Raw genomic sequence first — 57,671 nt, 5'->3', positions numbered from 1 at the left:
TAATTGTATTGGTGGCGTTGTTTGTTTGGGCTATTCCAAATGGTGCAGCGATTTTCAATCCGATCTTGATGCTGTGGGGCTTAGTGATTTGCTTGATCTACGCTATTTTTGTAGGCTGGATCATGAAAATTAGTCATTTACGCAAAGCCATGAACTTTAGCAGCGAAGCTTTTTATAATATTTGGCGTATTGCGGTGCGTATTGTGACACCTCTGGCGATTGTACTTGCCATGATTGCATTTGTTGGACAGATATTCTAATGGCTGTGCTCAATCAAATCCCCCCAGCAAAAGTTTGGGTTGCTTATGCAACCCCAACACAACAGTTTCATATTGAAGTGGCTTTCGAAGATGGAATGACCGCCTTAGATGCGATTGCAAAAAGTGGAATCCAAGCACAGGTTGAATTACCTGAAAAATATCAACTGGGTATTTTTGGCATTAAAATTAGCGATGCAAGCCAACAATTAAAAGCAGGGGATCGAGTAGAAATTTATCGTGCGTTGACCATTAACCCAAAAGACATTCGTCGGAATCGAGCCAAAGCCAATCCAGTTGGACGTTACTGCCGTGGTAATCGCTATCGTCAGTTGTTATCCAAATAAACTCATCTTAGGCTCATCGCTTTAAACTATGTGCTTGATCATAAAAACCCCTGATAAAGGGGTTTCTTTTTATTTGAAAGTGTCTATAGTGGTGGCGCATTCAAAATTGCTTCTTTGGAAGCAGGCAAGCCTGGTTGAGTTTCAGGTATGGTTTCTAAGCCTTCTATTTTGTTTACGATGCCTGCGTTATCAAAATAGATTTTTAAATGCTGACCATGTGCCGCTGGAATCTTGGCTTTCTTAGCATAAGTTCCTGGGATATAGTTATACAGGTAATCCCAACGTAATGGGTTCAATGGATCTGTCACAGTTGGACTACCGAGTAAAAAGCGAACTTGTTGATAATTCATACCAACCTGAACTTTTGAAGCTTGTGCTTGGGTCAGTGGTGTTCCTTGAGGGATGTCTACTTTATATACACCGAATACCGAACACCCACCCAGTAAAGAAGCGACGAATAACGTCAGCATGATTTTTTGCATTTTGCTACACTATCCCAAATTAATTATGATGCAATTGATCGATGGATAGATCATACTGCATCTCAACTCTGTTGCATATTCCAACTTAAAATTTGTTAAGAGACCTTTGTATATGGCTATTTCAAATCAAGATTTACGCAAAGCTGGACTTAAAGTTACCCTACCACGAATCAAGATTTTGGAATTATTAGAAAATTCAAGACAACATCACTTGAGCGCGGAAGACATTTATAAAACATTACTAGAACAAGGTGAAGATGTTGGTCTGGCAACCGTATATCGTGTGTTAACACAGTTTGAGGCGGCTGGAATTATTCAGCGTCATCATTTTGAAAATAACCATTCAGTTTTTGAAATTATGCAAGAAGATCATCACGATCACCTTGTATGTCAAAATTGTAATAAAGTAATTGAATTTACAAATGATATTATTGAAGATGAACAGCATAAAGTTGCTGAACAATTTGGATTCAATTTAACAGGTCATTCACTGAATCTGTATGGTTATTGTGATGAACAAGAATGTCAGGATGCATTTCGCAAGAAATAAACTCACATAAATGCAACAAATTAAAAAAAGAGCAAATTTAAATTTGCTCTTTTTTTGTACTTGAAATAAATAAGAATAATTTATTGACCATCGAACGTAAGTTTGTTGTTGGCATTTAACAACTGTGCGCCACCTTCTTCATCTAATTTAATTTGTAGACGTAAGTCGTTTGGTGAGTCTGCGTGTTTCAGTGCATCTTTATAGGTAATTTGACCTGCTTTATAGAGATCAAAGAGTGCTTGGTCAAATGTCTGCATACCCAGTTCACGTGAGCGCTTCATCAAATCTTTGATTTCATGTACATCACCTTTACGAATTAAATCAGCAATTAAAGGTGAGTTAATGAGAATCTCAATAGCAGCACGGCGTGAATTACCATCGGGTGTTGGAATCAATTGCTGTGCAATCATTGCTTTTAAGTTTAAGGATAAGTCCATAAACAATTGGCTATGCCGATCGGACTCAAAGAAGTGAATAATACGGTCAATCGCTTGGTTAGCGTTGTTGGCATGTAGGGTTGCAAAAACCAAGTGCCCCGTTTCAGCAAAGGCAATGGCATAATCCATGGTTTCACGAGAGCGAATCTCACCGATTAAAATCACATCAGGCGCTTGACGTAAGGTATTTTTTAGTGCGATTTCAAAAGAATCCGTATCAATACCGACTTCACGCTGCGTGATAATACAGCCTGCATGTTCATGCACAAACTCAATCGGATCTTCGATGGTAATGATATGCCCTTTGGAATTTTGATTTCGATAACCAATCAGTGATGCCAAAGAGGTCGATTTACCTGTACCTGTCGCCCCAACAAAAATGATGATGCCACGTTTGGTCATCGCAAGATCTTTTAAAATCGGTGGCAGTTTTAGATCTTCCATCGTCGGAATCGTAGTTTCGATACGACGTAAAATCATTCCAGGTTGGTCACGTTGTTGAAATGCGCTGACACGGAAACGTGCGGTTTTGTCTTTATTCACAATCGCAAAGTTACATTCCCGTGTGTCGGCAAATTCTTTGCGCTGTTTATCCGTCATAATCGAATGAATGATCTGCCCAACTAACTCTCCAGTTAATTTGGTTTTGACCACAGGTACAATTTGACTATTAATTTTCATTGATGGTTCAACATCGGCAGTAATAAACAAATCCGATGCTTTTTGCTCAATCATCATGTTGAGCAAATCATTAAAATCCATTCTAATTCCCCAAATTTATGTTGTTCTTATAAGAATGATTCTGGCTGTTTTGCCGCAGTACGTGCTACTTGTGGACTGATCGTGCCTTTGGATACCAAAGTCTTTAAGCTCTGATCCAATGTCGTCATACCATAGTTTGCACCGGTTTGAATGGCTGAATACATCTGTGCTACTTTGTTTTCACGAATCAAGTTACGAATCGCAGGTACACCGATCATGATCTCATGAGCTGCTACACGACCACCGCCATTTTTCTTTAAAAGCGTCTGTGAGATTACCGCTTGTAAAGACTCAGAGAGCATGGCACGTACCATGTCTTTTTCTTCAGCAGGGAATACGTCAATCACACGGTCAATCGTTTTTGCCGCAGAGGTAGTATGCAGTGTACCAAACACCAAGTGACCTGTTTCCGCCGCAGTAAGCGCCAAGCGAATCGTTTCTAAGTCACGCATCTCACCAACCAAGATAATATCAGGGTCTTCACGCAGCGCTGAACGGAGTGCTTCATTAAAACCGTGTGTATCACGATGTACTTCACGCTGGTTGATCAGACATTTTTTAGACTGATGTACAAACTCGATTGGGTCTTCAACTGTTAAGATATGGTCATAGCGGTTGTCGTTGATATAATCCAGCATGGCTGCCAATGTGGTGGATTTACCAGAACCTGTAGGACCTGTCACTAACACAATTCCACGTGGATAATCACAAATATCTTTAAAGATTTGTCCCAGACCTAAATCTTCCATCGTTAATACTTTGGATGGAATGGTACGAAATACCGCACCAGCACCCCGGTTTTGGTTAAATGCGTTGACACGGAAACGTGCGACGCCAGGTACTTCAAATGAAAAGTCAGTTTCCAGTTGTTCTTCATAATCACGACGCTGTTTATCATTCATGATGTCATAAACAAGACGATGTACATCTTTATGTTCGAAAGCAGGAAGGTTGATGCGACGAACCTCACCATCGACACGAATCATCGGTGGCATACCTGCTGATAAGTGTAAATCTGATGCACCGTTTTTAACGGAAAAAGCTAGTAATTCTGTAATATCCATAATGTCCCCAAAGTAAAACCTATTTACTTAATTATTTTGTAGAATAATAAGGCTTTCACTCAGCATAACCAACAATTTCCTTGCTTGGAAGCTGAAATTTTTTTAAATGAGATAACTGTCAATGAATGATTTAAAATACGCACGTGAATTGGTACTCGATCAAATTAAGCAAGCTTGCCAAATTGCTCAGCGTGAGCGTTCAGAAGTGCAATTATTGGCTGTGTCTAAAACCCACCCAAGCTCACGATTAAAAGAAATGTATGCAACAGGACAGCGAGCATTTGGTGAAAATTATTTACAAGAAGCCTTAGAGAAAATCGAACAGCTTCAAGACCTCAATATCGAATGGCATTTTATTGGGCATGTACAACGCAATAAAACTAAGCATTTGGCTGAAAAATTTGCTTGGGTACATGGTGTAGATCGTTTGATTATTGCTGAGCGATTATCGAATCAAAGAACAGCCCAACAAACACCATTAAATATTTGTTTGCAAGTGAATATTGATGATCAGGACAGTAAAGATGGCTGTCAGCCCCATGAAGTGGCGGAATTGGTTGCACAAATTAGTCAACTTCCTCATTTAAGATTGCGTGGTTTAATGGTGATTCCTGCACCGAATCATACGGCAGCTTTTGCAGAGGCAAGACAGTTGTTTAATACTGTGAAAACCAAACATGCGTATCCAGAAGATTGGGATACTTTGAGTATGGGCATGTCTGCTGATTTGCATGAAGCAATTGCCGCTGGCTCAACGATGGTGCGTATAGGTACAGCTTTGTTTGGGGCAAGAGATTATTCTCACTAATCATGTGAATGTTGTAGGTGAGTAGTTTTTAAATTGCATTATCAAAATATTATACACAAAGCAATTTAAAACTCTTTTTAGAAGTGTTGCATGGTTCAACGGATAAAAAGTTGGTCATGGTTATAAAATTGTGATTATGCGTAAAGAGCAAAAGCTTGAAACTTTTATGGATGGGTTTTTAGTGGGTAAAAAGGTGAATGGGCGACATGCTGATATTTATCGGATTGATGAAAATTCCTATTATTTTTCGGATGATCGAGCAGGTGGGGTTTATTATGTGAGGCAGAAATAGATATTTCAGCTATTCCTGCAAACTTTTTATATTAAAATTATGGATGAACTGTGTTTTGGTCACCAGTAATGCATGGAAACTGATCTACTTCAACACCTTCAAGCATACACAAATGAGTTTCCAAGTAATTAATACCATTGATTGTGACTAACTTAGGATGTGAACTAGGAAGGGCTGCTTCAATTAAATCAATTTTATCATCCATACCGACAAGGTAACCTAGCTGATCACCATGAGGAATCTCATTTTTGTACAGCTCAATCATTGATAAATAATTATTTTTATATGTAGTTTTGCGTGTATGGTTCTTATCTATTATTTCAATAAAAGCACTTTTCAAATTTTGAATTTGTCCCCCTGTTAAATAAAAGTCAGTTTCTTCTGAAAATGATGCAGTATTTCCGATATCATCTTTGTAATTCATTTGTAAGGTGATTATTGGATTACTAAACTCTTTTTTCTCTTCGTTTGGAGAAGTTTTGATTTTTAATTGAGTAATAAGCTTTGTGAAAGATTTTGTAGTTCCTATTAACGCTCCATCCTTTATGTTGCCACTACTCAGTGTGATGTTGTGGATCTTAGAGATAACTCTAGTTTGATTAGGGCTATTTTTTAAATATTGGTCAAGTAGTCTGTCATATTCTGTTCGAAGTTTTACTTCGCCCATAATTTTTCCATTTACACATTCAACTTTCATAGGAATGATTTGAACATTACTGTTTGTTATTGTTGTTTCATCTTGAGAGGTATTATCTGATTTTTCTTGAGTATTTAGTTCATTTTCTATTACTAATGGTTTGTTCAACAAGAGATTGGCAAGCTTGTATTGTTCATTTCTAGATATTTGGCATGACCATTCGTGCTCTGTTTTTAATGGTGTAAAAAAATCTTTTTTGTATAAATCATTACGATCACTAAGATATAAATTTAGAAATTTTTGTTGAATCGGATCAGATAATTCAGGGTAGTCAAAGGCAAAAATTACTGATGAAATGATAGATACCATAATAGTTATACCAATTCTTTTCATGAATTATCCTTGTTGTTTTATTTAAAATTATTAAATGAGTAGATGCCACAAATAATTTTATTTGTGGCTTTTTAGAAGTTTACTGCGGTCTCGCCACATCACCACTTAAACTTTCAGGTAAGTCTAAAACAGTCACTTCAAGCTCAGTCAAAGCTTCAGGACGAGCAACGACTAGGGCGATAAAACCATTTTCAAAAGCAGTGCTGTTCACGACTTGCACACCTTTATTGAGTTGTTCACCTTGCGCAGGAACGTCACCTGAGCCCTGAACCACATGTAACCACGCTTTCGGTTTTGCCTTAAACCAAAGACGCGCAATCACTTCCTGCCCCAAGTAACAACCCTTGTCATAATTCACAGCACCACGTTGATGTAAACGCAATTCCTGAGGTTGAAACAAACCTTCAATCGCTTGATTAATGTAGGCTTGACCTTGCTGAATTGCAGCAACTTTCCAAGCAGAAATATCAGTTTCACTGTCAGAAAAGTCAGTTGTAGCACCATTTAAAGTTGGAAAAACTGCGCCAATTTGCTCAAGTTTCATCTTAGAAAATGCACCATATTTTTGAATATGTTTGGCAAACTCTTCAGCTTGATCTTGCGTGGTCACGAGTTCAAATTCTTCAGGATTACGTTTTTTTAACCACAAACCAAAATGAATACGACCTTTCAAATCACAAATCGCAGTGTACTGTGTGACATTTTCAGACAAATATTCTGTATTTACAGTCACTTGTCCTTGCAGAAACTTTTGTGCATCGACACCGATCAACGTGAAAGAAGAGAAAGCTAAATTGCTCATGAAATATTCATCCAATTTAAATCTAATACTAAAGAATTAGCCTTATTTTCCGCTATTTTTATAAAAAATGCACATTTAATAAAAATAATTCAAGCAAGTTGTTACTAAATATTTCAAAAACCCCTGTTTTCATATCTAAGTTAATGAAATATAAAAGATTTGGGAAATGGCTTTTCAGCAGTGTACTATGCCAATTATGAGAACACAGTACAAAATGATGCAAGAGGCACAATTTAATGAATAACAACTACCGTAAACCCCTGCAAGGTACCCAGCTCGAATACTTTGATGTGCGTCAAGCCGTTGAAGACATCCAGCCAGGCGCATATGCAAAACTTCCATACACCTCAAAAGTATTGGCAGAACAATTGGTACGCCGTTGTGACCCAGCCATTCTTGAACAATCTTTAAAAGAGCTAATCAATCGTAAGCAAGACCATGATTTTCCTTGGTATCCTGCACGTGTAGTCTGTCATGATATTCTTGGACAAACTGCATTGGTTGACCTTGCAGGTCTACGTGATGCGATTGCGGATCAAGGGGGCGATCCTTCAAAAGTCAACCCAGTGGTTCCGACTCAGTTAATTGTTGACCATTCACTTGCTGTGGAATTTGGTGGTTTTGATCCTGATGCATTTGAGAAAAACCGTGCGATTGAAGATCGTCGTAATGAAGACCGTTTTCATTTCATTGAATGGACAAAAACCGCTTTTGAAAATGTCGATGTAATCCCAGCGGGTAACGGCATCATGCACCAAATTAACTTGGAGAAAATGTCTCCAGTGATTCAAAACCGTGAAGGTGTGGCGTTCCCTGATACTTGTGTCGGTACAGACTCACACACACCTCATACCGATGCGCTTGGCGTAATTTCAATCGGTGTCGGAGGACTCGAAGCTGAAAATGTCATGCTGGGTCGTGCATCGTGGATGCGTCTGCCAGACATCATCGGTGTAGAGCTGGTAGGTCAGCGTCAAGCAGGCATTACCGCAACCGATATCGTTTTGGCATTGACAGAGTTCTTACGTAAAGAACGTGTGGTGGGTGCATATTTAGAATTCTTTGGTGAAGGTGCAGACAGCATGTCAGTGGGTGATCGTGCAACGATCTCGAACATGACACCTGAATATGGCGCAACTGCGGCAATGTTCTACATCGACCAAAACACCATTGACTATTTAACCTTGACAGGTCGTGAATCTGAACAAGTAAAATTAGTTGAAACTTATGCCAAAGAAATCGGTCTTTGGGCATCGGATATGACGCAAGCAGAATATCCACGTGTACTTCGCTTTGACCTTTCAACGGTCACACGTAATATCGCAGGTCCATCAAACCCACATGCCCGTGTATCCACGGCAGATTTAAAAGAAAAAGGCATCGCAGGTAACTTAGATGCTGCACGTGCACAAGAAGCGGAAGGCTTAATGCCAGATGGTGCAATTATTATCGCTGCGATTACCTCTTGTACCAATACCTCTAACCCACGTAATACCGTTGCTGCAGGTTTGTTGGCTCGTAAGGCGAATGAATTAGGACTTGTACGTAAACCGTGGGTGAAATCATCTTTTGCACCAGGTTCTAAAGCAGCTGCTTTATATCTTGAAGAAGCAGGTGTTTTGGGAGATTTAGAAAAACTAGGTTTTGGTATCGTGGCGTATGCATGTACCACATGTAACGGTATGTCAGGTGCATTAGACCCTGTGATTCAACAAGAAATCATTGACCGTGACTTGTATGCAACTGCGGTACTTTCAGGTAACCGTAACTTCGATGGTCGTATTCATCCTTATGCAAAACAAGCCTTCTTAGCTTCTCCGCCGTTGGTTGTTGCGTATGCGATTGCAGGAACGATTCGTTTTGACATCGAAAAAGATGCTTTAGGTACAGACAAAGACGGTAATCCGATTTATCTGAAAGACATCTGGCCATCGGATGAAGAAATTGATGCATTGGTAAAAGTGGCAGTTAAACCTGAACAGTTCAAGAAAGTATATATCCCAATGTTCGATTTGGGTGAGCGTGTACAGGCTGCGAGTCCGTTGTATGACTGGCGTCCACAAAGTACCTATATCCGTCGTCCACCATACTGGGAAGGCGCTTTGGCTGCACCACGTACTTTGTCAAATATGCGTCCACTTGCGATCTTACCTGACAATATCACCACTGACCATTTGTCACCATCGAATGCGATTGTGTTGGATTCGGCAGCAGGTGAGTATTTGGCGAAAATGGGTGTTCCTGAGGAAGATTTCAACTCATATGCAACGCACCGTGGTGACCATTTAACTGCACAGCGTGCAACTTTGGCAAATCCTAAACTATTTAATGAAATGGTGGTTCGTTCTGACGGTACGATCAAGCAGGGTTCGAAAGCACGTGTTGAGCCTGAGGGCGAAGTAATGCGTATGTGGGAAGCGATCGAAACTTATATGAATCGTAAGCAACCATTGATCATTATTGCTGGTAAAGATTATGGTCAAGGTTCGAGCCGTGACTGGGCGGCGAAAGGTGTACGTCTGGCAGGTGTTGAGGCGATTGTTGCGGAAGGTTTTGAGCGTATTCACCGTACCAACTTAGTCGGTATGGGCGTGTTACCGCTTGAGTTTAAAACAGGTACAGATCGCAAGACATTAAAGCTTGATGGTACTGAGTTGTATAGCGTGATTGGTAATATTGCACCGCGTTCTGATCTGACTTTGGTGATCGAGCGTTCAACTGAAAATGGTCAAAATGAGATCGTGAAAGTACCTGTAACGTGTCGTTTGGATACGGAAGAAGAAGTGCATGTGTATGAAGCGGGTGGTGTATTGCAACGCTTTGCACAGGATTTCTTGGAAGGGAATGTAGCTTAACAGAATATTGTAATTATGAATAAAAAGCCCTATCTTAATGTTAGGGCTTTTTATTTGGAGTTTGAAATGAATAAGAAAATAGAAAAATATGGTGTTCCTATGGTGGAGCGTCCAAAAATCCAAGCAACCAAACAGCTTGATTTATCTGGTGACACTGGAAAACAAATTGTAAAGTCTGAAACAAAATTAGCATTAAGAACACATTCGAAAACTTTTAAACGCTTAGCTGATATGTAATGGAAATTATTTGTTTTCCATTTGAAAGAGTTATAGAAATTAATGCGTTTATTCTTTCTACTGAAAAGGGTATGAAAGGTCAGGCTGATATTGGTAAGTTACAAGGTGCTTTGGGGCGCGTTGACAACGCTATTGTTTATGAAGGTTTGAATGACATTTTTGAAATTGCTGCGAAATATACGGCAAGTATTGCTGTATCACATGCAATGTCTGACGCAAATAAGCGGACAGGTTTGGCAGTTGCTTTAGAATATTTGTCATTGAATGATTATGAATTAGTCTTGGATAATGAGCTATTAGCCGATGCTGTACGTGATTTGGTGATTGGTGAGCTAACTGAGCATGATTTTGCAGATATTTTATATGCCCAATACCATTTGAATCAAAACTAATTTTACTTAATGGTAAGTTGTATAAAGTAAGAGTAATATTTTACAACACTTTGCACAGGACTTTTTAGAAGGGAATGTGGCTTGATGTAATTCTTTAAATCCTCCCCAACCCTCCTTTTCCAAAGGAGGGAGTTCTCCTCTTTTCAAGGAGGGGCTACGGGAGATTAAAGTGATTGATATTGTTGAAAAACACTCTATCTTTGTGGTGGGTTTTTTGTCGAAAATATCAGAGAGATTATGCGGGATTTAGGTCAATTAGGTGAGTTAGCCTTTCAGTCATGGTGTGCCCAAGTAGGCTTGATTGCGAATGGGTCGAGAATTGATAAAACAGGATGGGATTTTTTTGTAGAGTTTCCAATTTCTCAGGCTTTAACACCTAACCAACTCCATAAATCAGCTATCAATTGTAAAATACAAGTTAAAGCAACTGATAAAAGAGAAGGGAAGTGGCAAGTTACACTTTCGAATCTTAGACAAATGGCAACCTCTCAAATGCCATCTTTTTATGTTTTTTTGGAATTTGATAGTAATAGTGATGCCCAGAGAGCTTATATTGTTCATATAGATAATGATTTAGTTTATAAAATTCTTAAAAAAATTCACCAAGTTGAGCAAAGTGATAAAGAAAACAATTTAAACAGCAGAAAGATGACTTTACATTATGATGAAAGTCATGAGTTAAAGTTTTTAAATGGGATAAGTTTAAAAGAAAATCTATTAGCCTATATTGGTACAGACTACTCAAAATATATAAATGAAAAATCCCAATTTTTAGAGACTTGTGGTTTTGAAGATGGGTATGGAACTGTACAATTTTCACTTAATGGTGAAGAGTCAATTAAGAAGATTATTGATGTTTCATTAGGTTTAGAAGAAGAATTAGATATTGAAAATTTAGTGAGTATTGAGCAAAGATTCGGAATTCCTTCAAAAAAACCTGAATTTCAGTTGCAGACTGCTAAGTTGAAAATAGGAATGACAGCTTCTAAAAAAGGAAAAATACGCTTCAAAGAAGACAAATTATCAAGTGGCTTGATGTTTGATATTAATTTTTATAATTCACCTTTTAGTTTTAATGATTATAGAAAATATGCAAAATTTAGAGTTACTGGGGATTTTTTTGATATGACTTTTGAGCCTTATCAAAATAAAGCAAACTATAGTTTTTCTTTAGGTGATGACCTTAGATTAGAAGTAAAGAAACTAAAAGATGCGATTACTCTAATTAACTTAATGAGTAGAGATGAACAGTCTGCAATTATAGAGCTAGAATTAGAGAGTTTAGAAAATATATTATCTTTCAATTTGACAAGTAAGTTTGTGGAAAGGGATTTAGAAATATTCAATCAATTATTGGATAAAGTATTGCAAATTTTTCAATACTTAAAAATTTATGATGAAATTTGTATTTCATTAAAAGAATTATATTTCTTCAATGAAAAAATAGAACAATTTCATACGATAATTACAAAAGCAAGTGAATGCAATGTCAGAGTAGAGTTCGGATTGAATGGTGAAAACCGTTTAAAACAAGATCAAATGGTTCATATTTCTGTTTCCGCTTGTCGCTTAGGTAGTCATGTTATTGGCATAATTTTTTCAGTATTTGGTAAGCCTATAGAAATTTCTGAAAATAGATATAGATTGGACAGTTCAGATATTAAAATAGAAAGAATTTTCACCTTTACAGCAAAAGACAAATCAATAAATGAGAGTATTCAAGAAGGGATAGATAAAATAATTTTAATGTATGATGAAAAATATGATGTTGTTTTTAATTGGGGGGATAATGCCAAAAATTGAAGATTCTCTATGATCTATAATTTTGGAGTAAACAAATGCTAACAATCAAACCTTACATGATTGGAGAAGATCAATATATTGATCTTCCTGAAGAATTTAACTTTAAAGGTTCAGAGGTCGAAATTTTTCGTAATGGCGATGAAGTCATTCTGCGAGAGAAACCAATTACAGCAGAACAAGCTAATATTGGAATAGTACAAATACCTACTGATTTATCAGCAGAAGTAAAGGAAGATAAATCACCAAAATAAAGAATCTAAGCTGAGAAACCCATGCCCAAAAAATCCCCCGAACAAAAAGCCGAAGAGGAACGCCGCTATATTTTGGCAAGCGGCGCAACCAATACAGCCGAACTTGCGCTTTTTTAACGAGCGCTAAACAAGGGATTTATGTAATAGTACTTAATTTTTAGGTTTATATTGACAAAAACTATCAAAAATAATCACTCCTGATTTTAAAATAATTTATTTTGTTACTTAACAAAATAATCAAAGCAACCATACAAACTATACTTATCCATTTGATATCTAGAAACTACTTGAATAGAAATACACTATTTATTTTAATTGGAAAAATCTATACACTCGATTTGCTTAAATTCAAAATATTGTTTCACGATTGTCCTTATGAACATGACCTATTAAAAATAAGAGAAAATGATGCAAGAACAAATACCACCACCATTTCCAAATACTAGTGGTCTAAGCCTGACCAAAAACGCTGGTCTTCCTCCTGATGACGCACCGCCTACACCAAGTTTTGGACGTGTTCGCCGTTTCAAATTTCATGGCGATGCGATGGAGTACTTTGGGATTTGGATCGTAAATATTTTACTGACCATCGTAACCTTGAGCCTCTATGCACCTTGGGCGAAAGTGCGTCGCTTACGCTACTTTTATGGCAATACCGAATTTTTTAGAAGACGTTTTGATTTTACAGGGGTACCCAAAAAAATCTTAATCGGACGTTTAATTGCACTCGGGATTTATGCTGCGATCTCAGTTATTTCACAATATTCCATCACGGCAACACTGATCGGATTTGTCATTCTGTATCTTGCTGTACCGTGGTTAATTCGAGCGACCATTCGCTTTACAGCACGAAACAGTAAATATGCCAATAGTCGGTTTTATTTTGCAGGGACAACCAAACAAGCCTACATGGTTTTCTTAAAATGTATTGGTATCTATATTTTCACACTAGGTATATTTTTCCCTGTGATGATTTGGTTGTATAAAAGTTATTGCATTAATCATTTATATGCAGGACAGCTAAAATTTAAGTTGCAAGCAGAATGGTCTGATTATATGCGAGCAGTTTATATTCCTGTATTTATGTTTATGGGGGTACTTTTTGTTCTAGGGATCGTGGGTGGTGTCATCGGTGGATTATCAAATCCGCAGGCTTTTTTCACCATTTTTGGTTTAGGTTATGTGATCGCAGGTTTGTTTATTTATCCCTTAATCAGCGCACGCGTATTTATTACAACATGGAACAACACGGTCATCGGGAATAGTAAATTTGCTACCGATTGTAACCAATGGCGTTATGCATGGATTGTTGGAACCAATTGGATTGTTAAAATTTTGTCATTGGGGTTGATGTCGGCTTGGGCAGCGATTCGAATTTATAAATATAAAGTTGAGTCTTTAAGTTTGATCTTACAGGATGATCCTGACCAAATGATGAATTTGGCACAAGCTGATCATAGTGCTTTGGCTGAAGAAATCAGTGATATTTTTGATATTGATGTTTCACTTTAATTTATATGAGCTGAAAACTACATGACGCAATCTGTACAAGTCGTTTTTTATGATGGTGTGGTGTCTAAACCACACCAAGCGTATGTTTATGCGCTAGATGAGCATAGCATTCAGGTGCGTTATGGTGAGCGTCAGCAATTGGTGCGTCATTACCAATATCAGGATATGCAGTTGATTGGGGCTTTGGGGCAACTGAAGCCTGTGGTTGAGTTGAATGATGATGATGCACGAATTGAATTTCAAGAGGATTTACCAGAGTGGTTTCATATAGCGCCTAAAAAAGTATATGGTTCGATCTGGAAGTTAGAACGCTCACCTGCACTGATTTTATTTAGTGTAGTGTTTGTTGTATTTTTTGCTTTTACTTTGGTGAAATGGGGGATTCCAGCAGCATCACATTATGTTGCCTTTCAATTGCCTGAAAATAGTATGCAACGTTTAGGCGATGAAGCAGAAGCGTATGTCGATAAATATTGGACTGAACCAAGTGAGCTTGCCAAAGGACAACAAGAACAGATTCGTAAGCAATATATAGAAAAAATTGCAGAAGGTCGTCCTGCCAAACTCTTATTTAGAAAAGGCAGCGAGCTTGGTGCAAATGCCATCGCTTTACCCAATAACACGATTATTGTCACAGATGAATTGGTTGAACTGGCACATAGTGATCAAGAGATTTTAGGAGTGCTTGCACATGAACAAGGACACTTGATCGAACGCCATAGTTTACAGCAAGGTTTGTCGAGTCTAGGTATGAGCGTGTTGTATATTGCGATGACTGGCGACAGTTCTGATTTATTTAGCTCTTTGCCTGCTGCCATGTTGGGTGCGAAATACTCACGTAAGTTTGAACAAGAAGCAGATTTGTATGCTTTAAATTTGATGGATCGCCAACATATCGAAGTTGAACATTTCGCAAATCTATTACAACGTTTAAATGATGAGTATGAAAGTGCGGATGCTAAAGATGACAAAGAAAAGTCTGGCAAAGCACAGCAAAAGACAGAGGCATCGGAAACAGATTCACACCTAGATCGAGTGCTTGAAATATTTGAATCCCATCCTGCAACGGAAGAACGCATAAAAATGGTGCGTGATTTTGAGCAACAGCAGAAAAAATCCGAATAATTTAAAGCCCATTGCTTAAAGACGATTTTACTGAAACATCAAGCTTAGTTTTAAGCTTGATGTTGCCATTCTACAGAAAACTCCTGCTGTGCCATACGATTTAAATGCGCAAGAATGATGTGTTCTAGCTGGGCATAATCTTCTCGTTCTGTTTCTAAATCAACCACAAGACTGTCCTGTTGAGGGGAGAGATTCACTGTTGCATCGGGCATAAAAATACTTAACTTTTCATCCATTTCAGCCACCTCAAACTTATGCTTCCAATGGTTCAATAAACGCTTGACGATGCGTTTGGCATCATTAGTTAAAATAATGGTATTGCTTTTCATTCTCATTTACTCCTTGAGGTTGTTCAAAGCTAGCAAAAAATAGCAAGTGATGCTGTCATGTAAATAGAACGCTTCGTTGCAATATTGGAATGCTGAGTAAGGTTTTCATAATTTATCTGAGGCATTTTCAGCAAAGTTAAACGAGAAGTTTGCTATAATTTTGAAAATCCATTTTCAAGCTAGGTTGATCCATGTCCAAGCCATTTTTAATCGCACCTTCAATTTTATCTGCTGACTTTGCTCGTTTAGGCGAAGACGTTGACAATGTGCTAGCAGCAGGTGCAGATGTTGTGCATTTTGATGTGATGGATAATCATTATGTACCGAATCTGACTTTTGGTGCAGGGATCTGTAAAGCATTAAAAAAATATGGAGTCAAAGCACCGATAGATGTACATCTGATGGTCTCGCCCGTTGACCGTCTGATTGGTGACTTCCTAGAAGCAGGTGCGGATATTATTACATTTCATCCAGAAGCATCGCATCATATTGATCGATCATTACAATTGATCAAAGATGGTGGCGCAAAAGCAGGCTTAGTCTTTAACCCAGCAACACCATTACATTATTTAGATTATGTTTTAGACAAGGTTGATCAAGTGCTTATTATGAGTGTAAACCCCGGTTTTGGTGGACAAAAGTTCATTCCAACCACTTTGGAAAAATTATGCCAAGCACGTAAAATCATTGATGCATCTGGACGTGATATTCGTTTGGAAGTAGATGGCGGTGTAACACCGAGCAATATTCGCAAAATCGCTGAAGCAGGGGCAGATATGTTTGTTGCTGGCTCAGCAATCTTTGGTCAAGATGATTATAAAGCGGTGATTGATGAGATGCGTGCTGAACTGGCATTGGCAGGTTCACAACAGGCTTAGACTTAATCACAATCATTGGGATAAGGTTGTGGATAAGTCTGAAGATAACTATATGGATAACTGTGTTGATAAGCATGCTGATAAAGTGTTTATAGTTTAAACAAAGCATGATCAATTGCTTGGTGCTTATACAAAATAAGTTTAAAAAGAGCTCAAATTGGGCTCTTTTTGTTTTATATAAAATGGAAAATCATCTTTTTATTTTAAATAAAAAGCTCAAAAAGACTCGCCTAATTCTTCAACATTGTATTGCTGAAATCTTTTAAGACAAGGGAACAAGGAATATAGGATAATATTTGCTACTGCCTTGATTATTAGTTATGCTTAAACAATAGCGATTCTCAATTGACTGATAGATGATGTTGACACAACTCTGCAAACAGGCGTGGTTTGTTTGTCTTATGGTTTTTGCCATAGGATGGAGTGGTGTGTCTATTGCATCGGTAAATGCCATGCAGATCAAAATGCAAATGCAACATCAACAAACACAAAATCAGTCCAATACACATCAACCACAAAGTTCGATGCTGGGAATGTCTCTACAAGAGATGAATAATCATTGCATAGATCTACAGCAAGCTGTAACGCAAGATGCACATCACAACCCTGCTCAACATATGCAAGCGTTAAAAGACTGCCATACACAATTGATTCAAACCCAGCACGCCCAACATGCAGATTGTCAGGATTGTGCGCTATTTTTCTGTCAGTCTTCGATTGTTTGGTTTAATGCAGATCTTCCAAAACTGGTTGAGCCTCCAGTTAATCTTGAGAAAAACAGCTTAAAAATCCATTACCAAGCACAGCATCTTGTTGGGCATTGGCAAGAAATCCTACGTCCTCCAAAAGCTTAACCTTATTTCCCGAAACATTATTTTTAAAATAATTTCAGAAATTAAGGTTAAATTATGTCTATTCAATTTTCAAAAAGCATCATCGTTGCTGTTGCGCTCTTGTCTTCTACATGGAGTTTTGCAGCGCTCAAAGAATATCATCTGACCATTGATGAAGGAATGGTCAATGTCACAGGCAAATCGCTTAAACGAATTACAGTAAATGGTCAGTTTCCTGCGCCTTTACTTGAGTTTGAGGAAGGGGATGATGCCGTCATTCATGTGCATAATCATTTAAAAAATCAGGATTCTTCCATTCATTGGCATGGGTTATTGTTGCCTGGAATTATGGACGGTGTACCAGGTTTTAATGGCTTCAATGGCATCAAGCCACAAGGGGAATTTGTCTATAAATTCAAAGTTCGCCAAAGTGGAACGTATTGGTATCATGCTCATTCCAAAGGTCAGGAACAGGATGGTTTATATGGTGCTTTGGTGATTTATCCAAAAGACAAAAAACCACTGGCTGAGCATGAAAAAACTGAGCGTGACTATGTGGTGATGTTGTCTGATTTTCACGAAAAAACCAGTGACCAGATTCAAAAAAACCTAAAGATCTCGGCTGAATATTATCAAGATCAGCGTGAAACTTTGAGCGATGTATGGAAACAAGTGAAACGTGATGGCATCAAAGCCACTTGGTCTGATCGCAAAATGTGGAATCAGATGCGGATGTTAAAAACCGACATGTCTGATGTTACGGGGTATACATTTTTGATGAATGGTAAAACGCCTGAGCAGAATTGGACGGGCATGTTTAAGCCGAATGAAAAAGTCCGTTTACGTTTTATTAATGCCTCTGCAATGTCGTTCTTCGATGTGCGTATTCCCACCTTAAAAATGACAGTGGTGGGTGCAGATGGTCAGCCTGTTAAACCTGTACCTGTGGATGAGTTTCGTATTGGTACGGCAGAAACCTATGATGTCGTGGTTGAACCGAAAGCTGATCATTATCAAATTGAAGCAGAATCGATTGACCGTTCAGGTTTTGCAGTTGGCACATTACACAATGAATTGACACCGCAGTCGCATGTTACCCACATGCCACAAGCACGTCCACGTGCCATTTTAAATATGGCGGATATGGGGCATGGCGATGGTGGTGAACATGGGGACGTGGATCACTCAAAGATGAATCATGACGATATGCAAGGCATGGATCATTCACAACATCAAATGACTGATGCTAAAACAACGCAAAAATTAGATGGCGTTGTAGAAGGTTGGGCAAATGCATCAACACCACAAGGCGATAAAGCCTTGCAATATAGTGATTTAAAATCTCTAACACCACAATCTGATACGCGCGAACCAACAAGTGAATTAGTCATTCGTTTGGGCGGTACCATGGAGCGTTATATTTGGACAATCAATGGTAAAAAATTCAGTGATGCTGAACCTTTAAAAGTGAAATATGGCGAGCGCATCCGTATCAAATTTATCAATGACAGTATGATGGCGCACCCGATGCATTTACATGGCATGTTTATGCAGTTGGAAAATGGTCAGCCTGCAGTGGATATGCCGAACAAGCATACCATCGTTGTACCACCTGCAAAAACCGTAACAGCGTTACTGACTGCCGATGAGTTGGGTGAATGGGCGATTCATTGTCACCTGTTGTATCACATGAGCGCAGGCATGATGAATAAATTAATCGTTGCCAATGTTTCAGATGGAGAAACCACAACGACTCCAATTCAAAAAAACGCTTCAACAAATAGTCATACAAATAGCAATGTAGATAAAAATAGCAATGCAGTACAGCAAGGAGATAATCATGCACATCACTAAATTATTTCCAAAAACGATATTGGCAAGTTCGCTCTGTTTAGTCAGTGCTTGGGCTGTAGCGCATGAAGTGCATCATTCAGATACATCGACTAAAACCCAAACGATTGCGATGCCTGTAATGGATCATTCCAAAATGAACCATTCACAGATGAATCATGAAAATATGAATCACGCATCTATGAATCATGGCGCAATGGATCATTCACAACATCAGCAACAGCAAAAAACAGTTTCTGCTCCTGAGGATCACACAGCTCATCAAGGGCACGATCATCGTAAAGAACATGGTGCACAAATCTATGCAGTAACAACGATAGACAATAAATGGTTAGTTAATGAAGATGGCAATGGGGCTTTAACGTCTGAAATAGAAACCCGCATAGGGACAGATGAAAACAAGATTTTCCTTAAAGCACAGATCGATCAGCATGAATCACACGATGCTGAATATGACTTTAAAATGCTCTACAGTCGCATGATCTCCGACTTTTGGGATGTACAGATCGGTGCGCGCTATCGCGTGGAAAAAATTGAACGTGATCAGCGCAGTACTGACACTGAAGAAAAGCTAGATGGCGTGATGGGTTTGCATGGTATGGCGCCATATTTCTTTGAAACGGATGCTTATCTCTATGTAGGTGAGGACAATTATTCAGGTTTTAGTTTGGAAACAGAGCGTGATCTATTGCTGACACAAAAGCTCATTTTAAAACCGTATCTTGACTTAGATGTTGTGTTTAATGATGAGTCTAAATACGCGAAAAAATCAGGCTTAAATGGTGCAACAGCAGGTATCGAAACTCGTTACGAGATCAGTAAAAAAATTATGCCTTATTTGGATATTACTTATGAATATTCCAAAGGTAATGATGTGACGCCGTGGCAAGTAGAAACTAGCTCTAAAAAAGGTTGGCTTTATGGTGCAGGGGTCAGGTTTAAGTTTTAATTTGCTGTTAGGAAATTGATTTTATAGGGCTTTAATTTTAAAGCCCTATTCTTCATAGGTGTATTTTGGGTCATTAAATGTAAAAAATGCCCTAAATAAATACCAAATGCCGTATAATTCTCCTAAATCTTAGGAGGAACGACCTCCCTTAGTGCTTTTATAATAAAAACTGCACCAAGAAAACTCGTCAGGACGACCTGACTCTAATTAAAATTTGGAGCTGGTTATGGCTTGGGTCATTCTTATTTTTGCAGGAATCTTTGAAATTGTTTGGGCATATACCATGAAAATGTCCGAAGGTTTCACAAAGCTCACACCGAGCATTATTACTCTCTTTTTCATGATTTTAAGTTTTGGTTTATTGGCGTATGCCATGAAATCATTGCCCTTAGGGACTGCCTACACCATTTGGACAGGAATTGGAGCGATTGGCTCATTTCTTGTTGGGATTTTTATCTTGGGTGAGCCGACTACAGCAATGCGAATGTTCGCTGCGGTGTTGATTGTGTCAGGCTTAATTCTCATGAAATTGTCATCTTCTTAAGCAAATATTTCTACATTCATCCAAGTTGATTATTTATAGTTGACTTGGATTTTTCGGTTTTAAAAAATTATTCATGAATTGAGGAGTTATGGTATGGCTTGGATATTACTCGTGGTTGCAGGCTTATTGGAAGTGGTCTGGGCTTATTTTATGAAAGTGTCAGATGGGTTTAGTAAATTAACGCCAAGTATTTTGACCATTCTGTTTATGATCGCAAGTTTTGCCTTACTATCTTATGCCATGAAAACCTTGCCACTCGGCACAGCATATACTGTTTGGACAGGAATCGGTGCAGTGGGTTCTTTTGCAGTCGGTATTTTCTTTTTAGGTGAGCCTGCTTCTGCGATGCGCATGTTGGCAGCAGTTTTGATTATTTCTGGGTTAATATTGATGAAATTATCGTCGTCTTAATGGTTCAGGCAAGAGGCGTAGCACATGAAACTTGCATATATGGAAATGGCTTCTCCTGTAGGAATATTAAAATTGGTGGCACAAGATGCAGCACTTGTTGCTGTACTTTGGGAACATGAAAACCCTAAGCGTGTACGTTTGGCGGAGTTGATAGAAGATACGCAGCATCCGATTTTGCTTGAAACACAAAAGCAGTTAAATGAGTATTTTGCAGGGCAGCGGCAAAAGTTTGATGTGCCTTTGTACTTTGAAGGCACAGAGTTTCAACAAAAAGTGTGGCAAGCTTTACTAACCATTCCTTTTGGTGAAACGCGTAGTTATAAACAGATCGCAGAGCAGATCGGTAATGTCAAAGCCGTTCGAGCAGTGGGTGCGGCCAATGGTAAAAATCCGATCTCGATTATTGCGCCATGTCATCGGGTAGTGGGTACAAATGGAAAATTGGTTGGTTTTGCAGGTGGGTTGGAGAATAAAGATATTCTTTTAAAAGTTGAGAAGTTACAATAGACTTGGTTTAATTATTAATAACATTAAAATTTTAAATGAATACGTCTCAAATACTTGCACCACTATTTTCTCAATTGTGGTGGATGATTCCGTTATTTTTGATTGTTGGGGCAATCAAGGTATTTAAGCCCTTTCTTAAAGGAAAAATGGGTGAGTTCGCTGTCAGTACACATGTGAAATTATATTTACACCAAGAAAAATATACTTTGTTGAATGATTGTACTTTGCCTGATATGCAAAACCAAACTACGCAAATTGACCATATTTTATTAAGTCCATATGGGATTTTTGTTATTGAAACTAAAAATTATAAAGGTTGGATTTTTGGTGGTGAACGTCAGAAAACATGGACACAGAAAATTTATAAAAAGTCTTATAAATTTCAAAACCCATTACATCAAAATTATAAGCATCAAAAAGTTTTGGAAAATATTTTGTCAGATATTATAGATCCTACTTTGATTCATTCAGTTGTGGTTTTTATGCCTGATTGTGAGTTCAAAACACAGATGCCGAGCAATGTTTTTCGTAGTGCAGCATGGACAGATTATGTAAAAGCTTTTAAAGAGGAAATGATCCCATCTAAGATACTGATACGTATAAAGTTACGTATTGAAAAAGAGGTTTTAGAAAAGTCATGGAAAACCAATCACCAACATGTACAAAATCTTAAAAACAGCTATACGGACTAAATGATCTAATGAAAATCATTTGAATAACTTAGTGAGTATTTAGCTTAATCAAGTAAATATTTCACTTTGTCCAAAGAAGTCGTCTTTTGTTTTTTCAACTCTTTATCTGCAAACTCATAAAGACTTTTTTCATGATTCAGCACATATTCAAAAAACATTTGTGAATCCTGATTTGCATGTTGGCATAGACGTTCAAAAGCTTGCATAAAAGGTTGTGTTCCATCTTTAAGCAAATACATCGCCATTTTCCACGGCATTTTTGCTAATGCAAAACCAGTAACCTTACCTTGAGTTTTCATATGCAAACGAGAAGTCGCTTTTAAATTATTCTGTGTTAAAAATACCTGAAAACGTTCAAGCGTCTGCGTTTCTAAAGCAGCTAAAGCCAACCACTTTTATTTTTGTTGTGGTGATTTTGCATGTTCTGCTGCACTGAGAAATACAGCTTCACCTAAGATTTCAGATTCTAACAGTTTATTTAGATCGTTTTGATATTCTTGGTAGTTCATTAGTCATTCCTTTTCAATTATTTTGTTCTTAACCTTGCATTTGCAATTTTTTATGCGCTGTAATCAGCTTTGAATCGTAGATAAAATTATTTTAGAGTAATTGCTCTAATTTTAAGAGAATTATGAGATAAATCGTAAAATTTGAGAGCGATTTTAATTTTTTATTTATTTAAGTGATTAAAAAATATAAATTTTAATTAAATTTAATAATAAAAGCGCCTTCTCCCTGTGGGAGAAGGTCGGGATGAGGGGGATAAAATCCCATCTTTTGGAGTTTAACTACTCATCTGCAAGAGAAGGGATTTAAAGGCGATTTAACTCAAAACCGCTTAGGAATTTTTTGACCACCTTGAACTGGTGTTTCAGCATTTTTCAACACACCAAATAACCACGTTTCAGCATGATGTACCGCTTGTTTCAAATGATCACCCTGTGCCAAACGTCCCGCAATAAAACTTGCCAGTGAACAACCTGAACCATGATATTCCCCATCTAAACGAGGGCATTTGCTTTCAGAAACCATTTTTCCATCTATATATAAGGCATTAAGGATATAGTCAGGCGTATCTTCATGACCACCTTTGACTAGAACTGCTTTCGCCCCCATTTTAAACAGCTTTGCTGTGGCTTTTTCCAAGTCTTGTTCATTAGTTAAAGCACGAAGTTCAACCGTGTTTGGGGTGAGTACAGTTGCTAAAGGGATTAACTCAACAAAAGCTTTGACTAAAGTTTCTTGATTGCCCAGTGAGCCGCCACTATTTGCCACTAATACAGGATCAAGCACATATAAATAATCAGGGTGTCCACGTAAAAATTCAGCCAAAGCTGCAATATTATCCGTTGTACCCAACATGCCAGATTTAACTGCTTTAATCGGTAAATCCCCGACGACAGCATTGGCTTGAGCGAGTAAAAGCTGTTTCGAAGTCGCTTCAAAACCAAATACTTGCTGTGAGTTTTGAATGGTCAGCGCAGTACACGCAATCGCTGCATGTGCGCCACTTTGACCAATGGCTTCAATATCTGCCTGAATTCCTGCACCACCAGAAGGATCAAGACCAGAAAAACACAATACAGTAGGGCGCACGACAATGTCCTTAATTCACAAATTTGAGTTAGTATAGGCAACTTTAGCAAAACTCTCGATACTAATTGTAAAATTAGCTACGAAATCCATTTTTGCATTAGCGATGAAATAGGGTCAGTTTGTGATTAAAAATATTTTGATTGATTTAGATGGAACATTAACCGATCCCAAAGAAGGTATTACTACATCTGCACGTTATGGTTTAAATAAAATTGGTCACCCAATTTCTGACAGTGAAAATATAGATTGGATTATTGGACCACCGTTAAAAGCATCTTTGGCAAAAATCTTAGGTGTTGATGCCAATGATGTTTTGGCAGAGCAAGCTTTACTGGGTTATCGGGAACGGTTTGCGGTACAAGGTTTATATGAAAATCATGTCTTTGATGATGTCGTAGACACATTAGATGTACTCAAAAATAAAGGGTATCGTTTATTTTTAGCAACGGCAAAACCTGAAATTTATGCGCGTCAGATTCTTGATCATTTTGATTTATTAAAATATTTTGAATATCCCTACGGTAGCGAGCTGAATGGTGAACGTACCAACAAAGGTGAGTTGATTGCGTATATTTTAGAAAAAGAACAGCTTAGTCCTGCTGAATGTCTGATGGTGGGTGACCGTGAACATGATATTTTTGGCGCACGTAAAAATGGCATTGAAACAATCGCTGTTGAATATGGTTATGGTTCAAAAGAAGAGTTAGATCAAGCAAAACCAAAGGCGAGAATTAAAAAGTTTGCTGAGATTATAAAGATATTGGATGAACATGTTTGAGAATAGAAGTATGTGCTTTGATGTTTTATTTCAGTCATTAAAAAGCTGCTCGATGTTAATCTCACAGCTTTTTAAAATTAAGCCATATTTAAAAGCTGTTTAATATTTTGTACTAGGTTCGGTACTGGAACTGCGTGATTTGGAATACTAATACTGCGTAATTGATCATCTCTAAATTTACGGTCAATTTCTAACATCACATGAGTTTGATTCTCTTGCGCCACAAAAGACACTTCTACTTCATGAATACCACTAAAATGTTGAATCGGTACAAATTCTAATTCTTGATAACAACCAATGGTTGAAAAATAATTGTGTCCACGTAACTGTCCCTTTTCTACATCTACCGTTGCCAAAGCAAAACCACATTGTTGCATTGCTTGTAAAAAAGCTTGCATCGCAGGTGTTGGTGCAATCTGTAAATAGTCTTTATCGGTTGCATCCAAACCCCAGTCCACATCTAAGTGGGTATGTAACCAAACACGGGTTTTGTTGTGGCGACATTGCACCTCAGTGATTGGTGTTTCAAAAGGCAGTTGGATAGAAAATGGAAAGCTATGCGATTGATTGGCTTTCAGTTCAAACGCCCCACTGATATGCCATTGGGCAATGGTAAGCGCTTGGTTAAATTCGTGATCATCCGTTTCAACTTCTGCGGTGGTCATCAGTTTGAGGTAGATACCATTGATATTTTTACTTGAAGATGCACCCTTAAAAATCACTTCACCATTTACAACTTGACCTGCTTGCGGTGTTGCTGTGTAAATACAGGTGTTGACCTCAACACCTTGTAAGCCCAGATTTGATATGAGTTTATTGAACATTTTTATACATTACCGCAAGTGAGTGTTGTTAAAATTGTTGCTATTGAAATGAGATTATGACGAAGTGTCAATGTCAAATTGGTGTTATTTACAGACGCTTTCATAGGATGATCTAAATCAAAAATGAGTATAAATTTTGAGAAATTATAAAATAGATATCTTACGTGGAATTTCCATTTTATTGGTGTTGATTCATCACTTTAATATTCCTTATAAATTGCATGATAGTTTTCTAGGTGTACAGATTTTTGGTGAAAGTTTGAGTACCTTGATTGCTCGAAATGGCAATTATGGGGTGACCATGTTTTTTGTGATTTCAGGTTTTTTAATCACTCAACATACGCTGCAACGTCATTCATCTTTGGCAGAAATTGATCTTAAAAACTTTTATATTCGCCGTATCGCTCGGATTATGCCGTGTTTAGTATTACTCGTGGCGATGGTTACGTTACTGGGAAGCTTTGGTTTAAAACCATTTATCAATCAAGCGCCTAACGATATTGAAGTGTCTTATGCTTTAACCGTATTTTCTGCATTTACCTTTTGGATGAATATGCTGATCATTGAAAATGGCTGGGTAAATTATGCACTGGGTGTGTTGTGGTCATTGTCGGTTGAAGAAGTTTTCTATCTAGCTTTCCCTTTACTATGTTTGCTTTTAGGACGTAGTCAAAAAGGTTTTATTTTGCTGCTATTTGCAGTTATTGCGTATGCACCTTATTTCCGTTCATTACATTTTGCTGAAGAAAGTGGAGCATATCTTTATCACTATTTTTCTAGTTTTGATGGTATCGCTATAGGGTGTTTAACTGCACTTTTTGTACAGAATTTCAAAGGGATATTGCCAAATAAAAATTTTATAATCGTGATCGTTTCAGTACTGATGATTGCATTGTATCTGTATGCCCCGATTAAAGTGGTGAGTACATGGAGTATAAGTATTTTTGCATTGCTTTCGGCTATTTTAATTGCTTGCTTTGCTCAAACGCCACAAGCGCAAGTACATTCTATTCTGTCCAAGAGCATGGTATGGATTGGACAACGCAGTTATGAAATGTATTTGTTTCACTTGATTATTTTAGGATTATTTAAAGTCATTTATTTCCCTAAAGAAACCTTACCTGTTGAAAAGCTAATGCTGTTGCCTGTATATTTTATTTTGGTGTTTATTTTAAGTTGGGCGATTGAAAAATATTATTCTACACCGTTAAATATAAAAATCCGTCAGCGTTTTATTCGTTCTCATCGTTAAGCTTGGATAAAAAATATTAGCGTACAGGATCTGATTGTTTAACAATTTTTGCAAAATATTTGGATAGATTGCTTATAATAAAATTTGGGTATAGAAAAAATAAACCGACGATTCGAGTGATGATGAAATCGTCGGCTAAGATACTTCGCTCAATTTGATTTGGGCTGCTGTTCCAAATCAAAATCAAATTGTAGAAGCATGAGTTTATAGGTCTCATGGGAGGTAAAAGGTTACCGAGTCAAATCTGCGGATGCCTGTGCAAATTATTCGCGGTTGCTGCAACCTTATACTTATATAACGCCAATTGTTTTGATTTGGTTGACAAGAAAATTAAAAAAAATTAAAAATTTTTCCTATAATGTGTTTTTAAGTTGTGGAAATGCCGTTATGACATCACTAAGTAAATATTTTTTATGGTTTTTTATGCTTTGTTTGGTGTTGACAATGGTGGTGGGCGTTTTGGTTGCATTGTTGCCAAGTCAAATTGCAGGCATATTTACTGCATTACCCTATCTAATTTCGATGCTTATTGTTTTGCATTTATTTTTAAAACAACAAAAACGTGCCCCAAGCAAAGCAGAGCAAAAAAAGTTTTCTATTGGATTTAGTCTAATTTTTTGGACATATAATTTTATTGGTGTCCTGGTCGGTGTCATGATCTTTGCACGTAGTGATGCAGAAGTTTGGAATAATTTTTTGCTGTATATGCAAAATCCACAATTTTTAATGTTATCGCTGATTATGTTGCTGATGTTAGCGATTCCACTGTTTCTGATCACGTACTGGTTTTATGGGAAGCAAGCACAGCGTATGGCTGCAAAAATGTTTGAAAATTAAAACTTCTTTAGGATTTTGAGCGAGGCTTTGAAAGCATTATAGAATGTGCTTGAATAGAGTAAAGAAAACACTTGAGTATTTCTGCGATGCTGAGCGATTTAAAAAATAAAAATATATTGGTGACAGGTGCTAGTGGTTTTATTGGTACACATTTCATTGAATATTTGCTTGCACATCAAGTAAATGTGATCGCTTATTCTCGTCAAAAAAGAACTTCTAAGCATGCACGGTTACAGTGGATTCAGGATTTTACTGCACTTGCACAGTTACAGTTAGATTTTGTGGTGAATTTGGCAGGGGAGAGTATTGGGGAGGGGCGCTGGACAGATGTCCGTAAACAAAAATTAATCCAAAGCCGAGTACGTACCACGCAACAGCTTTATCAAGCATTATCGCAATATGATTTGCGTCCACAATGCATCGTTTCAGGTTCTGCAATTGGTTATTATGGTATTGATCCACAACAGAAATGGTTAAATGATTGCGATGAAAGTTCAGTACCTCAAGCAATTTTTATGTCTGAAATGTGCCAACAATGGGAAGCTGAAGCATTACGACATACCGAGCAGAATACTAAAATTATGCGCTTAGGTGTGGTGTTCGGGCAGGGTGGTGGGATTCTGCCGCAAATGTTATTGCCCATCAAAATAGGGCTGATTGGGAGAATAGGTTCAGGTCGTCAACCAATGACTTGGGTACATGTAGATGATGTCATTCAAGCCATTTTATTTTTATTTCAAAGTCAGTCTACACACACAGTTTATAACGTGGTCGCACCTGATCATATTGACCAAATGCAATTTGTACGTGTTGCAGCTAAAATTCTAAAGCGAAAACCATTTCTGCCTTTACCCAGTATTGTGATGCGTATGCTCATGGGTGAACAAGCCCAATTGGTGTTAAATGGACAATATGTTCAGCCTAAAGCGTTGCTTGCTGAGGGGTTTGATTTTCAATATACAGACTTGCAAAGTGCATTAAGACAAATCATACAACATTCGACAAATTAGATTTTAAACGCTGTGGCGAATAGGCAGTTGCCTCCACCAAAGTTTGTTGTTTTAACATAAGTTGGCGCAGTAATTGTGCTGATGCAGGTCCCATACATAAGCCATTGCGATAATGTCCAAAGTTTGCCCATAGGTTTTCAATCTCTGGCATTTGCCCAATATAAGGAATCCCTGTGGGTGAACTTGGGCGTAAGCCTGCCCACTGTTTCACAATTGGGAAATTGGCGAGTTCAGGAATCATTTCCACACAAGCTTTATAAATGTTTTGCTGTGTTTGTACACTTGGACGTTGATCAAAACCTAAATGATCCATACTTGAACCACAGACTACATGACCATCTAGACGTGGAATCAAATACATCACTTTGTTCATACACATGGTTGGTAACCATTTTTCAGGCGTTTTAAACAGTAACATTTGCCCTTGTACAGGCTCGACAGGGATCGACAAGTGCAGTTGTTCAGACCAGCAGTTTGACCAAGCACCAGTGGTAATCACAAATTGATCAGCTTGATAATGTTTCGTATTTGAAGTTTGAATCGACTGGATGTGATGATTATGAAAATTAAACTTTTCAATCCATGTGTTTTCAATCACTTCAACCTTTGGATGTTGCTTTAAATACGTGATTAAAGATTTGAGCAAACGAGGATTACGGACATTAGCGAGTTGCGGAAAATAAATTGCGTGTTGAAATTGTTCAGAAACATGTGAATTGACTTGTTCGAGAGCTTCTCGTTCTAAGTATTCACAATGCTGCATGGGCTCTTGGTATTGGTCTTTATAATTGAGCCCAATTTCAAAATCAGTTTCATCAAAAATCAACATCCCTGTTTCATGGATTTCAAAATCTATCCCTGTTTCGGGCTGTAGTTTTGCATTCCACTCTTGATACATGCATTTGCCATACTGTGCCAAGTGGTTGACTTCACGAGGATAGCGCCAAGGGTACATCGGTGAAAGTATGCCACCACCTGCCCATGAAGCAGCGTGTCCTGCTTGTTGTTGGTCAAATATAGTGACTGTGCAACCTTGTTCAATGAGTTCAAGGGCAGTGAGTAAGCCGCTGACGCCAGCGCCGATGATCGCGATGTGCATGAAAATAAGTACCACTTTTCAAGTTGGACTTGAATTTGAAAAGGATCAATTTATAAAAACTATAAACGCAACATTGCCACAAATACTTATTTGAAGTCAGATGTCTTTGCGTAGGCGATTTTTACTTTTCAGAGATGAAAAGTAACAAAAATCTTTTGTTGGGTGGGAGGTTTATCCCTGAAACCTCCACCCAACGGTGGCATCCATGCCACCTACCGCGAATCAAATATTGATTACAATTTAAAAGATAAATAAAGGATTATTTACTTCATCTCTTTCAACTTACGTGCTGCTTCTTCTGCATAGTATGTCCAAATCCCATCTGCACCTGCACGGCGGAAGCACATTAAAGATTCCATAATCACACTGTCAGATAACCAGCCATTTTGGATTGCCGCAGCTAACATGGCATATTCACCACTCACTTGATAGACAAATGTTGGCACGCCAAAGGTATCTTTGACTTCACGTACTACATCAAGATAAGGCATACCTGGTTTCACGATCACCATATCTGCACCTTCTTGAATATCCAACGCAATTTCATGAAGTGCTTCGGCACGGTTACCGACATCCATTTGGTAGTTGTATTTATTACCACCTTTGAGGTTTGAAGAGGAACCGACGGCATCACGGAATGGTCCATAGAAGCTGGAAGCATATTTTGCTGAGTACGCCATGATATTGGTATAGATAAAGCCATTACTTTCTAAAGCTTGGCGAATTGCCCCAATGCGTCCATCCATCATGTCACTGGGTGCAACCACATCAGCACCCGCTTCGGCATGACTCAATGCTTGTTTAATTAAGCATTGTACAGTTTCATCATTCAGCACATAACCTGTGTCATCGATGATACCATCCTGACCATGTGTGGTATAAGGGTCGAGTGCACCATCAGTAATCAACACCATTTCTGGAAGTTCTTTTTTCAAAAGACGAAGGGTATTTTGTACTAAACCATCTTCATGCCAAGCCGCTTCTGCTGTTAAACTTTTATCTTCCTGCGGTGTTACAGGAAAAAGTGCCAATTTTGATACGCCTAATTCCAACAATGTTTCTGCTTTTTTTAACAATAAATCAGCAGATAATCGTTGTACATTTGGCATGCTTGGCACATCTTGGGTCTGATTCTGACCTGGGAGCACAAATACTGGATAAATGAGATGATCTGCTGTGAGCTGCGTTTCTCTCACCATCGCACGAAGCTTGTCGTTTTTACGAATTCGGCGCATACGAGTGGCTGGAAAAGCAGGGCGATTGAACGTATAAGTCATAACAATCTCGATATTCAGTATTAAACTAAGGGCTTATTGTAGCCCTTTCATGTATTTTTTGGCAAAAAGCTGAAAAAAATTCTCTGTATTGGTTTTTTAGATTATGACAACTGACTCTCCCCAAGCAGATTCAACGAAAGTTGAATCGCAAAAAAAATGGACTGGAAATTTACATTTAGGTAGTAAAGCAGACCTAAATGTAGTACTCAGCCAACTCACCAAAGCATTTAATAGCTCCCCTTATTTTTCTCATAATGCGATGCAAATGCGTGTTGTAAATGATGAAATTGAAGGTTATATCGAAATGCAACCCTATCTAATTGGAAATGTGGCATTTCAAATTTTACATGGTGGGGTTGCTGCGACTTTACTCGATAGTATTGGCGGAATCGTGGCGATGGGAGAGTTATACAAAAGAGCAGAACCTGATCAACTGCCTGATACCCTCAAAAAAGTGTCACGTTTAGCGACAGTGGATATGCGTGTCGATTATTTATCACCAGGTCGTGGTAAATATTTTATTGCGAAGGCGGAAACTTTACGTTTAGGGCGTAAAGGTTGCACCATGCGCATGACCATGGTCAATGATGAAGGTAAAGCGATTGCAACTGCGATTGCATCTTATGCATATTGATAATGACTTTAATTGCATAGCATTTTAAAAAGCCATTTAAATGTATATTTTAATGGCTTTTTTATATGGATTTAGAAGTATAAACTTAAAAAATCATAGCATTTTTAGAAAATAAACGCATGAGTTACATTTTGATTCTCATATACTGATTATAAAACTGTAAAATTCACGGTCACAATTTTAAGAAAATCGACTTTCTCATCAAAACATCACAGCGCTCATTTGTTTTTAAGCTTTTTTTAAGATTAAAAGCCAAATATTCGTCAAATGTTCTTGACCAAGTCTTGCGATCAGCTAGGAAATGCGATGACAGATGCCCAACAAACTTCTGTACCACACAACGAGTCAACAGACCTCAAAGATGTAGAAAATCAAACCAAACGTAAAAAGTTATTAAAAATTTTTGCAGTGATTATTGTGATTGTTGCGATTATTTATATGCTTTGGCACTTTCTTTTTAATCGTTCTGTCAGTACTGACAATGCCTATGTGGGTGCTGAAACTGCCGAAATTACCTCGATGGTCAGTGGGCAAGTTGAAAAAGTTTTAGTCAGCGATACACAAACGGTGAAAAAAGGCGACATTTTGGCAATCATTGATCATCGTGACGCCAAAATCGCATTGGCGCAGGCACAAGCAGAGTTAGCAAAAGCACAACGCCAATATACGCAAAGTTCAGCCAATAGTAGTGCATTAAACTCGCAGATTTTGATCAGTGATGATGATATTCGCAGTGCCGAAGCACAGGTTGCACAAGCGCAAGTAGCTTTACAACAAGCACAGCAAGAGTTTGAACGTCGTAAGGCGTTAAGTGCTTCAGGGGCGATTTCCAAAGAAGAATTTACCAAGTCGCAAAGTGCTTTAAATAATGCACAAGCTAGTTTAGATGTTGCCAAAGCAGGCGTAGCACAGGCAGAGTCTAAGCGTAAAGCCGCGCAAAGTAATTTAGATGCCAATGAAGCCTTAATCAAAGGGGCTTCACAGCAGTCAACTCCCGATGTTTTGATGGCACAAGCCAAAGTTGAGCAAGCGTTGCTAGACTTACAACGCACTGAAATTAAAGCGCCATTGGATGGGGTGGTTGCACGTAGAACAGTACAAGTGGGGCAAAGAGTAGCACCGGGTGCGTCTTTGATGAAATTAATTCCACTGTCTGAACTGTATGTCGATGCTAATTTTAAAGAGAGCCAATTGAAAAATGTCAAAGTAGGTCAAAAAGTTGAGTTAACCTCAGACCTATATGGCAAAGATGTAAAATATCATGGCACTGTAGTTGGTTTTTCTGGGGGCACAGGTTCAGCATTTGCATTAATTCCAGCGCAAAATGCTACAGGGAACTGGATCAAAGTGGTGCAACGTTTACCCGTACGTATTCAATTGGACAAAAAACAACTACAAGAACATCCATTGCGTGTGGGCTTGTCCATGGAAGCCGAGGTTGATACCTCAACAGCGAAGTAAACGCTTATGAATAGCACAGTTTTTCAAAGTGAGCTGAAAGGCATAAAGTTATTATTCGCTGCTTTATTTCTTTCGTTGGCAAATTTTATGGTGGTCTTGGATATGACCATTGCCAATGTATCCGTACCACATATTACAGGAAGCCTTGCTGTTTCAAGTTCACAAGGGACTTGGGTGATCACTTCCTATGCTGTTGCAGAAGCGATTTGTGTACCATTAACAGGGTGGTTGGTGGGACGTTTTGGTGCTGTTCGTGTCTTTAGTATCAGTTTGATTGGATTTACGATTTTTTCAATCTTATGTGGTTTGTCCACCAGTTTAACCATGTTGGTGATCTTCCGAATCGGGCAGGGTTTATTTGGTGGTCCAATTATGCCACTCAGTCAAATGCTACTGATGCGTATTTTCCCACCTGAAAAGCATTCACAAGCGATGGGCATGTGGGCAATGACCACTGTGGTAGGTCCTATTTTAGGTCCTATTTTAGGCGGTACCATCAGTGACAATATGTCATGGCATTGGATTTTCTTTATCAATATTCCTGTAGGCATCGTGTGTGCACTTGGTGTGATGCTTTTACTGAAATCTGCGGAAACGCCTGTTGAAAAGTTAAAAATAGACAGTATTGGCTTAGGGCTTTTGGTGTTATGGATTGCTGCTTTACAGTTGATGCTTGATTTTGGTCATGAAAAAGACTGGTTTAATAGCAGTTTTATCTGTGCCTTGGCGGTGATCATGGTGATTGGTTTTATTGCCTTTGTGATTTGGGAATATTACGAAAAGCACCCTATCGTGAATATCCAAATTTTCCGTTATCGTGGTTTTAGCATCGCAACACTCTCTTTAGCCTTTGCTTTTGCTGCTTTCTTCGGCAGTATTGTGTTAATTCCACAATGGCTGCAAATGAATTTGGGTTATACCGCCTCATGGGCAGGTTATCTCACTGCCACAATGGGTTTCGGAAGTCTGACTATGTCACCTATTGTCGCTAAGTTAGCTACTAAATATGATCCTCGTGCATTGTCGAGTTTTGGTTTAATGATCTTAGGTGGCGTGACTTTGATGCGTGCTTTTTGGGTGACAGATGCTGACTTTATGGCATTGGCTTGGCCGCAGATTATTCAAGGTTTTGCTGTTCCATTTTTCTTTATTCCTTTATCAAATATTGCCTTAGGTGCTGTGCAACCGAATGAAGTGGCTTCTGCCGCAGGTTTAATGAATTTTTTAAGAACAATGGCAGGGGCAATCGGGGCTTCGATTGCAGTTACGTTGTGGGATGATCATGCCAAACTTGCACGAAGTGAAATCGTGTCAACAATGCATGTTACGGACACGCAACAAGTGCTGATGCAAAAAGGATTTAATTCAGAAACAGCCTTAGGGATTATTTCGGATTTGGTCAATAAAGAGGCTTTAACTTTATCGGTGAATCATGTGTTTTTAATTTTTGCGATGGTATTTATTTTTGCTGGATTGATCATTTGGTTGTGTCCTAAACCGAAAAATGTAGTTGAAGCAGGGGCAGCGCATTAATCCCTAACTAGGGTGAGTTTAGGATAAATGGCTTAAAATGAATTCACCTTATGTTTATATTTCTTGAAAAACTCAATTAAAGCGAAGACATTTTTCAAGACGATGTGATTGAAATGATCATTCAAAATTGCTGCTGTAATTTTTAAAATCATATTTGCAATCTATTTATATTCAGTAAAACTTTAATCGCCAAATTGAAACAAAATTCAGTTAATCTAAAATGAACCCGTATGGCAAACATAACAAGGATATTAAAATGACACGTGATTTTGAACAATTTCCAGATAATGATAATGGCAATTTATTGTGGCAAATGCAAGAAGACGGTGATGATTTGAGTGAGGTGCATGAGCTTGAATTTTCAATGTATTTTAAAACACAAGCACTTGCAGAAAAGTGTGCTTTATATTTATTGCTTGAAGAACAAAAAATTTCAATGTACCTCGATGAAGAGCTTGATCCAAATGAGTGGGTCATTACCGTATATGTGAATTTACTTCCTGAATATACAGATATTGTTGATCTAGAAGAATGGTTTGATAAAATTGCAAGCCAATTTGAAGGTGAATATGATGGTTGGGGATGCACCACTTATGTGTTCGATAACGAATATTATGATGATCAAGAATTGAATGAAATAAAATAAAATCCATATAAGCCGATGATAAAAAGCATATTTAAACGTATGCTTTTTTTATTGAAGCCATAATTTTTAAGTTTGCACATACCAAATAAATACATCACCATTAAGCACATAGCAGTACACTAAGTTGACAAAAATAACAGCAAGGAAGTTAAAAAGTGAGCAATACAATTCAACTACATCGTGTTTTTAGTGCACCACCAGAACGGGTCTATAAAGCATTTTTAGATCCAAATGCATTGGTAAAATGGATGGCACCGCATGGCTTTACTGCATAAGTTCAGCATTTAGATGCTTGTGTAGGCGGTACATATAAAATGTCTTTTACGAACTTCTCTACAGGCACATGTCATTCTTTTGGCGGAACTTATCAAGAACTAATCCCAAACCAGCGTATTCGTTATACAGATCAATTCGATGACCCAAGTTTACAAGGTGAAATAGAAATGTTAATAGAATTAAAAGCGGTCATGGTTGGCACTGAAATCACCATTACACAATCAGGAATTCCGCTAGTTATTCCTACAGAAGCATGTTATCTCGGATGGCAAGAATCGTTACAGCTTTTAGCGTTACTGGTAAATCCCAATATTCCTGATCAATAAACTTTTCTGTTGCTGGAATTCATTACTGAAACTCTAAAGTGACCTGATGTTGGTATAAAGATTGAAAATAAAATGAATATTCAAATGAAACGGATTTATGATCCCATAGCGCAAACAGATGGTAAAAGAGTGTTGGTAGATCGTTTATGGCCTAGGGGAATTAAAAAAGAAGCAGCTCAACTGGATTTATGGGCGAAACAAGTTACCCCTTCTGATACCTTAAGGAAATGGTATCACCAAGATCCACAGCACCATTGGGATGAGTTTCAACAACGTTATTTGTTGGAACTAGAGCAGGTGAAGCCCCAACTAGAGCAGTTACGTCAGTTAGCTCAACAAGGAACAGTAACCTTATTAACTGCTGCAAAAAATCAAAACCATAATCATGTGATCGTACTCAAAGATGTTTTGCAAAATTTAAGTAAATTTTAATTCCATAGTTAAATTAAGGATTAACTATCCTTCATAGGATATATGGGCTATAGTGTAGACTATTTTTCCTTTATTTTGAGGTTGTTATGTCTTTACCCAATTGCCCAAAATGTAATTCTGAATATACCTATGAAGATGGTGAATTATTGATTTGCCCTGAATGTTCACATGAATGGAAAGAAGGAGAATCTTTAAATCAAGATGAAGAAAGTATCATCAAAGATGCATTTGGCAATATTTTAAATGATGGTGATACTGTAACAGTCGTGAAAGATTTGAAGATCAAAGGCTCTTCATCCATTGTGAAACTTGGAACTAAAGTTAAAAATATTCGTTTATTACCTGATGCAAGCGATGGTCACGACATTGATTGTAAAATTGATGGGATGGGAACAATGAAATTGAAATCTGAGTTTGTGAAAAAGGCATAAAGATAAAGATGAGTTAATCTCTAAATATAGCTTGAAACATCAAGAGATCGTGAATAAAAAACGCTGTTCTATTTACCATCTCTTGTATGTTATTGGGCTTTACGATTGGCAAGTTTATTCAATCACTCAAACCATTGTGTACAATCAAATTGAAAAATCTTAAAATATTTTAATTTTATCTTGCTGACTGACAAGTTAACTGTAATTGATCTGCATTAAATCTATTTTTTATTAAAATATATTACACTTAGAATTAAAACCATCTAATGGATTATTAAAAATAAATGTATATTTTTTAAGTTTTATCTTGTTATTTTTATTCTATAATGCAAAATAAATCACATTAATTTATATAAGTGAGCTTTTGCTGTGATTGCAGAAGTGGATGGTGATCAAACAAGTGCGAATGAAATACTAAAACAAATAAAAAAATGGGATAATGCATTGAAAAATAATGATATTGATCAAATTATCCAGAGTTATACTGATGATTTTAGTCTTTTTGATGTGAGTTCCCAGCTCAGTGGGCTGATGCAATATAAAGCAGAACTAGAAAGGCTCAGTCCCTACTTGACTAAAAATAGTTATATTCGTCGACGCAACATAAAAGTTCATGTTTCAGGTGATCTTGCTTTTTTATATTTTTATATCAAAATTGAAAATAAGCAGATCGATACCTTGTTAGAAATGCCGTGGTGTCGCACAACGCTTTGTTTACAAAAGAAAAATAAAAAATGGATGGTGTTGCATCAACATATTTCTATACCTGTAAATATCGTGACTAAACAGGCTGTTGATCTGCAAGTAAAAGCAAAACTAAAGTTAGTTGTTTAATGGTTGTCATTTGTTGTTCGTGGTTAAGTGATTATTCTCGTATATTTAAACAATGCCTCGTGAACGGCATAAGGTTTTAATGAACTTTTGTGTCATAAGTTTAATTTTTACTGAACTGAATCAAAAGTTTACAGGAATATATTTGTAAAATTTCATAACTTCTTAAAGAATAGTCATATAAATATAAGAATTGTGAGAACACGGATGAAAAATGAAAAAACCAGTGATTTGCAGCAAAAAATAATGGCGCAACAAAACTCATTACATTTGGAACAACAAGATATTCAAAAACTTCCAGATGAGTATGCTCCTATTATTTTAGCGCGGTTGTTGAAATTACTTGAAATATCTTCAATGTTAAAAATTATGGCAGGTTTTGTCATCGCTGCTATTTTAATCGTTGCTTTATATGTCGGAAAAGATATTCTGATTCCGTTGGCATTGGCAATTTTATTTGGTTTTTTACTGAATCCATTGGTAAATCGGCTGAGTAAATGGGGTTTGCCACGTATTGCTGCAATCATTTTGGTGGTGATGAGTACATTGGCTGTTTTGGGTGGTGCAGCCAGTTATCTATTTTTACAACTCAGTGATTTAAGTCAAGAGTTGCCGCAGTATCAAACCACGATCAAACAAAAATTGCAGTCAGTGCAACGCTATACACAAGGACCTAGTGTGTGGGACGGTGCCATTCGAACTGTTGAAACGGTTGAACATTCCATTGAACAAGCACCTCAACAAAAGGTCGACAAACCGCATGTGCAGCAAGTCGAAGTCGTAGGAGAGGAGCAAACATTTGTTGAATCAGCACAAGTATGGGCGGATAAAATTCTTAGTCCGATCACCACAGCAGGGATCGTATTTGTTTTTGCGATACTGATTTTAATTGACCGTAAAGATTTACATGATCGGCTGTTGAAACTGTTCGGCAATAATCTAAATGTAGGTACAGACGCTTTAGACGAAGCAGCGCAGCGAATTGGTAAGTATTTGCGAATGCAGTTGATCGTTAACCTGAGTTATGGCGTACCTATGGCGATTGGTTTGTGGTTTATTGGCGTACCTGCTGCAATCATGTGGGGAATGGTTGCGGTGGTGATGCGTTTTGTTCCTTATGTTGGTCCTTTAATTTCAGCCGCATTTCCTATTATTTTGGCATTTGCAGTAGACCCGAGTTGGAATATGGTACTGTGGACAATGGCATTGGTGCTATTGTTAGAGCTTATTACCAATAACATTATTGAACCGTGGTTGTATGGAGAAAGTACAGGATTATCTACCTTAGCCATTATGGTCGCTGCGACATTTTGGACAGCAATCTGGGGACCAATAGGTTTAATTTTATCAACGCCATTAACTGCTTGTATTTTAGTCCTTGCAAATTATATTCCTGCATTAGCCTTTGTGAAAGTACTGATCGGGAATGAACCTGCACTGCGCCCACCTGAGCGTTTTTATCAACGTTTGGTGGCTGATGATACCGATGCTGCGATGGAAGATGCTGTTTGTCGGGTACAACAGGATTTACCACGTAAAGCGGCAGCAGATGTGATCGCACGTAAAGTGGTCGCATTTTATGATGATGTTGCTATACCCGCGATCCAACTTTTTTCAGAGAGTCACAATCAGCGAGCAACAGCAGAACATCGGCTACGGATGAATCAAGGGTTGAAGCGTTTTAACCGAGATTTTCAAATAAAATATTCTACTCCTAACGCTGAAGTAGCCAAAATTTTATGTTTAGGCGCACGTTGGGAAATAGATGTGCATAGTTCAGCTATGCTGGCACATGCTTTAACACTTAAAGATATGCCTGCCACCTATATGCTAGATGCCATTCTGCAAACACAGGTCAATCTTTTGGATGAGCTGCCTGAGCAGATAGAAGTGCTGTGTATTTCATTGTTTCATGCTCATCCTATCGCACAAATACGTTTAATTTTAAATAAAGTTCGAGCAAAACGTCCTGATCTTTATGTGATTTTTGCAACATGGAACTGTGATGTAGAGCAACTTGAAGACGAAATTCAGCAGCGTTTTCAAATTGATGCTTTGGTAAATGATGTTAATCAATTGATACTAAATGTTGAAGCATTTTTCATTTCAAAAGGCGAAAAGGCGATCAGCGCTTTGCTGCATGAGGATGAGGTCGAACGTTTGGCAGCGATGCAAGACTTAGATGTATTAAATATCAATAATATACCGATATATACACAGTATATCGATGAAACTATACAAGCCTTTGATGTTGGTTATGCCCAAATTTCGTGGGTAGATCAGGCACAAGTTTTTATTCCTGAAAGTCCATTAACAGATCGCACACAAGCTTTATCGGCACAATATATTTCACGCGATGAATCGATTTGTAATCATGTGGTGTATCAAAACGAGGACTTGATTATTGAAGATATTCAACGAGATCCACGTTTTCGCAATGTGGCGGAACTTAAAAACAATCATATTCGCTTCTATGCGGGCGTACCTTTAAGAAATAAAAAAGGTTTCGTTTTGGGGAGTTTATGTATTTTAGATCGTCAACCCAAAGTTTTGGATGAAGGTGATTTAGATTTATTACATGCGTTGGCCAACGATCTGATGCACACAATAAGCCATGATAAAAAGCGTGATGAAAAACTGGATGATATTCAACATTTAGAGCAGAACACGCCAAATAATCAGGATAAAATATAAATAAACTGATAGAAAATACACCTATGCCAAACCCACTTTTTGCCAAACATGAATGGCTTAAACCGTTGTTGCCACGTAATCCACGTGAAAAACATCGTGTTGCGACTTCATTGGAGTTACTGTTTGATTTGATCTTTGTGGTTGCTATAGCGACTGCAGGGCAACAGTTACATCATGCCTTGATTGAAAATCATATCCAAACGGGTTTGTTATTTTACAGTATGGTATTTTTTGCCTTGTGGTGGGCATGGATGAACTTTACCTGGTTTGCCTCAGCCTATGACAATGACGATGTTATTTATCGTGTGATGACTTTGGTACAAATCATCGGGTCTTTGGTCTTAGCCGCAGGCATTCCTTTGGCATTTCAACAGCATAATTTTGATGTCATTATTATAGGCTATGTGATTATGCGTCTAGCCTTAGTGAGTCAATGGTTTCGGGTTGCTAAAAATGACCCAGAGCGCAGGATTACTGCTTTGCGCTATGCGTTTGGTATTATTCTTGTGCAAATGGGCTGGTTACTTTTTCATTTTAGTCCTGTCGCTTTCAGTATTTATATCTTTGTATTTTTAGTGATTGCTGAGCTGGCTGTTCCTATTTTTGCTGAATCACATCAAATGACCCCTTGGCATCCTCATCATATTGCAGAGCGTTACTCGTTATTAACGATTATTGTTTTAGGCGAGTCAATTGTGGCGTGTTATGCTGCAATTACGGATGCTTTGACGAAGCAAGCTTTTGACCAAGCGCTTATCTTGTTAATGATCGGTGGCGTGATTTTAATGTTTACCATGTGGTGGGCATATTTTGATCATGAAATTGCTGAGCGTTTAGACAGTAGAAAACGTGCATTTACTTGGGGATATGGACATTTTTTTATTTTTATAAGTATTGCAGTGATTGGTGCCAGTCTAGCTGCTTCAATTGATGTTGCAACCCATCACGCAGAAATTTCTACACAAATGATGGGCTATTTTATCGCTGTTCCAGTGGTGGTTTATACGGCTTCTTTATGGATGTTACATGAGGCACATCATTTACAAGGTATCAAAAAATGGTTATACCCACTGACGTCATTGATTGTATTAGCGATTCCTTTATTTTCAACGGCAATTGGATATACTGTTTTCGCAATTTCAATTACTTATGCTGCACGATTAATATTTTCTAAATGCTATTTGGCTCGATAAGGTAATAATAGTATGGGCTTTCATGATTTTTATCGAATGAGTTCACATGCAGTTATATGTAATGCTCAGAAGCAAATTTTAATGCTTAAAGCAAATTATGCTGATTGTGCATGGGGTTTACCAGGTGGTGGTTTGGATGTGGGCGAAACGATTCATGAAGCATTGATTCGAGAGTGTCATGAAGAAATTGGCTGTGATGTTCAAGTGGAATATCTATCGGGTGTTTATTTTCATGCAAGTGTAAATTCACATGCTTTTATCTTTAAATGTAGTTTGCTTGAAAATGCGAAGATTCAACTTAGTGATGAACATTCAGCATACCGATGGTTGAGTCTAGATGAATTGTCAACGGTACAAAAAATACGCATTGAGGATTGCTTAAGCTTTCATGGAACGGTACAAAGCCGCGCCTTCTAAATTTAAAAATAGGAGAATGTCATGACCCTGCAGATACAACAAAAAATCATTTTAGGACTATGCTTGAGTCTTTTGGGTGGCGTAAGTTCGGCAGCTATCCAGGGTATGTCCTTTGAACATAAGGATTGGGAACTTGCATGTGACAATACAGGTACTTGTCGTGTGGCAGGTTATCAAACAGATGACAATTATGAACATCCTGTCAGTGTGTTGTTGACCCGAAATGCAGGTGCAAATACGCCTGTAGTTGCAGAAGTGCAGTTTGGTGAAAATGAAGAAAATCAAAAAAGCAGTGCTAAATATGAACTAAAAATAGATGGAAAATCTTATGGTTGGGTTAAAAATAGTACGCAGTCCAATCTAACCACAAATCAACTCAATGCCTTGTTAGCCACAGCTCAACGTGATGCAGTGGTTGAGTTTGTTGCAGGCAAACAACGATATACTTTGTCTGGGCAAGGCATGAGTGCTGTTTTATTGAAAATGGATGAGTTTCAAAAGCGTCTAGGAACATCTTCTGCATTGATTAAAAAAGGACAAAATTCCCATCAAAATATTTTAAAAGCCGAAGCTAAACCGATCGTTGTTGCGAAAGATCTGATCAAAGGCAAAGAAACTAAACTTTTACCTAAAAGTGAGAAAGCACAAAAAATTATTGCTGTGTTAAAAAAGACCACCAACAGCGAAGATTGTCCTATTTTATTTGGTGAATCTGATTATTTTGAATCAGATCGTTTAGTGATTACACCGCTCACCCAAAACTTAACAGCGGTATCCAATGCCTGTTGGAAAGGTGCTTATAATTTTGGTTGGGGAACATGGGTCATGAATAAGAACCTGACTGAAGTGAAGCAATTTGTCAGCAGTGCTATTAGTGATGAAGCCGATAATCAATTGTTTGAAAACCATAAAGGACGAGGTGTAGGTGATTGTTGGTCACAAGCAGAATGGACATGGGATGGACAGCGTTATATAAAAACCTTTGATGCAAGCACAGGGCAATGCAAAGGCTTTGCGGGTGGAGCATGGCAATTGCCTACTGTGGTTACAGATGTAAAAGGTTTAAAACAATAATTTTTTAAATCAAAAACTAAACATAAAATTAGCTTTTGGAGAGGTTGAGCTTTTCAACCACTTCATCAATTTTTTTCAAACGCTTTACCTCATCCCAAAGAGCTTTGGCTTCAGGATAATGTTTTGACATCATGCCCAGCCATTGTTTATAACGACCGACCATATTCATTTCTTTTTTATATGTGCCATTTAAGAAACGAACTTGTAAGCCTAACAGCTCATTCCAAGTGATCAATGGTGTATCGATGTTTTGGCGAATACATTGGGTTAAATCGGGCGTGGTCACTGCACCACGCCCGATCATCAAGTCTTCACAGCCTGATTCAGTTTGACATTGTTTGGCATCGGCATTGGTCCAAATTTCACCATTGGCGATCACATTGATTTTTAAATTTTCACGAATTGGATGTAACAAATCCCAAAAAGCAGGTGGGGTATAACCATCAGCTTTGGTACGTGCATGTACAGTGACCCATGCTGCACCTGCATCTTCGATCGCATGCGCATTTTCCATTGTAAAATTACGATCCAGATAGCCTAAGCGCATTTTGGCAGACACAGGAATATGGCTCGGAACAGCATCTCGTACTGCTTTCACCAATTCATGTACAACTTCTGGTTCATCCAAAAGTACCGAACCGCCACGGTGACGATTGACTGTTTTGGCAGGGCAGCCAAAGTTCAGATCAATCGCAGGTGCACCGAGCTCAACTGCACGAACCGCATTGGCTGCGAGCATGTCAGGATTATTGCCTAAAAACTGTACATGCACAGGTGTTCCTGCTGCCGTTTTTCCGCTATGTTTAAGCTCTGGGCAGTAAGTATGATAAATATGATCGGGTAATACCGAATCGGTGACACGAATAAACTCAGTTACACACCAATCAAAGCTACCAACCGATGTCAAAACATCACGCATAATTGGGTCAGTTAAGCCTTCCATAGGAGCGAGAACGAGTTTCAAAGAGTTATCCTAGCGTGTAAGTTAAACAGGAGCGTTATACGGTGTTTTATAGGAATTGTCTAGGCGTGTAAAATGTGAAATCTGAGAAGAGAAAATATTGAACACGATCCATTCACATATAAAGTTAAAAAAGATAGGGTGATTAAAATGAATCAGTTGAAAATAATGTTGCTCGCTTTGATGTTTTCCACACAAGTTGTTTCGGCAAAACCACAGTTAGAAGGTGAATATACTCTACAAGATGGAGCGCTTTATATATTACCCAATCAACAATTTGCAGTGATTGGATATGCTACTGCTTTGGCTGGAAACTATACCATTCAAGCAGATAAAATACAGTTTCATTGGGCGAGTGAAAAATATCCTAAAATTATAATTCAGGAACTTTCTGATTTATCTGAAGAATATACTCATGCTAGAGTAAAGCCTAAAGCAAATCAATTACTCATTCAGTTTGATGCTGAATTACCAAGCTCGCTGTACATTGGTGTAAATCAGACTCCAAATCAACCAAAGCTAAAAAAGATATTCAATGAGAATGTAAATTGTGTTGAATACTCAAAGATGAATCAATTATTCACTAAAAAAGCCAACAACAGCATTATTTTATATCAAGCACAATCAGAAGGTGAGCCTGCATTTATACGCCAATATCAGATTCCAGCGAATATCAATTATTTAGAAATTCGTATGAATAAAAATGAATTAGCACAGCAAAAATTTCAGGCAACTATTCAAAAAAAGGGCTTGGTTTTTCATCAAGGTAATGATGAAAGAAAAGGAAAATTATCTGAACGACATGAATTGTCTGAGCTTGCTGAAGAAGATCTAGCGATGGTGAAACAGATTGTTCAACAAAGCCAATCGCCTTTGTCATTTCACAGTCATAGCGTAAACCTTGAAAATATTCAATTAGATGATCAAGCTATGATTAAAATGAAATGTGATACCCATTGATAAAATCAATCAGCACTTTTACACAAGGTGAGCTTGTTATTGTCATTCACATGTTTGCTGTAAATTAACGGACTATTTTCTCTCTGTAACACATGTAAATGTGCAATAGCTATCATCATCAATCGTAGAAACTACACCATCGTAGTTTGGATCAGCATCTTTAATTAAAAAGATTTGATCACATTGTTGGCATCGTTCAGGTGTCATTGCATTGGGTTCTTCTAAAGCGATAGTTTTTTGTATTTTCATGCTGAAATCCTTTTGAGTGAAATATATACACTTATTTTTTTTAAGAGATTAGTGCTAATCGGATATTTAAGCAAGTCATAAAATAGAAATTTATTTTTATTTCTGATACTTAGTGCAAGTATTTGAGCAAAAAAGCGAGGGAGTTAGCTGTCTCCTTTGTCTGTTTGTAGGTGGTTTAACGATGTAAAATCATTTCCAAAATAAACTTTGAACCAATAAAGCCAACGGCTAACAAGAAAAAGCCAATAATAGTAAAACGAATGGCTTTTTGACCACGCCAACCAAATTTGTAACGTCCTATTAATAAAGCACCATAGACAAACCATGAAATAATACTAAAAGCAGTTTTATGTGCTAAATGCTGTGCAAAGAAATTCTCAACAGTAAAGAAACCAAAAACTAAGGCAACCGTGAGTAAAGAAAACCCTGTCATTAACATATCAAATAACAAAGATTCCATCACTTGAAAAGGAGGTAATAGATTGACCCAAATCCGTGTTTTTTGTTTTTTCTTTAACTCTCTATTTTGTTGCCACATTAAAACGGCTTGAATCGTTGCCATCAACAACACTGCATATGCAGACAAAGATAAAATAATATGAATGTCTGAACCCAGAGAATGTACCTCGATGAACTGACGAGGAACACTAAAAGCAAAGCCTAAAATTAGACCCAAAGCAGCAACAGGGATTCCTAATAAATTTAGGGCAATGACTGGTCGATAGGTACTAAATAATACACTCAGTAACAACATTAAACCTGATGTAAATGACATCAAGTTAAACACATCATAATTAATACCTTGTGGTGTGACCATGTTGTTATAAAGTACAGCAGCATGTAACAGCAGCCCTAAGCCTAGAACCATGCCAATAAACCAATGATTTGGCGCATGTTTAGACATTAGATGCATAAATAAATACCAAAATGATGTGGTATAGGCAATTAATGCTAAAATAGTGTAGACCAAGGGGAGGCTAATCATGTCAAACCTTTTTCGGGATGATAAATATTCATATGATAAGATATAAATTCGATATGAACTCAAGTATCCTATAGCATCTTATGCATAAAAGTTCTATTTTCAGAAAGTTTTTTTGCAACAACTATTTTAAGCGGATTTCGCAATGTTTGATACCTTAACAGAACGACTCACGCAGAGTCTCAGAAATGTTACTGGCTCAGGACAACTGACCGAAGACAATATTAAAGACACTTTACGTGAAGTGCGTATGGCACTACTCGAGGCCGATGTTGCTCTGCCTGTAACTCGTGAGTTTATCGCGAAAGTTAAGGAAGAGGCATTGGGTCAGGAAGTAATGACACAGCTTTCACCGGGTCAAGCTTTCGTTAAAATTGTTTATGATGAACTCACCAAAATGATGGGTGAGGCAAATGAAACACTTGATTTGGCAGCAAAACCGCCAGTTGTGATTTTATTGGCAGGTCTGCAAGGTGCAGGTAAAACCACGACAGCAGCAAAACTTGCACGTTTCTTAAAAGAACGTCAAAAGAAAAAAGTAGCAATGGTTTCTGCCGACGTTTATCGTCCTGCGGCAATTAAACAGTTACAAACTGTTGCAGCAGAGGTGGGTGTAGACTTTATTGAGTCTGAAGCATCAGAAGATCCGATCAAGATTGCACAACGTGCAATTGGGCAAGCCAAAATCAACTTTAATGATGTTTTGATTGTGGACACCGCAGGTCGTTTACATATCGATGACGATATGATGGACGAAATTAAAGCCTTACATGCATCAATTAGCCCAACTGAAACGCTGTTTGTGGTCGATGCCATGACGGGTCAGGATGCGGCAAATACTGCCAAAGCGTTTAATGATGCCTTGCCTCTAACAGGTGTGATCCTCACCAAAACGGATGGTGATGCGCGTGGTGGTGCGGCACTTTCTGTACGTGCAATCACAGGTAAGCCGATCAAATTCTTAGGTATGGGTGAAAAACTCGATGCCTTAGAGCCATTCCATCCCGAGCGTGTTGCACAACGTATCTTGGGGATGGGTGACGTACTTTCTTTAGTCGAAGAAGTTGAACGCAAGATCGACAAAGAAAAAGCTGAAAAAATGGCGAAAAAATTGCAAAAAGGCGGTAGCTTCAACTTTGAAGATATGCTGATGCAGTTTGAACAAATGAACAAAATGGGGGGCATGATGGGCTTCTTAGACAAGTTGCCTGGCATGAGCAATTCAGGGATTCAAGATGCGATTGCACAAGCAAATCCTGAAAAACAAGTGAAAAAAATGGAAGCGATTATCCAGTCGATGACCATTAAAGAGCGCCGTAACCCAGATTTGATGAACCCAAGCCGTAAAAAACGTATCGCAGCGGGTTGTGGTATGGATGTGGTAGAAGTTAATAAACTGATTAAACAACATGCACAAATGGCGAAAATGATGAAGAAATTTGCTAATCCGTCTGGTATGGCAAAAATGATGCGTTCATTGAGTGGTTTGCAAAAGCAATTCGGTGGCGGTGGTGGTATGGGACCTTTATTTGGCAATAACGAGCCAAAAAAATAACTCTGATCAAATATCCAAAAGAGCGCTTTAAGCGCTCTTTTTATATAAAAAATTACATTTAAAAATTTAAACTTGCATTATGCTAGTTTTGCTAAAGCAATTGATAAGAAGAACTATTTAAAATGAAGACTGTTTTTGTTATACATGGCTATCAAGCCTCTCCAGAAAAGCATTGGTTTCCTTGGCTTTCCCAAAAAATTGAAGCTGCAGGCGCTGCCTGTGAAATTATCCATCTAGAAGATCCAGATGTTCCAAACTATGCGGTGTGGAAAGAATGTTTACACATGCAAATCGCTCCCCTTGATGAAAATAGCATCGTGGTGGCACATAGTTTAGGTTGTATTAGTACATTGGACTTCTTATCTCAAGCATTAAAGGGAAAAAAAATCAAAGCGATATTTTTAATTTCGCCTTTTAAAGATGCTTTGCCCTCTTTACCTGAACTCAATGGATTCATTCAACATACTAAAATAGATGAGTTTGTGATCCAAACAGCTATTCAAAAACGATTTGTATTTATATCGAACAATGATCCTTATGTTGCTCCTCCAATGAGTATTCGCTTGGGGCAAGCGATCCATGCACAATTGGTTGAGGTGAAATATGCAGGACATTTCATGCAAGAAGATGGCTTTACTGAGTTTCCTCAATTGTGGAACAAATTAGAATTACTTTTAGATCAACCTGTGATCTCTAGCGTAGAATAAAGAATAAAAAACGGCTGCATTCAGCCGTTTTGTTAACGAGATCTGCTAGCAAGCGATTAAATTTGACTATAAATCTTTTGAATAATTTCATCACTTTGTTCAATGTCTGAAATTAAATTATTATTTTGATCCCAAACTTTACTGTCGATAATGTGAAAATCTTGTTGAGCATCCAATTTTAAATCAGCCGCAATTTTACCATTTTCATACCAGAGCTTTTGTAAAACTATTTTTTCATCTACAAACTCGGTTTCTAAAGCAATTTTTCCATTTGGATAATAGTTTTGAGATTTTCCTATAGCGACATGATTTCGATAAGTAAGTTTAAACTCAACTTTGCCATTTTCATAATATCCAACAACATCGCCATCGGTATATTGTCCGTCAAAACTGTTTAAACCTTTCGGTTCAATTATCCAAAATGGATCAGTCTGTTTGTTATGACTGTTTTGGTAAAAGTCTTGTACTAAGAAACGTCCATTTTTGTCACGACCTAAAAGCTTACGATAGTAACCATTTTCAATGGGGCTAGCAGAGTAGCCATGCCCTACATTGCTATCACAGCTACAGTCCTCTTCACCTGCATCAGGTGTAAAATAAGCAATAATAGGCTGAGAGGTTATGAGTTGCTGTTGTAATTCACTTGGAATATGTTGTGTTGTACTTTGTAAGTTTGCACAGCCTGTCATCATTAGCCCCATCAAGCTGGCAATAACGAATGGTTTTATTTTATTCATCTTGTATTTCCTTATCTTAATATGATTATGAGTTTAAGAATAATTCGAGCTTTATATTTAAGCTTTAAGTTTTAATGCATTAAGCCTGATGCTCAATATAAATTTGTAAGCCTTTGAGCAGTAGGTCAGGTTCGATATGTGGCGCATACTCTTCAAGAAACTGGGCAAATAATGGCGCATCACCCCCTGTTAAAATGAGTTTACGTGGAGATTGTTTAAGTACATGCTGAATAGTGCTGAGCAGACCTAAAAAAATACCATGATGTACAGCATCGATGGTATTCCGTCCTGGACTGAGTTCTTCAAAAGCAGCATCAGGAATTTTAATACCTTTGGTGTTTTGAATCAGTGAATCCCGTTGTAAGTAAAGATTTGGTACGATATAGCCGCCCAAGTGCTGCTTACCATGTGTAAGATCAATAGTTAGCGCTGTACCACAACTGATTACACAAAGATTATCTTCGGCATTGGCAACTGCTAAAACTTGCAGCCAACGGTCGATCCCGAGCTGTGTTGGATCATCATAACCACATTGTAACCCTGCATATTCAGTATGTACTTTGGCAAAAGATACAGGGACATCAAGTAACTTTAAAATTTTCGCAATGCGTTGGTTATTTTTCTTATCTTGTACGGAAGAAATACCGACTCGGGCAATGTCTAAATTTTTAAAGTGTTGAATTAAACCTAAAAGTAGATCAGCAGGAGATTGTAAATGCAACTCTGCCACATGTTCTACAATATGATCTGCTTCTGTGACCCAATATTTTAAACGGGTATTGCCAATATCAAGCCATAATTTTTTTTCATTTAACCTATTCATGCTTGATCTTGCTCCGCTAAACGTAAACGTCCTTGGTAGACATTAAGTAAGCCTTGAGGGGTTTGCAGGTTAACTGAACCATCATCACAAATGCCTTTAAAAATACCTTCTACATTGCCTTTAATCTGTTCAAAATGAACATTTTTGTCCATGAAAGCAGCATAATGATTAAAACGTGAGGCAAGGTTATAGCAACCGTGTTCAAACCATTGTCCAGCCTGTTGAATAGCAAGATACAACTCACTGATCATTTGGATACGATTAGGAAATTCCACACCCAGTTGTACGACTGAGGTCGCTTGTTGGTCGATTTGTTCTTGGGGTAAAGGCAGTAAGTTAATTCCTACACCGACAATGGCTTCATTTGGGGAAATTGGTTCAACCAAAATACCGCCCCATTTGCCTTGTGTGCTATATAAGTCGTTAGGCCATTTGATTTGTAAATTATTTAAGTTTCTAAGGCTTGGCATTTGTAAAATATTTAATGCAATTTCTAAAGCCAAACGCCCATCTATTGTTGTTTGGGTTTGTAACAATGTGCTTAAATAAATATTGCCGATGGGAGAAACCCATTCACGTTGATGCTGTCCTCGACCTTGAGTTTGTATTTCACTACAGACTAATATCGTTTTAATGCCTTTTTGAGCAATGTCACGAACATCGTCATTGGTCGATGTGGTGCTATGTTTTAAGAGCAAAATTTCAGGCAGCTGTTGTGCGTTGGTCAATAACTGACGTAAATGGCGAGTTTCTAAATCCATGTTGAATAGAAGATAATGGAAGAATATTTATGGAGTTAATCATATATCTAGGGATTGGTGCAATCGCTGGTTTCGCTGCTGGACTATTTGGTGTGGGTGGTGGCTTAATTATTGTACCAATTCTATATGTGGTTTTTACCCAAATGGGCTATGACCCTGCGGTGATTATGCACCTTGCTTTAGGGACTTCACTTGCCACCATTATCGTAACGTCGATTAGCTCATTGATGGCACATCATAAAAATGGTGCAGTACTGTGGAATGTTGTTAAAAATCTTGCACCTGGTTTGGTGTTAGGTTCATTTTTAGGGGCTGGTATTGCAGGTATTTTGTCAGGTGCAAACTTGCAATTGATCATTGGGCTATTTGCGATCTGGGTGGCTTATAAAATGTTTAAAGGTGCAAACGCTAAAGTCGATGAAGCTAAACAACTTCCTTCTACATCCATGCAAATGCTTGCAGGCGGAGGGATCGGTATTGCTTCTGCGATTTTTGGGATTGGTGGTGGTAGTTTGACTGTACCGTATTTAAATAAAAATGGGGTAGTGATGCAAAAAGCTGTTGGGACTTCAGCAGCATGTGGTTTACCGATTGCAATTGCAGGGGCTTTAGGTTTTATGTTTTTTGGTGCGAAAGCGCAAATCAATGTCCCAAATACCCTTGGTTTTGTGCATCTTTATGCATTTATTGGCATCAGTATTATGAGCTTTATCACTGCAAAATTGGGTGCAAAAGTTGCGCATGCACTTTCACCTGCGATGTTGAAAAAGTGTTTTGCATGTTTACTTACAACCATTGGTTTGTTCTTTATTTTTAAAGGTGTTTCCGCTTTTTTCTAAGTTAAATTTTAGCGAATATCTCCACTCTGTTTATTTTGTATTGATCGAAATAAACAGACATTGTTGTATAGCTTTGATGTTGAGAGCAATGCCTACAAATAGCATTGCTGATCTAAAAACCAATATATATTTAAAAAAACCTTTCTATTTATCAAAATCTCAGAGCAATTGGCTCAAAATCCAATAAAATTGTCCGACAATGACATAGAATTATCAGTATTGAACAGGTTAAATAAAAAACTCAATGATTGATATTGATCATAATAAAACAAAGAACATAGGATTTTTATGCATTTGGAAGAAGTCGAAAGCCTTTCAGAGCAAATCGCCAAACATATCAGTGAACAAATTATCAGTGGTGAGTTGGTCGAAGGGGAACGTATACAAGAATTACGCATTGCTAAAGAACTTGACGTGAGCCGTGGCTCAGTACGAGAAGCATTATTGTTGCTAGAGCGTACGCATTTAATCGAAATTTACCCAAGGCGAGGTGCAATTGTTTCGGAAATGTCACCGCAACAAGTCCGTGCTTTATTTGACACAAGTAGTTTATTTTTAGGGCAAATTGTACAGCGTATCAGCGAAACATGGCGTAATCACGAAGCAGAAGGATTACAAAAGTTGATGCAACAACTCAATGAGCATGTCAAAAATAGCAATACTGAAAAATTTTATGACAGTATTTTTCAATATTTGGCTGAACAGCAAGATATGGTGGGCAATCCCTACCTGATGAAGTTTTATAAAGAATTGTTACCTTCTTTACGCAGAAGCTATTTTTTAACCTTAAATACCTCAAGACGTGAGCTGCAAGAGGCTTTAGAGCTAATAAAACTTGTGATTGATGCAATTTTGATCCGAAAATCACAACAAGCTACTTTATTTATGGAAGATTTTTGTCGACACTTGCGTAATCTCGTGTTGGAGTCGCTGACACGTATGAAACAAATCGAACTCGCATGGGCGAGGAGATCACGTCGCTAGCATGGCGTTGGCAAGTAACTAGGACATTATGCGTTTAAGCAGCTTAAAACTTTCAGGCTTCAAATCTTTTGCTGATAGTGCAACATTACAATTCAAAGCGAACCGTACCGCGGTCGTGGGTCCCAATGGTTGTGGTAAATCTAATGTGATTGATGCCATCCGTTGGGTCATGGGCGAGTCAAGCGCGCGCCAACTGCGGGGTGGCAGTATGCAAGATGTCATTTTTACAGGAACGAGCAAACGTAAACCTGTAGGGATGGCAAGTGTAGAGCTACGTTTTGAAAATACTTATGGCAAGCTCGGTGGCGCATACAATGCTTATACTGAATTAGCCGTTCGTCGCCAAGTCAACCGAGATGGCAAATCTGAATATTTTCTGAATGGTACCAAGTGTCGCCGTCGTGATATTACTGATATTTTCTTGGGGACTGGTCTAGGTCCGCGTTCATATGCGATTATTGAACAAGGGATGATTAACCGTTTGGTGGATGCCAAACCTGAAGAAATGCGCATCTTTATTGAAGAAGCCGCTGGGGTATCTCGTTATCAAGCCCGCCGCAAAGAAACCCTGCAACATCTAGAACATACCACGCAGAACTTAGAACGTTTAGAAGATATTTCCAGCGAATTACAATCACAACTGAAAACATTAAAACGTCAGTCTGAATCTGCGGTACAGTATAAAACTTTAGAAACGCAAATTCGCACTTTAAAAGTTGAAATTTTGTCGTTCCAATGCGAACAAAGTTCACGTTTACAAGAACAATATGCTGTAGAAATGAATGAATTGGGTGAACATTTTAAGCTCGTTCGTTCAGATATGAGTACTTTAGAACATGATTTAGCTGCCACCAGTGAGCTATTCCAACGTTTGATTCAGCAGTCCTCACCTTTGCAACAAGAATGGCAACAGGCTGAGAAAAAGTTGTCTGAATTAAAAATGACGTTGGAACAGAAACAGAGTTTATTCCAACAAAACTCGGAAATGGTGGGGCAATTAGAGCAGCAAAAAGCCCAAACCAAAGAACGTATTCAATTGCTTGAATTACAACTAGATACTTTATTTAGTCAAGTCGATGAACAAAGCCAAACTTTACAAACATTAGAGTCAGAAACGCAGCTCAGTCAGCAAAGTAGTACAGACTTAAAAGCACAACAAGCTGAAGCACAGAAACAATTTGAGCTAATCAAAACTCAAGTTGAAAAGCAGCAACAGCAAAAAGCACAAATGCAAGCCCAGATTGAGCATTTAACGAAAAATATCAGTCGCCTTGAGCAGCAAAAAGATACGCTGAAACAACAAGCGGCACAGATACAAAAACAATTTCAAAGTGAAGATTTAAGCCAACTTGAGCACGATAAAAATCTGATCCAAGTGAAAATCGTTGAATTGGAAAATGCGATTTCGATAGCAAAAACTGAGTCAGAACAGCAGCAAGAGCAATACAATCAACAAAAAACCATCTGTGCACAGCTCAAATCTGAAATTCAGGTTTTACAATCGGAACAGAAAAATCTCAATCAACTGATGGCAAAAAGCACAGTAAAAGCAGATGCGAAAGCTGTGCAATTGATGCAGGTTTTACAGTTGAATGCCCAAGGTAAACAACATGCAAATCTTATAGAAAAGTTTTTAGCAAAATGGTTGTCTGCCCATGTGATTAATGAGCAAACTAATTTTGTAGAGAGTATTGCACGTCAGTTTAAGACATCAGACTCTAAAGATCGTATTCAACTTGATTTATTGCCATGTTTAGCCGATTGGATCGAGTCTCCGCAAAACTCATTGTGGACACAAGTGGCGATTACCAAGAGTTTAGCTGAAGCTTTGAAGATGCAAACTCAATTAAACATTGGGCAAAGTATTCTGAGTCTTGATGGTTATCATGTGGGGCAAGATTGGGTGATTGGACTGTTCTATGATGAAGCCAGTCAGGCTGCACAAGGTGCACTCAGTCATCGTATTCGTTTAGAGGAAATTGAGCAAAAACTTACTGAATTACAACCGCAGTTGACGGCTGCAGAAGTATTATTACCTCAAGTACAACAACAGATTGCTGCGTTAAAAACACAATTACAACAGCAACAAGAGCAACTACAATCACAGCAAAAACAATTGCAAAATCTTGATGTGGTGATTGCTAAACAACAAAGTGCATCCCAAGCTTTTGATTTGCAAAAACTACAGCTTAATCATCAATTACAGCAGTTGGATGAGCAGCTTGAAGAAGATGCCATGCAAAAAGATGATTTGGACATTGATTTGCATGCATTGAACTTTAAGTTAGAGGAAAATTTACCAGAATATAAAACATGGCAAGCTCGACTGGATGAGTTAAATGAACAACTCGAAGCACAGCAACAAGCAGCACTGACTAAACAACAAAACTTAGAGGCGACACGCCGTATATTAGAACAAAATAAACAACAGACGGAACTTTTGGAAAAAGATCTAAATTTTTCGAAAGTACAATATCAGCAAATTTTGGCACAAATGGAACAGTCGAAGAAATTTGTTGATCCGATACAACTTGAATTGCCGAGTCTACAAAGCCAATATACTGAACAATCACAACTGACTGAGAAGTTGCAAAAAACGTGGGCAGACTGGCAAGTTGAACTGAATAGTGTGCAGTCCAAGCAGCAAAATCTCAATGAAATGCGTCATTTGCATCAGCAAAATGATGAAAAATTACGTACGCAGCTAGAAGAAAAACGCTTAGCTTGGCAAGTAGCAAAGTCTGATTTGCAACATTATTCAGAGCAGCTTAATGCTTTAAATGTCAAAGTCAAACAAGGTTTAAGCATTGATTTGGTCAGTCATCAACAAAACTTAGACAAGGCACAACGGCAGTTTGAAAAGTTAGGTGCTGTGAATTTGGCAGCGTCAGAAGAATATTTAGAAGTATCGCAGCGTTATGAAGAACTCAGCCATCAAATGCAAGACTTGGAAAATACTGTTGAGCAACTGAAAAATGCCATGAAAAGTATTGACCAAGAAACCAAGAAACTCTTCATGACGACCTTTGATCGGGTCAATACTGAACTGAAAGATTTGTTTCCGAAAGTATTTAATGGTGGTGAAGCCAGTTTAAGTCTTGAAGATGACTGGCAATCGGGTGTTAAATTGATGGCGCGTCCACCAGGGAAACGTAACAGTTCATTGGCATTGTTGTCAGGAGGCGAAAAAGCACTTACGGCGTTGGCATTGGTGTTTTCTATTTTTAGATTAAATCCCGCACCTTTTTGTGTATTGGATGAAGTTGATGCACCATTAGATGATGCCAATGTAGGAAGATTTTGTAATTTGGTAAAAGAGCTTTCTGAACAAGTACAATTCATTTACATTACGCATAATAAAGTTGCAATGACGATGGCAACCGATTTGCTGGGTGTGACGATGCCCGAACCGGGAACATCAAAACTCGTCACTGTAAATTTGAAAGAGGCAAAAGAATACGGTTTAGCCGCGGAGTCGTAGTATGGAAATCACCACAATCGTTGGGATTGTTGTTGCAGTCATGATTATTCTTATTGGTCTAAGAATGGTTTTACGCAAATCAGATGATGCAGCACCTTCTTTAGAATCAGAGTTACACATTAACTCAGAAAGTAATCAGCCTGTTATTCCTCGTCATGTTCGTGATCAACTCCAAGCCGATCCTGCAAAAGAAACTGCGCGAGTTGAACCAGACTTACATAATTTAGATGCAGCCCCCGTTACTGAAGTTGCTAAAGTGATAGACAAAGAAGAAACAGTGACTACACCAGTGACAGCATCTGAAACCCATTCAGATAGCCTTGAAAATAAAACTACGGAAGTTGAAAAACAATCTACGGTTGAGATCGTAACGGCTGAAAAAGCGAATGATGCTGAACATACGATAGAAAGTAATCTAAACGCAGAACAAACAGAAACTGCGGAAATCACAGCGCTTAAGACAGAAGAGTTTAGTTTAAATCCAAATATTGAAACGGCTGAAATCAAAGACTTTGATGAAGAAAGCAGTATTTTAGATGTGCATTTACATGAACAACAACGTTTTGATGATGAAAGCAGTTTAGCCAATGCAGAAAGCATCATTGCTTTGAATGTTTATCCCAACCCACGTAAAGCATTGTCTGGTGATAAAACCTTAAAAGTTTTACTTAAATACGGCTTACGTTTTGGTGAGCTTTCATGTTTCCATCGTTATGACAATATTGATGAGCCAAGTCCGTTGATGTTTTCTGTGTTACGCATTACTGACGAAGGTCCAGCAGGTTTTGATCTTGAAACGTTGTCAACTGAACAAGTCAAAGGTTTAGCATTTTTCTTAGCGTTGCCACATAGCAATGTACAAAAAGGTTTTGATACCATGGCAAGTATTGCAGGTTTAATCGCTCGTGAAGTGGATGGCACAGTGTATGATGAAAATAACCTAGAATTCACGCCACAGTTAAAAGAGCATTGGCGTCACAAAGCCATTGACTACCGTTCTAAACAAGAAGCTTAAAGAATAGATTTATACAATTAAAATCCCGTCATATATTTATGACGGGATTTTTTATTCAGTAGAATGGTGAAAATATAAAAATAATGGCTGTTAATTCAGCTTAAAGTGTTTGTACGACAAAAACTGTCGCCAAGTGCATAGCATTTACTTATTTCATGCCACAAAATTCATTTATAATTGCGATCAAATTTATTTAGGGCGGACTTTTCGCCTATATCTATGGTGAAAATAATATGGATAAAACTGCCGTAATTTCTCAGATGCGTCAATTGATCCAAATCTTGGCAAAACACAACCATGCTTACTATGTCATGGATCAACCAAATATTGCTGACAGTGAATATGATCAACTCTTTCATCAGCTTAAAGCATTGGAAGAACAGTATCCAGATTTGGTTCAGGCGGATACCCCAACTCTTAGAGTAGGGGGCAAAGCCTTATCAAAATTTGAAAGTATTACCCATACTGTACCGATGCTGTCTTTGGGAAATGTGTTTAATCAAGATGAATTATTTGCTTTTGCAAGACGTATCGAAGAACGCTTGCCCAACCAAGCAATTCAATATGATGTTGAGCTTAAATTTGATGGTTTAGCCATTTCATTGTGGTATGAAAATGGGGTGTTGGTTCGTGGTGTGACACGGGGCGATGGTGAAACAGGTGAAGTCATTACCCATAATGTCAAAACTATTCGTAACTTACCGAAAGTACTCAGCTCTGCTAATGCTGAAATTCCACATTTGCTGGAAGTACGTGGGGAAGTATTGATGCCAAAAGCTGGGTTTGAAAAGCTTAATGCTGAAAATGAAGCCAAAGGTGAAAAAACTTTTGCTAATCCACGTAATGCCGCAGCAGGTAGCTTGCGTCAACTTGATCCAAATATTGCTGCTTCACGTCCATTGGCTTTCTATGCGTACGGTATCGCACAGTGCGAACCGCATCATGGCTTAACCAGAATGTCTGAAAGTTTGGAATGGTTGAGTCAGTTTGGTTTTG

Annotated in this window: 58 protein-coding genes and 3 pseudogenes (2 of these 61 running past the window's edge); 44 read left to right on the top strand and 17 right to left on the bottom strand. The window is 38.0% G+C overall.

Translation table 11 applies throughout. From position 1 onward, the window contains the following. On the top strand, window positions 1-260 hold the 3' end of the coding sequence (locus tag DJ533_RS15165) for a hypothetical protein (protein ID WP_065994229.1). Its footprint begins 805 nt before the window's first position; only the last 260 of its 1,065 coding nucleotides appear in the window; its start codon lies beyond the left edge, outside the window; its stop codon occupies window positions 258-260. After that, a complete protein-coding gene (locus tag DJ533_RS15160) occupies window positions 260-604 on the top strand; it encodes an RnfH family protein (protein WP_065994228.1) in 345 nt (114 codons plus the stop codon). The genes DJ533_RS15165 and DJ533_RS15160 overlap by 1 nt, the downstream gene beginning before the upstream one ends. Before the next feature lie 83 nt (window positions 605-687). On the opposite strand, the gene DJ533_RS15155 is transcribed toward DJ533_RS15160, so the two are convergent. Further along, window positions 688-1,086, bottom strand: coding sequence for an outer membrane protein assembly factor BamE (locus DJ533_RS15155; RefSeq protein WP_065994227.1), 399 nt, complete (start codon window positions 1,084-1,086; stop codon window positions 688-690). 112 nt (window positions 1,087-1,198) lie between these two features. On the opposite strand from DJ533_RS15155, the gene fur reads away from it, so the two are divergent. Next, entirely contained in the window at window positions 1,199-1,636 is a 438-nt protein-coding gene (gene fur, locus DJ533_RS15150; protein ID WP_065994226.1) for a ferric iron uptake transcriptional regulator, read from the top strand. A gap of 80 nt (window positions 1,637-1,716) precedes the next feature. On the opposite strand, the gene DJ533_RS15145 is transcribed toward fur, so the two are convergent. Next, window positions 1,717-2,835 carry a PilT/PilU family type 4a pilus ATPase gene (locus tag DJ533_RS15145; protein ID WP_065994225.1) on the bottom strand — a complete coding sequence of 373 codons (1,119 nt, stop codon included), beginning with the start codon at window positions 2,833-2,835 and terminating at the stop codon, window positions 1,717-1,719. A gap of 26 nt (window positions 2,836-2,861) precedes the next feature. After that, on the bottom strand, window positions 2,862-3,899 hold the full coding sequence (locus DJ533_RS15140) for a type IV pilus twitching motility protein PilT (RefSeq protein ID WP_065994224.1): 1,038 nt from the start codon (window positions 3,897-3,899) through the stop codon (window positions 2,862-2,864). A 121-nt stretch (window positions 3,900-4,020) separates the two neighbouring features. On the opposite strand from DJ533_RS15140, the gene DJ533_RS15135 reads away from it, so the two are divergent. After that, the gene (locus tag DJ533_RS15135; RefSeq protein WP_065994223.1) at window positions 4,021-4,707 is read left to right on the top strand and encodes a YggS family pyridoxal phosphate-dependent enzyme; all 687 of its coding nucleotides are present in this window, start codon (window positions 4,021-4,023) and stop codon (window positions 4,705-4,707) included. Between the two features lie 74 nt (window positions 4,708-4,781). Next, window positions 4,782-4,999: pseudogene (locus DJ533_RS15130) on the top strand (glucose/sorbosone dehydrogenase); the annotation flags it as partial. A gap of 37 nt (window positions 5,000-5,036) precedes the next feature. Here the strand turns inward: DJ533_RS15130 and DJ533_RS15125 are convergent. Beyond that, entirely contained in the window at window positions 5,037-6,029 is a 993-nt protein-coding gene (locus tag DJ533_RS15125; RefSeq protein ID WP_065994222.1) for a hypothetical protein, read from the bottom strand. Between the two features lie 79 nt (window positions 6,030-6,108). Continuing rightward, on the bottom strand, window positions 6,109-6,831 hold the full coding sequence (gene ygfZ / locus DJ533_RS15120) for a CAF17-like 4Fe-4S cluster assembly/insertion protein YgfZ (RefSeq protein ID WP_065994221.1): 723 nt from the start codon (window positions 6,829-6,831) through the stop codon (window positions 6,109-6,111). Between the two features lie 236 nt (window positions 6,832-7,067). On the opposite strand from ygfZ, the gene acnD reads away from it, so the two are divergent. The 7 genes from acnD to DJ533_RS15080 all read left to right on the top strand — a co-directional run bounded on the left by acnD (window position 7,068) and on the right by DJ533_RS15080 (window position 15,006). Further along, window positions 7,068-9,686: a Fe/S-dependent 2-methylisocitrate dehydratase AcnD gene (acnD, locus tag DJ533_RS15115; RefSeq protein ID WP_065994220.1), complete on the top strand. Its 2,619-nt coding sequence runs from the start codon at window positions 7,068-7,070 to the stop codon at window positions 9,684-9,686. A 66-nt stretch (window positions 9,687-9,752) separates the two neighbouring features. Then, entirely contained in the window at window positions 9,753-9,923 is a 171-nt protein-coding gene (locus DJ533_RS15110; RefSeq protein WP_065994219.1) for an acetyltransferase, read from the top strand. Then, the gene (locus DJ533_RS15105; protein WP_065994218.1) at window positions 9,923-10,315 is read left to right on the top strand and encodes a type II toxin-antitoxin system death-on-curing family toxin; all 393 of its coding nucleotides are present in this window, start codon (window positions 9,923-9,925) and stop codon (window positions 10,313-10,315) included. Before DJ533_RS15110 ends, DJ533_RS15105 begins: the two co-directional genes overlap by 1 nt. Before the next feature lie 237 nt (window positions 10,316-10,552). Beyond that, the gene (locus DJ533_RS15100) at window positions 10,553-12,118 is read left to right on the top strand and encodes a DUF4365 domain-containing protein (RefSeq protein ID WP_065994217.1); all 1,566 of its coding nucleotides are present in this window, start codon (window positions 10,553-10,555) and stop codon (window positions 12,116-12,118) included. Between the two features lie 35 nt (window positions 12,119-12,153). Then, on the top strand, window positions 12,154-12,369 hold the full coding sequence (locus DJ533_RS15095; protein ID WP_065994216.1) for an antitoxin: 216 nt from the start codon (window positions 12,154-12,156) through the stop codon (window positions 12,367-12,369). Window positions 12,370-12,777: 408 nt separating this feature from the next. Further along, complete coding sequence (locus DJ533_RS15085; RefSeq protein ID WP_065994215.1) at window positions 12,778-13,881, top strand: YjgN family protein; 1,104 nt, start codon at window positions 12,778-12,780, stop codon at window positions 13,879-13,881. A gap of 21 nt (window positions 13,882-13,902) precedes the next feature. Continuing rightward, entirely contained in the window at window positions 13,903-15,006 is a 1,104-nt protein-coding gene (locus DJ533_RS15080; RefSeq protein WP_065994214.1) for a M48 family metallopeptidase, read from the top strand. 50 nt (window positions 15,007-15,056) lie between these two features. Here the strand turns inward: DJ533_RS15080 and DJ533_RS15075 are convergent, their stop codons facing one another. Next, on the bottom strand, window positions 15,057-15,335 hold the full coding sequence (locus DJ533_RS15075; protein WP_065994213.1) for a DUF2218 domain-containing protein: 279 nt from the start codon (window positions 15,333-15,335) through the stop codon (window positions 15,057-15,059). 191 nt (window positions 15,336-15,526) lie between these two features. Here DJ533_RS15075 and rpe point away from each other — a divergent pair, with 191 nt between their 5' ends. The 8 genes from rpe (at window position 15,527) to DJ533_RS15035 (ending at window position 22,000) form a co-directional block, all read left to right on the top strand. Continuing rightward, entirely contained in the window at window positions 15,527-16,213 is a 687-nt protein-coding gene (gene rpe / locus DJ533_RS15070; RefSeq protein ID WP_065994212.1) for a ribulose-phosphate 3-epimerase, read from the top strand. Between the two features lie 356 nt (window positions 16,214-16,569). Beyond that, entirely contained in the window at window positions 16,570-17,067 is a 498-nt protein-coding gene (locus DJ533_RS15065; protein WP_228716488.1) for a hypothetical protein, read from the top strand. Window positions 17,068-17,121: 54 nt separating this feature from the next. Beyond that, window positions 17,122-18,900, top strand: a complete 1,779-nt coding sequence (locus DJ533_RS15060; protein ID WP_065994210.1) for a multicopper oxidase domain-containing protein — start codon at window positions 17,122-17,124, stop codon at window positions 18,898-18,900. Further along, window positions 18,887-19,846, top strand: a complete 960-nt coding sequence (locus tag DJ533_RS15055; RefSeq protein ID WP_065994209.1) for a copper resistance protein B — start codon at window positions 18,887-18,889, stop codon at window positions 19,844-19,846. The genes DJ533_RS15060 and DJ533_RS15055 overlap by 14 nt, the downstream gene beginning before the upstream one ends. Window positions 19,847-20,072: 226 nt before the next feature. Further along, the gene (gene sugE, locus DJ533_RS15050; protein WP_065994208.1) at window positions 20,073-20,390 is read left to right on the top strand and encodes a quaternary ammonium compound efflux SMR transporter SugE; all 318 of its coding nucleotides are present in this window, start codon (window positions 20,073-20,075) and stop codon (window positions 20,388-20,390) included. Between the two features lie 93 nt (window positions 20,391-20,483). Beyond that, window positions 20,484-20,801 carry a quaternary ammonium compound efflux SMR transporter SugE gene (gene sugE / locus DJ533_RS15045; RefSeq protein ID WP_065994207.1) on the top strand — a complete coding sequence of 106 codons (318 nt, stop codon included), beginning with the start codon at window positions 20,484-20,486 and terminating at the stop codon, window positions 20,799-20,801. A 24-nt stretch (window positions 20,802-20,825) separates the two neighbouring features. After that, entirely contained in the window at window positions 20,826-21,308 is a 483-nt protein-coding gene (locus tag DJ533_RS15040; protein ID WP_065994206.1) for a methylated-DNA--[protein]-cysteine S-methyltransferase, read from the top strand. A 35-nt stretch (window positions 21,309-21,343) separates the two neighbouring features. Next, window positions 21,344-22,000, top strand: coding sequence for a nuclease-related domain-containing protein (locus tag DJ533_RS15035; RefSeq protein ID WP_065994205.1), 657 nt, complete (start codon window positions 21,344-21,346; stop codon window positions 21,998-22,000). Window positions 22,001-22,044: 44 nt separating this feature from the next. Here the strand turns inward: DJ533_RS15035 and DJ533_RS15030 are convergent. Both DJ533_RS15030 and DJ533_RS15025 read right to left on the bottom strand, forming a co-directional pair. Beyond that, window positions 22,045-22,509: pseudogene (locus tag DJ533_RS15030) on the bottom strand (hypothetical protein). Window positions 22,510-22,828: 319 nt separating this feature from the next. Further along, entirely contained in the window at window positions 22,829-23,596 is a 768-nt protein-coding gene (locus tag DJ533_RS15025; protein ID WP_065994204.1) for a hydroxymethylpyrimidine/phosphomethylpyrimidine kinase, read from the bottom strand. A 121-nt stretch (window positions 23,597-23,717) separates the two neighbouring features. On the opposite strand from DJ533_RS15025, the gene DJ533_RS15020 reads away from it, so the two are divergent. Further along, window positions 23,718-24,374: an HAD-IA family hydrolase gene (locus DJ533_RS15020; RefSeq protein ID WP_065994203.1), complete on the top strand. Its 657-nt coding sequence runs from the start codon at window positions 23,718-23,720 to the stop codon at window positions 24,372-24,374. A gap of 77 nt (window positions 24,375-24,451) precedes the next feature. On the opposite strand, the gene DJ533_RS15015 is transcribed toward DJ533_RS15020, so the two are convergent. Then, entirely contained in the window at window positions 24,452-25,198 is a 747-nt protein-coding gene (locus DJ533_RS15015) for a sporulation protein (protein ID WP_065994202.1), read from the bottom strand. A gap of 136 nt (window positions 25,199-25,334) precedes the next feature. Here DJ533_RS15015 and DJ533_RS15010 point away from each other — a divergent pair, with 136 nt between their 5' ends. The 3 genes from DJ533_RS15010 to DJ533_RS15000 all read left to right on the top strand — a co-directional run bounded on the left by DJ533_RS15010 (window position 25,335) and on the right by DJ533_RS15000 (window position 28,297). Then, entirely contained in the window at window positions 25,335-26,450 is a 1,116-nt protein-coding gene (locus DJ533_RS15010; protein WP_065994201.1) for an acyltransferase family protein, read from the top strand. A 387-nt stretch (window positions 26,451-26,837) separates the two neighbouring features. After that, window positions 26,838-27,287, top strand: a complete 450-nt coding sequence (locus tag DJ533_RS15005; protein ID WP_065994200.1) for an ABZJ_00895 family protein — start codon at window positions 26,838-26,840, stop codon at window positions 27,285-27,287. 86 nt (window positions 27,288-27,373) lie between these two features. Further along, entirely contained in the window at window positions 27,374-28,297 is a 924-nt protein-coding gene (locus DJ533_RS15000; RefSeq protein WP_065994199.1) for a TIGR01777 family oxidoreductase, read from the top strand. Here DJ533_RS15000 and thiO read toward each other — a convergent pair. Beyond that, a complete protein-coding gene (thiO, locus tag DJ533_RS14995) occupies window positions 28,275-29,396 on the bottom strand; it encodes a glycine oxidase ThiO (protein WP_065994198.1) in 1,122 nt (373 codons plus the stop codon). The two genes, DJ533_RS15000 and thiO, sit on opposite strands and share 23 nt — an antisense overlap. A gap of 263 nt (window positions 29,397-29,659) precedes the next feature. Continuing rightward, the gene (hemB, locus tag DJ533_RS14990) at window positions 29,660-30,673 is read right to left on the bottom strand and encodes a porphobilinogen synthase (protein WP_065994197.1); all 1,014 of its coding nucleotides are present in this window, start codon (window positions 30,671-30,673) and stop codon (window positions 29,660-29,662) included. Between the two features lie 103 nt (window positions 30,674-30,776). On the opposite strand from hemB, the gene DJ533_RS14985 reads away from it, so the two are divergent. The 12 genes and pseudogenes from DJ533_RS14985 to DJ533_RS14930 all read left to right on the top strand — a co-directional run bounded on the left by DJ533_RS14985 (window position 30,777) and on the right by DJ533_RS14930 (window position 42,621). Next, window positions 30,777-31,307, top strand: a complete 531-nt coding sequence (locus tag DJ533_RS14985) for a thioesterase family protein (RefSeq protein ID WP_065994196.1) — start codon at window positions 30,777-30,779, stop codon at window positions 31,305-31,307. A gap of 306 nt (window positions 31,308-31,613) precedes the next feature. After that, window positions 31,614-32,768, top strand: coding sequence for an HlyD family secretion protein (locus tag DJ533_RS14980; RefSeq protein WP_065994195.1), 1,155 nt, complete (start codon window positions 31,614-31,616; stop codon window positions 32,766-32,768). A 6-nt stretch (window positions 32,769-32,774) separates the two neighbouring features. After that, the gene (locus DJ533_RS14975) at window positions 32,775-34,301 is read left to right on the top strand and encodes a DHA2 family efflux MFS transporter permease subunit (protein WP_065994194.1); all 1,527 of its coding nucleotides are present in this window, start codon (window positions 32,775-32,777) and stop codon (window positions 34,299-34,301) included. A gap of 256 nt (window positions 34,302-34,557) precedes the next feature. After that, the gene (locus DJ533_RS14970; RefSeq protein WP_065994193.1) at window positions 34,558-34,947 is read left to right on the top strand and encodes a ribonuclease E inhibitor RraB; all 390 of its coding nucleotides are present in this window, start codon (window positions 34,558-34,560) and stop codon (window positions 34,945-34,947) included. Between the two features lie 155 nt (window positions 34,948-35,102). Continuing rightward, window positions 35,103-35,549, top strand: a pseudogene (locus tag DJ533_RS14965) (SRPBCC family protein). 72 nt (window positions 35,550-35,621) lie between these two features. Next, window positions 35,622-35,981, top strand: coding sequence for a DUF488 domain-containing protein (locus DJ533_RS14960; RefSeq protein ID WP_065994192.1), 360 nt, complete (start codon window positions 35,622-35,624; stop codon window positions 35,979-35,981). Window positions 35,982-36,067: 86 nt separating this feature from the next. Then, window positions 36,068-36,412, top strand: coding sequence for a zinc ribbon domain-containing protein YjdM (locus DJ533_RS14955; RefSeq protein ID WP_065994191.1), 345 nt, complete (start codon window positions 36,068-36,070; stop codon window positions 36,410-36,412). 369 nt (window positions 36,413-36,781) lie between these two features. Beyond that, a complete protein-coding gene (locus DJ533_RS14950) occupies window positions 36,782-37,246 on the top strand; it encodes a YybH family protein (protein WP_065994190.1) in 465 nt (154 codons plus the stop codon). A gap of 204 nt (window positions 37,247-37,450) precedes the next feature. Then, window positions 37,451-39,937 (top strand): AI-2E family transporter, encoded by a 2,487-nt coding sequence (locus DJ533_RS14945; RefSeq protein WP_228716487.1) that lies wholly within the window; start codon window positions 37,451-37,453, stop codon window positions 39,935-39,937. A 23-nt stretch (window positions 39,938-39,960) separates the two neighbouring features. Next, the gene (locus tag DJ533_RS14940) at window positions 39,961-41,130 is read left to right on the top strand and encodes a low temperature requirement protein A (RefSeq protein WP_065994189.1); all 1,170 of its coding nucleotides are present in this window, start codon (window positions 39,961-39,963) and stop codon (window positions 41,128-41,130) included. Window positions 41,131-41,142: 12 nt separating this feature from the next. Further along, window positions 41,143-41,547 carry an NUDIX hydrolase gene (locus DJ533_RS14935; RefSeq protein WP_065994188.1) on the top strand — a complete coding sequence of 135 codons (405 nt, stop codon included), beginning with the start codon at window positions 41,143-41,145 and terminating at the stop codon, window positions 41,545-41,547. Between the two features lie 21 nt (window positions 41,548-41,568). Continuing rightward, on the top strand, window positions 41,569-42,621 hold the full coding sequence (locus DJ533_RS14930; RefSeq protein WP_065994187.1) for a DUF1176 domain-containing protein: 1,053 nt from the start codon (window positions 41,569-41,571) through the stop codon (window positions 42,619-42,621). A gap of 28 nt (window positions 42,622-42,649) precedes the next feature. Here the strand turns inward: DJ533_RS14930 and DJ533_RS14925 are convergent, their stop codons facing one another. Further along, window positions 42,650-43,585: a tRNA dihydrouridine synthase gene (locus DJ533_RS14925; RefSeq protein ID WP_215900541.1), complete on the bottom strand. Its 936-nt coding sequence runs from the start codon at window positions 43,583-43,585 to the stop codon at window positions 42,650-42,652. A gap of 147 nt (window positions 43,586-43,732) precedes the next feature. On the opposite strand from DJ533_RS14925, the gene DJ533_RS14920 reads away from it, so the two are divergent. Continuing rightward, window positions 43,733-44,542 carry a hypothetical protein gene (locus tag DJ533_RS14920; protein ID WP_065994185.1) on the top strand — a complete coding sequence of 270 codons (810 nt, stop codon included), beginning with the start codon at window positions 43,733-43,735 and terminating at the stop codon, window positions 44,540-44,542. Between the two features lie 72 nt (window positions 44,543-44,614). Here the strand turns inward: DJ533_RS14920 and DJ533_RS18730 are convergent, their stop codons facing one another. Further along, window positions 44,615-44,791 (bottom strand): hypothetical protein, encoded by a 177-nt coding sequence (locus DJ533_RS18730; protein WP_171488571.1) that lies wholly within the window; start codon window positions 44,789-44,791, stop codon window positions 44,615-44,617. Window positions 44,792-44,966: 175 nt separating this feature from the next. Then, on the bottom strand, window positions 44,967-45,776 hold the full coding sequence (locus DJ533_RS14915; protein ID WP_065994184.1) for a cytochrome C assembly family protein: 810 nt from the start codon (window positions 45,774-45,776) through the stop codon (window positions 44,967-44,969). Between the two features lie 142 nt (window positions 45,777-45,918). Between DJ533_RS14915 and ffh the strand changes: the two genes are divergently transcribed. Further along, on the top strand, window positions 45,919-47,328 hold the full coding sequence (gene ffh / locus DJ533_RS14910; protein ID WP_065994183.1) for a signal recognition particle protein: 1,410 nt from the start codon (window positions 45,919-45,921) through the stop codon (window positions 47,326-47,328). A 122-nt stretch (window positions 47,329-47,450) separates the two neighbouring features. After that, window positions 47,451-48,035 (top strand): RBBP9/YdeN family alpha/beta hydrolase, encoded by a 585-nt coding sequence (locus DJ533_RS14905; RefSeq protein WP_065994182.1) that lies wholly within the window; start codon window positions 47,451-47,453, stop codon window positions 48,033-48,035. 56 nt (window positions 48,036-48,091) lie between these two features. Here the strand turns inward: DJ533_RS14905 and DJ533_RS14900 are convergent, their stop codons facing one another. The 3 genes from DJ533_RS14900 to DJ533_RS14890 all read right to left on the bottom strand — a co-directional run bounded on the left by DJ533_RS14900 (window position 48,092) and on the right by DJ533_RS14890 (window position 50,356). Further along, window positions 48,092-48,772 carry a toxin-antitoxin system YwqK family antitoxin gene (locus tag DJ533_RS14900; RefSeq protein ID WP_065994181.1) on the bottom strand — a complete coding sequence of 227 codons (681 nt, stop codon included), beginning with the start codon at window positions 48,770-48,772 and terminating at the stop codon, window positions 48,092-48,094. Window positions 48,773-48,851: 79 nt separating this feature from the next. Continuing rightward, entirely contained in the window at window positions 48,852-49,595 is a 744-nt protein-coding gene (locus DJ533_RS14895) for a type III pantothenate kinase (RefSeq protein ID WP_065994180.1), read from the bottom strand. Then, the gene (locus DJ533_RS14890) at window positions 49,592-50,356 is read right to left on the bottom strand and encodes a biotin--[acetyl-CoA-carboxylase] ligase (protein ID WP_065994179.1); all 765 of its coding nucleotides are present in this window, start codon (window positions 50,354-50,356) and stop codon (window positions 49,592-49,594) included. The genes DJ533_RS14895 and DJ533_RS14890 overlap by 4 nt, the downstream gene beginning before the upstream one ends. Before the next feature lie 29 nt (window positions 50,357-50,385). On the opposite strand from DJ533_RS14890, the gene DJ533_RS14885 reads away from it, so the two are divergent. The 5 genes from DJ533_RS14885 to ligA all read left to right on the top strand — a co-directional run. Further along, entirely contained in the window at window positions 50,386-51,195 is an 810-nt protein-coding gene (locus DJ533_RS14885; RefSeq protein ID WP_065994178.1) for a sulfite exporter TauE/SafE family protein, read from the top strand. A gap of 288 nt (window positions 51,196-51,483) precedes the next feature. Beyond that, window positions 51,484-52,179, top strand: a complete 696-nt coding sequence (locus tag DJ533_RS14880; RefSeq protein WP_065994177.1) for a GntR family transcriptional regulator — start codon at window positions 51,484-51,486, stop codon at window positions 52,177-52,179. Between the two features lie 28 nt (window positions 52,180-52,207). Further along, window positions 52,208-55,660: a chromosome segregation protein SMC gene (gene smc, locus DJ533_RS14875; protein WP_065994176.1), complete on the top strand. Its 3,453-nt coding sequence runs from the start codon at window positions 52,208-52,210 to the stop codon at window positions 55,658-55,660. 1 nt (window position 55,661) lies between these two features. Then, entirely contained in the window at window positions 55,662-56,675 is a 1,014-nt protein-coding gene (locus DJ533_RS14870) for a cell division protein ZipA C-terminal FtsZ-binding domain-containing protein (protein WP_065994175.1), read from the top strand. A 233-nt stretch (window positions 56,676-56,908) separates the two neighbouring features. Further along, window positions 56,909-57,671, top strand: partial view of an NAD-dependent DNA ligase LigA gene (gene ligA, locus DJ533_RS14865; RefSeq protein WP_065994174.1) — the beginning only. It continues 1,280 nt past the right edge of the window; 763 of the gene's 2,043 nt are visible here — the first part of the coding sequence; its start codon is at window positions 56,909-56,911; its stop codon lies beyond the right edge, outside the window.

This window comes from Acinetobacter defluvii (assembly GCF_001704615.3).
Classification (GTDB): Bacteria; Pseudomonadota; Gammaproteobacteria; order Pseudomonadales; family Moraxellaceae; genus Acinetobacter; species Acinetobacter defluvii.
The sequence above is the reverse complement of the archived record's forward strand: the minus strand, read 5'-3'. Positions and strand labels throughout refer to the sequence as shown.

Excerpts from the sequence above, each read along its gene's own strand:
- DJ533_RS18730 (WP_171488571.1), bottom strand. The coding sequence starts at position 44,791 with ATGAAAATACAAAAAACTATCGCTTTAGAAGAACCCAATGCAATGACA.
- DJ533_RS15005 (WP_065994200.1), top strand. The coding sequence starts at position 26,838 with ATGACATCACTAAGTAAATATTTTTTATGGTTTTTTATGCTTTGTTTG.
- DJ533_RS14985 (WP_065994196.1), top strand. The coding sequence starts at position 30,777 with ATGACAACTGACTCTCCCCAAGCAGATTCAACGAAAGTTGAATCGCAA.
- DJ533_RS14870 (WP_065994175.1), top strand. The coding sequence starts at position 55,662 with ATGGAAATCACCACAATCGTTGGGATTGTTGTTGCAGTCATGATTATT.
- DJ533_RS15145 (WP_065994225.1), bottom strand. The coding sequence starts at position 2,835 with ATGGATTTTAATGATTTGCTCAACATGATGATTGAGCAAAAAGCATCG.
- DJ533_RS15065 (WP_228716488.1), top strand. The coding sequence starts at position 16,570 with ATGATGTTGACACAACTCTGCAAACAGGCGTGGTTTGTTTGTCTTATG.
- DJ533_RS15160 (WP_065994228.1), top strand. The coding sequence starts at position 260 with ATGGCTGTGCTCAATCAAATCCCCCCAGCAAAAGTTTGGGTTGCTTAT.
- thiO (WP_065994198.1), bottom strand. The coding sequence starts at position 29,396 with ATGCACATCGCGATCATCGGCGCTGGCGTCAGCGGCTTACTCACTGCC.
- DJ533_RS15000 (WP_065994199.1), top strand. The coding sequence starts at position 27,374 with ATGCTGAGCGATTTAAAAAATAAAAATATATTGGTGACAGGTGCTAGT.
- DJ533_RS14945 (WP_228716487.1), top strand. The coding sequence starts at position 37,451 with ATGAAAAATGAAAAAACCAGTGATTTGCAGCAAAAAATAATGGCGCAA.
- DJ533_RS15085 (WP_065994215.1), top strand. The coding sequence starts at position 12,778 with ATGCAAGAACAAATACCACCACCATTTCCAAATACTAGTGGTCTAAGC.
- smc (WP_065994176.1), top strand. The coding sequence starts at position 52,208 with ATGCGTTTAAGCAGCTTAAAACTTTCAGGCTTCAAATCTTTTGCTGAT.
- DJ533_RS15100 (WP_065994217.1), top strand. The coding sequence starts at position 10,553 with ATGCGGGATTTAGGTCAATTAGGTGAGTTAGCCTTTCAGTCATGGTGT.
- DJ533_RS15105 (WP_065994218.1), top strand. The coding sequence starts at position 9,923 with ATGGAAATTATTTGTTTTCCATTTGAAAGAGTTATAGAAATTAATGCG.
- DJ533_RS14895 (WP_065994180.1), bottom strand. The coding sequence starts at position 49,595 with ATGAATAGGTTAAATGAAAAAAAATTATGGCTTGATATTGGCAATACC.
- DJ533_RS14970 (WP_065994193.1), top strand. The coding sequence starts at position 34,558 with ATGACACGTGATTTTGAACAATTTCCAGATAATGATAATGGCAATTTA.
- DJ533_RS14940 (WP_065994189.1), top strand. The coding sequence starts at position 39,961 with ATGCCAAACCCACTTTTTGCCAAACATGAATGGCTTAAACCGTTGTTG.
- sugE (WP_065994208.1), top strand. The coding sequence starts at position 20,073 with ATGGCTTGGGTCATTCTTATTTTTGCAGGAATCTTTGAAATTGTTTGG.
- rpe (WP_065994212.1), top strand. The coding sequence starts at position 15,527 with ATGTCCAAGCCATTTTTAATCGCACCTTCAATTTTATCTGCTGACTTT.
- DJ533_RS14885 (WP_065994178.1), top strand. The coding sequence starts at position 50,386 with ATGGAGTTAATCATATATCTAGGGATTGGTGCAATCGCTGGTTTCGCT.
- DJ533_RS14890 (WP_065994179.1), bottom strand. The coding sequence starts at position 50,356 with ATGGATTTAGAAACTCGCCATTTACGTCAGTTATTGACCAACGCACAA.
- DJ533_RS14930 (WP_065994187.1), top strand. The coding sequence starts at position 41,569 with ATGACCCTGCAGATACAACAAAAAATCATTTTAGGACTATGCTTGAGT.
- DJ533_RS15135 (WP_065994223.1), top strand. The coding sequence starts at position 4,021 with ATGAATGATTTAAAATACGCACGTGAATTGGTACTCGATCAAATTAAG.
- DJ533_RS14920 (WP_065994185.1), top strand. The coding sequence starts at position 43,733 with ATGAATCAGTTGAAAATAATGTTGCTCGCTTTGATGTTTTCCACACAA.
- acnD (WP_065994220.1), top strand. The coding sequence starts at position 7,068 with ATGAATAACAACTACCGTAAACCCCTGCAAGGTACCCAGCTCGAATAC.
- fur (WP_065994226.1), top strand. The coding sequence starts at position 1,199 with ATGGCTATTTCAAATCAAGATTTACGCAAAGCTGGACTTAAAGTTACC.
- DJ533_RS15110 (WP_065994219.1), top strand. The coding sequence starts at position 9,753 with ATGAATAAGAAAATAGAAAAATATGGTGTTCCTATGGTGGAGCGTCCA.
- DJ533_RS15075 (WP_065994213.1), bottom strand. The coding sequence starts at position 15,335 with ATGAAAAGCAATACCATTATTTTAACTAATGATGCCAAACGCATCGTC.
- DJ533_RS14900 (WP_065994181.1), bottom strand. The coding sequence starts at position 48,772 with ATGAATAAAATAAAACCATTCGTTATTGCCAGCTTGATGGGGCTAATG.
- ygfZ (WP_065994221.1), bottom strand. The coding sequence starts at position 6,831 with ATGAGCAATTTAGCTTTCTCTTCTTTCACGTTGATCGGTGTCGATGCA.
- DJ533_RS14980 (WP_065994195.1), top strand. The coding sequence starts at position 31,614 with ATGACAGATGCCCAACAAACTTCTGTACCACACAACGAGTCAACAGAC.
- DJ533_RS15095 (WP_065994216.1), top strand. The coding sequence starts at position 12,154 with ATGCTAACAATCAAACCTTACATGATTGGAGAAGATCAATATATTGAT.
- DJ533_RS14915 (WP_065994184.1), bottom strand. The coding sequence starts at position 45,776 with ATGATTAGCCTCCCCTTGGTCTACACTATTTTAGCATTAATTGCCTAT.
- DJ533_RS15155 (WP_065994227.1), bottom strand. The coding sequence starts at position 1,086 with ATGCAAAAAATCATGCTGACGTTATTCGTCGCTTCTTTACTGGGTGGG.
- DJ533_RS15035 (WP_065994205.1), top strand. The coding sequence starts at position 21,344 with ATGAATACGTCTCAAATACTTGCACCACTATTTTCTCAATTGTGGTGG.
- DJ533_RS14955 (WP_065994191.1), top strand. The coding sequence starts at position 36,068 with ATGTCTTTACCCAATTGCCCAAAATGTAATTCTGAATATACCTATGAA.
- DJ533_RS15140 (WP_065994224.1), bottom strand. The coding sequence starts at position 3,899 with ATGGATATTACAGAATTACTAGCTTTTTCCGTTAAAAACGGTGCATCA.
- ffh (WP_065994183.1), top strand. The coding sequence starts at position 45,919 with ATGTTTGATACCTTAACAGAACGACTCACGCAGAGTCTCAGAAATGTT.
- DJ533_RS14935 (WP_065994188.1), top strand. The coding sequence starts at position 41,143 with ATGGGCTTTCATGATTTTTATCGAATGAGTTCACATGCAGTTATATGT.
- DJ533_RS14975 (WP_065994194.1), top strand. The coding sequence starts at position 32,775 with ATGAATAGCACAGTTTTTCAAAGTGAGCTGAAAGGCATAAAGTTATTA.
- DJ533_RS15125 (WP_065994222.1), bottom strand. The coding sequence starts at position 6,029 with ATGAAAAGAATTGGTATAACTATTATGGTATCTATCATTTCATCAGTA.
- DJ533_RS15040 (WP_065994206.1), top strand. The coding sequence starts at position 20,826 with ATGAAACTTGCATATATGGAAATGGCTTCTCCTGTAGGAATATTAAAA.
- DJ533_RS14905 (WP_065994182.1), top strand. The coding sequence starts at position 47,451 with ATGAAGACTGTTTTTGTTATACATGGCTATCAAGCCTCTCCAGAAAAG.
- sugE (WP_065994207.1), top strand. The coding sequence starts at position 20,484 with ATGGCTTGGATATTACTCGTGGTTGCAGGCTTATTGGAAGTGGTCTGG.
- DJ533_RS15015 (WP_065994202.1), bottom strand. The coding sequence starts at position 25,198 with ATGTTCAATAAACTCATATCAAATCTGGGCTTACAAGGTGTTGAGGTC.
- DJ533_RS14960 (WP_065994192.1), top strand. The coding sequence starts at position 35,622 with ATGAATATTCAAATGAAACGGATTTATGATCCCATAGCGCAAACAGAT.
- DJ533_RS15060 (WP_065994210.1), top strand. The coding sequence starts at position 17,122 with ATGTCTATTCAATTTTCAAAAAGCATCATCGTTGCTGTTGCGCTCTTG.
- DJ533_RS14880 (WP_065994177.1), top strand. The coding sequence starts at position 51,484 with ATGCATTTGGAAGAAGTCGAAAGCCTTTCAGAGCAAATCGCCAAACAT.
- DJ533_RS15055 (WP_065994209.1), top strand. The coding sequence starts at position 18,887 with ATGCACATCACTAAATTATTTCCAAAAACGATATTGGCAAGTTCGCTC.
- DJ533_RS15080 (WP_065994214.1), top strand. The coding sequence starts at position 13,903 with ATGACGCAATCTGTACAAGTCGTTTTTTATGATGGTGTGGTGTCTAAA.
- hemB (WP_065994197.1), bottom strand. The coding sequence starts at position 30,673 with ATGACTTATACGTTCAATCGCCCTGCTTTTCCAGCCACTCGTATGCGC.